General features: G+C 68.8%; 39 protein-coding genes (1 of these 39 running past the window's edge). 23 read left to right on the forward strand and 16 right to left on the reverse strand.

Annotated features, from left to right (window positions below):
• The coding region (locus VPH61_RS15510) for an FGGY family carbohydrate kinase (protein ID WP_332064416.1) at nt 1-1,097 on the forward strand (1,097 nt) is incomplete at its 5' end.
• Nucleotides 1,098-1,274: 177 nt separating this feature from the next.
• On the opposite strand, the gene VPH61_RS15515 is transcribed toward VPH61_RS15510, so the two are convergent.
• From VPH61_RS15515 to VPH61_RS15535, 5 genes are all read right to left on the reverse strand, one after another.
• Entirely contained in the window at nt 1,275-2,027 is a 753-nt protein-coding gene (locus tag VPH61_RS15515) for an HAD family hydrolase (RefSeq protein ID WP_332064417.1), read from the reverse strand.
• Nucleotides 2,024-2,599 (reverse strand): GNAT family N-acetyltransferase, encoded by a 576-nt coding sequence (locus VPH61_RS15520; RefSeq protein WP_332064418.1) that lies wholly within the window; start codon nt 2,597-2,599, stop codon nt 2,024-2,026. Before VPH61_RS15520 ends, VPH61_RS15515 begins: the two co-directional genes overlap by 4 nt.
• 2 nt (nt 2,600-2,601) lie before the next feature.
• On the reverse strand, nt 2,602-3,615 hold the full coding sequence (trpS, locus tag VPH61_RS15525; RefSeq protein WP_332064419.1) for a tryptophan--tRNA ligase: 1,014 nt from the start codon (nt 3,613-3,615) through the stop codon (nt 2,602-2,604).
• 41 nt (nt 3,616-3,656) lie between these two features.
• Nucleotides 3,657-4,496 carry an exodeoxyribonuclease III gene (locus VPH61_RS15530; RefSeq protein WP_332064420.1) on the reverse strand — a complete coding sequence of 280 codons (840 nt, stop codon included), beginning with the start codon at nt 4,494-4,496 and terminating at the stop codon, nt 3,657-3,659.
• A gap of 78 nt (nt 4,497-4,574) precedes the next feature.
• Nucleotides 4,575-5,825, reverse strand: coding sequence for a YhjD/YihY/BrkB family envelope integrity protein (locus VPH61_RS15535; RefSeq protein WP_332064421.1), 1,251 nt, complete (start codon nt 5,823-5,825; stop codon nt 4,575-4,577).
• 315 nt (nt 5,826-6,140) lie between these two features.
• Between VPH61_RS15535 and VPH61_RS15540 the strand changes: the two genes are divergently transcribed.
• Nucleotides 6,141-8,153 carry a DUF7927 domain-containing protein gene (locus tag VPH61_RS15540; RefSeq protein ID WP_332064422.1) on the forward strand — a complete coding sequence of 671 codons (2,013 nt, stop codon included), beginning with the start codon at nt 6,141-6,143 and terminating at the stop codon, nt 8,151-8,153.
• A gap of 406 nt (nt 8,154-8,559) precedes the next feature.
• Entirely contained in the window at nt 8,560-15,582 is a 7,023-nt protein-coding gene (locus VPH61_RS15545; RefSeq protein ID WP_332064423.1) for a prealbumin-like fold domain-containing protein, read from the forward strand.
• 193 nt (nt 15,583-15,775) lie between these two features.
• Here VPH61_RS15545 and VPH61_RS18870 read toward each other — a convergent pair whose 3' ends face one another.
• Complete coding sequence (locus VPH61_RS18870) at nt 15,776-16,342, reverse strand: pentapeptide repeat-containing protein (RefSeq protein WP_442879118.1); 567 nt, start codon at nt 16,340-16,342, stop codon at nt 15,776-15,778.
• On the opposite strand from VPH61_RS18870, the gene VPH61_RS15550 reads away from it, so the two are divergent.
• Nucleotides 16,290-25,703, forward strand: a complete 9,414-nt coding sequence (locus VPH61_RS15550) for a hypothetical protein (protein WP_442879119.1) — start codon at nt 16,290-16,292, stop codon at nt 25,701-25,703. The genes VPH61_RS18870 and VPH61_RS15550 overlap by 53 nt on opposite strands.
• A gap of 141 nt (nt 25,704-25,844) precedes the next feature.
• On the opposite strand, the gene VPH61_RS15555 is transcribed toward VPH61_RS15550, so the two are convergent.
• The 4 genes from VPH61_RS15555 to sdhC are packed head-to-tail and all read right to left on the reverse strand — an operon-like array spanning nt 25,845 to nt 29,292.
• Nucleotides 25,845-26,606, reverse strand: a complete 762-nt coding sequence (locus VPH61_RS15555) for a succinate dehydrogenase iron-sulfur subunit (protein ID WP_332064425.1) — start codon at nt 26,604-26,606, stop codon at nt 25,845-25,847.
• A gap of 1 nt (nt 26,607) precedes the next feature.
• Nucleotides 26,608-28,416: a succinate dehydrogenase flavoprotein subunit gene (gene sdhA / locus VPH61_RS15560; protein ID WP_332064426.1), complete on the reverse strand. Its 1,809-nt coding sequence runs from the start codon at nt 28,414-28,416 to the stop codon at nt 26,608-26,610.
• A gap of 7 nt (nt 28,417-28,423) precedes the next feature.
• Complete coding sequence (locus VPH61_RS15565) at nt 28,424-28,855, reverse strand: succinate dehydrogenase hydrophobic membrane anchor subunit (protein ID WP_332064427.1); 432 nt, start codon at nt 28,853-28,855, stop codon at nt 28,424-28,426.
• A gap of 14 nt (nt 28,856-28,869) precedes the next feature.
• Nucleotides 28,870-29,292, reverse strand: a complete 423-nt coding sequence (sdhC, locus tag VPH61_RS15570) for a succinate dehydrogenase, cytochrome b556 subunit (protein ID WP_115957294.1) — start codon at nt 29,290-29,292, stop codon at nt 28,870-28,872.
• 228 nt (nt 29,293-29,520) lie between these two features.
• Between sdhC and VPH61_RS15575 the strand changes: the two genes are divergently transcribed.
• The 11 genes from VPH61_RS15575 (at nt 29,521) to VPH61_RS15625 (ending at nt 41,083) form a co-directional block, all read left to right on the forward strand.
• Nucleotides 29,521-30,639, forward strand: a complete 1,119-nt coding sequence (locus VPH61_RS15575; protein WP_332064428.1) for a mannose-1-phosphate guanylyltransferase — start codon at nt 29,521-29,523, stop codon at nt 30,637-30,639.
• A 22-nt stretch (nt 30,640-30,661) separates the two neighbouring features.
• Complete coding sequence (locus VPH61_RS15580; protein ID WP_332064429.1) at nt 30,662-31,762, forward strand: BMP family lipoprotein; 1,101 nt, start codon at nt 30,662-30,664, stop codon at nt 31,760-31,762.
• Nucleotides 31,763-31,917: 155 nt separating this feature from the next.
• The gene (locus VPH61_RS15585) at nt 31,918-33,012 is read left to right on the forward strand and encodes a BMP family lipoprotein (protein WP_332064430.1); all 1,095 of its coding nucleotides are present in this window, start codon (nt 31,918-31,920) and stop codon (nt 33,010-33,012) included.
• Between the two features lie 163 nt (nt 33,013-33,175).
• The gene (locus VPH61_RS15590; RefSeq protein WP_332064431.1) at nt 33,176-34,693 is read left to right on the forward strand and encodes an ABC transporter ATP-binding protein; all 1,518 of its coding nucleotides are present in this window, start codon (nt 33,176-33,178) and stop codon (nt 34,691-34,693) included.
• The gene (locus tag VPH61_RS15595; RefSeq protein ID WP_332064432.1) at nt 34,690-36,048 is read left to right on the forward strand and encodes an ABC transporter permease; all 1,359 of its coding nucleotides are present in this window, start codon (nt 34,690-34,692) and stop codon (nt 36,046-36,048) included. Before VPH61_RS15590 ends, VPH61_RS15595 begins: the two co-directional genes overlap by 4 nt.
• A complete protein-coding gene (locus VPH61_RS15600; protein WP_332064433.1) occupies nt 36,045-37,334 on the forward strand; it encodes an ABC transporter permease in 1,290 nt (429 codons plus the stop codon). The genes VPH61_RS15595 and VPH61_RS15600 overlap by 4 nt, the downstream gene beginning before the upstream one ends.
• A gap of 58 nt (nt 37,335-37,392) precedes the next feature.
• Nucleotides 37,393-37,812 carry a cytidine deaminase gene (locus tag VPH61_RS15605; RefSeq protein WP_332064434.1) on the forward strand — a complete coding sequence of 140 codons (420 nt, stop codon included), beginning with the start codon at nt 37,393-37,395 and terminating at the stop codon, nt 37,810-37,812.
• Nucleotides 37,809-39,110 carry a thymidine phosphorylase gene (locus tag VPH61_RS15610; protein WP_332064435.1) on the forward strand — a complete coding sequence of 434 codons (1,302 nt, stop codon included), beginning with the start codon at nt 37,809-37,811 and terminating at the stop codon, nt 39,108-39,110. Before VPH61_RS15605 ends, VPH61_RS15610 begins: the two co-directional genes overlap by 4 nt.
• Before the next feature lie 66 nt (nt 39,111-39,176).
• Complete coding sequence (locus VPH61_RS15615) at nt 39,177-40,289, forward strand: adenosine deaminase (protein WP_442879120.1); 1,113 nt, start codon at nt 39,177-39,179, stop codon at nt 40,287-40,289.
• Nucleotides 40,290-40,343: 54 nt separating this feature from the next.
• Nucleotides 40,344-40,802: a PTS sugar transporter subunit IIA gene (locus tag VPH61_RS15620; RefSeq protein ID WP_332064437.1), complete on the forward strand. Its 459-nt coding sequence runs from the start codon at nt 40,344-40,346 to the stop codon at nt 40,800-40,802.
• Entirely contained in the window at nt 40,799-41,083 is a 285-nt protein-coding gene (locus VPH61_RS15625; RefSeq protein WP_332064438.1) for a PTS sugar transporter subunit IIB, read from the forward strand. Before VPH61_RS15620 ends, VPH61_RS15625 begins: the two co-directional genes overlap by 4 nt.
• 68 nt (nt 41,084-41,151) lie before the next feature.
• On the opposite strand, the gene VPH61_RS15630 is transcribed toward VPH61_RS15625, so the two are convergent.
• Nucleotides 41,152-42,861, reverse strand: coding sequence for a phospho-sugar mutase (locus tag VPH61_RS15630; RefSeq protein ID WP_332064439.1), 1,710 nt, complete (start codon nt 42,859-42,861; stop codon nt 41,152-41,154).
• A 10-nt stretch (nt 42,862-42,871) separates the two neighbouring features.
• Nucleotides 42,872-43,699 (reverse strand): purine-nucleoside phosphorylase, encoded by an 828-nt coding sequence (locus VPH61_RS15635; RefSeq protein ID WP_332064440.1) that lies wholly within the window; start codon nt 43,697-43,699, stop codon nt 42,872-42,874.
• A gap of 84 nt (nt 43,700-43,783) precedes the next feature.
• Here VPH61_RS15635 and VPH61_RS15640 point away from each other — a divergent pair, with 84 nt between their 5' ends.
• From VPH61_RS15640 to VPH61_RS15655, 4 genes are all read left to right on the forward strand, one after another.
• Nucleotides 43,784-45,214 carry an NAD(P)H-quinone dehydrogenase gene (locus VPH61_RS15640; RefSeq protein WP_332064441.1) on the forward strand — a complete coding sequence of 477 codons (1,431 nt, stop codon included), beginning with the start codon at nt 43,784-43,786 and terminating at the stop codon, nt 45,212-45,214.
• Between the two features lie 58 nt (nt 45,215-45,272).
• A complete protein-coding gene (locus tag VPH61_RS15645) occupies nt 45,273-46,796 on the forward strand; it encodes an APC family permease (RefSeq protein ID WP_332064442.1) in 1,524 nt (507 codons plus the stop codon).
• A gap of 120 nt (nt 46,797-46,916) precedes the next feature.
• On the forward strand, nt 46,917-47,651 hold the full coding sequence (locus VPH61_RS15650; protein WP_332064443.1) for a hypothetical protein: 735 nt from the start codon (nt 46,917-46,919) through the stop codon (nt 47,649-47,651).
• A 150-nt stretch (nt 47,652-47,801) separates the two neighbouring features.
• Entirely contained in the window at nt 47,802-49,229 is a 1,428-nt protein-coding gene (locus VPH61_RS15655) for a flavin monoamine oxidase family protein (RefSeq protein WP_332064444.1), read from the forward strand.
• Between the two features lie 79 nt (nt 49,230-49,308).
• Here VPH61_RS15655 and VPH61_RS15660 read toward each other — a convergent pair whose 3' ends face one another.
• Together VPH61_RS15660 and VPH61_RS15665 are read right to left on the reverse strand one after the other, a co-directional pair.
• Nucleotides 49,309-51,087, reverse strand: coding sequence for an acetyl/propionyl/methylcrotonyl-CoA carboxylase subunit alpha (locus VPH61_RS15660; protein ID WP_332064445.1), 1,779 nt, complete (start codon nt 51,085-51,087; stop codon nt 49,309-49,311).
• A gap of 96 nt (nt 51,088-51,183) precedes the next feature.
• The gene (locus VPH61_RS15665) at nt 51,184-51,834 is read right to left on the reverse strand and encodes a Maf family protein (protein ID WP_332064446.1); all 651 of its coding nucleotides are present in this window, start codon (nt 51,832-51,834) and stop codon (nt 51,184-51,186) included.
• Between the two features lie 45 nt (nt 51,835-51,879).
• Between VPH61_RS15665 and VPH61_RS15670 the strand changes: the two genes are divergently transcribed.
• Genes VPH61_RS15670 through VPH61_RS15685 form a run of 4 tightly spaced genes read left to right on the forward strand, consistent with a single transcriptional unit; the run spans nt 51,880 to nt 56,148 of the window.
• Nucleotides 51,880-53,220 (forward strand): class I SAM-dependent RNA methyltransferase, encoded by a 1,341-nt coding sequence (locus tag VPH61_RS15670; RefSeq protein WP_332064447.1) that lies wholly within the window; start codon nt 51,880-51,882, stop codon nt 53,218-53,220.
• A 3-nt stretch (nt 53,221-53,223) separates the two neighbouring features.
• The gene (locus VPH61_RS15675) at nt 53,224-53,925 is read left to right on the forward strand and encodes a response regulator transcription factor (protein WP_332064448.1); all 702 of its coding nucleotides are present in this window, start codon (nt 53,224-53,226) and stop codon (nt 53,923-53,925) included.
• On the forward strand, nt 53,912-55,147 hold the full coding sequence (locus VPH61_RS15680) for a sensor histidine kinase (protein WP_332064449.1): 1,236 nt from the start codon (nt 53,912-53,914) through the stop codon (nt 55,145-55,147). Before VPH61_RS15675 ends, VPH61_RS15680 begins: the two co-directional genes overlap by 14 nt.
• The gene (locus tag VPH61_RS15685; protein ID WP_332064450.1) at nt 55,144-56,148 is read left to right on the forward strand and encodes a hypothetical protein; all 1,005 of its coding nucleotides are present in this window, start codon (nt 55,144-55,146) and stop codon (nt 56,146-56,148) included. The genes VPH61_RS15680 and VPH61_RS15685 overlap by 4 nt, the downstream gene beginning before the upstream one ends.
• 338 nt (nt 56,149-56,486) lie before the next feature.
• On the opposite strand, the gene VPH61_RS15690 is transcribed toward VPH61_RS15685, so the two are convergent.
• Both VPH61_RS15690 and VPH61_RS15695 read right to left on the reverse strand, forming a co-directional pair.
• Nucleotides 56,487-56,714, reverse strand: coding sequence for an acyl-CoA carboxylase epsilon subunit (locus VPH61_RS15690; protein WP_332064451.1), 228 nt, complete (start codon nt 56,712-56,714; stop codon nt 56,487-56,489).
• 10 nt (nt 56,715-56,724) lie between these two features.
• On the reverse strand, nt 56,725-57,671 hold the 3' portion of the coding sequence (locus tag VPH61_RS15695) for an acyl-CoA carboxylase subunit beta (protein ID WP_332064452.1). 652 nt of this gene lie beyond the right edge of the window; 947 of the gene's 1,599 nt are visible here — the last part of the coding sequence; its start codon lies off the right edge, out of view; the stop codon is at nt 56,725-56,727.

Here is a 57,671-nt window from a genome sequence, read left to right on the forward strand (position 1 = left end):
TCGTGTGGATCCTCGAGAACGTCGAGGGTGCGCGCGCGAAGGCCGAGGCCGGCGACCTGCTGTTCGGCACGACCGACTCCTGGGTGCTGTGGAACCTCACGGGCGGCGTGGATGGGGGCGTGCACGCGACGGATGTCACGAACGCCTCGCGCACCATGTTCATGGACCTCGAGACGCTCAACTGGGACGACGACATCCTGGCCGCGTTCGGCGTGCCGAAGTCGATGCTGCCCGAGATCAAGTCGTCCTCCGAGATCTACGGCATGGCGAACGAGCACTCGCTGCTCCGCGAGACCCCCATCTCGGGCATCCTCGGCGACCAGCAGGCCGCGACGTTCGGCCAGGCCGCGTTCGAGACCGGCGAGGCGAAGAACACGTACGGCACGGGCAACTTCCTGATCTTCAACACGGGCGAGGAGATCGTCCACTCGAAGAACGGCCTGCTCACGACCGTCGGCTACAAGCTCGGCGACCAGCCGGTGCACTACGCGCTCGAGGGCTCGATCGCGGTCACCGGTTCGCTCATCCAGTGGCTGCGCGACAACCTCGGCCTCATCTCCTTGGCCGCAGAGGTCGAAGAGCTCGCGAAGTCGGTCGACGACAACGGCGGCGCCTACTTCGTCCCCGCATTCTCGGGCCTCTTCGCGCCGTACTGGCGCCCCGACGCCCGCGGCGCGCTCGTCGGCCTGACCCGCTACGTGAACAAGGGACACATCGCCCGAGCGGCCCTCGAAGCCATCGCGTTCCAGACCCGCGACGTCATCGAGGCCGTGAACGCCGACGCCGGGGTCGACCTCACCGAGCTCCGCGTCGACGGCGGAGCCACCGCCAACGACACGCTGCTGCAGTTCCAGGCCGACATCCTCGGTGTTCCGGTCGTGCGCCCGGTCGTCGCCGAGACCACCGCGCTCGGTGCGGCGTATGCGGCAGGTCTCGCGGTCGGCTTCTGGTCGAGCCTCGACGAGCTGCGGGCCAACTGGCAGGAGGACAAGCGCTGGACCCCGTCGATGGACGAGGCCGAGCGCGCACGCCTCGACCGGAACTGGAAGAAGGCCGTCACGAAGACCCTCGACTGGGTCGACGACGACGTCGTCTGATGGTCGGCCGGGTGTCCGCGAGCTGAGGAGCTCGCGGACACACGGCGACCCGATGGCGGCACGATCGACCGTGCCGAAGTACGGTTGAGGAGCGGGGCCGGGCGCATGGGGGTGCGCCCGGCCCCATCTCGTTCCCCAGAGGATCGCGGCCCGCGCGCACTCGCGCCGACGAATCGGTCAGTCGACGAGGAGCGGCCCGAGCAGGCCGGGCAGCTCGGCGAGCGTGGTGATCTCGAGCACAGCGGATGTCGCGGTGCCGGGTGAGCGGGCATCGCCGGTGCGGTTCAGCCACACCCCGACGAGGCCGGCGTCGACCGCACCGACCGCGTCGGTCTCGAAGCGGTCACCGATGTACGCGGCTCGGCCGGCGACGGTACCCGCACCGAATCGCTCGAGCGCGAGGCGGAAGATCTCGGCATCGGGCTTCGTCACGCCGACGTCGCCCGAGGCGATGACGTGCTCGAAGCGATCGCGAATGCCGAGCCGCTCGAGCTTGGCGAGCTGGAAATCGAGTTCGCCGTTCGTGATGACGCCGAACCGCGCGTGCGGCAGCGCTCGTGCAAGGGCGTCGAGTGCGGGCAGCGCGTCGTCGTGCAGCGACCACGACTCCCGGTAACGCTCGAAGTAGCGATCGAACCAGGCACCGGCGGCGAGTTCGTCGAGCTCATCACCGTGGGCGATCGCGAAGTCGCGGGCACGCGCCCTGCGTTGGCCCTCGAAGGTCAGCCGACCCGCGAGGTAGGAGTGGTAGTGCTCCTCTTCAAGGTCGTGCCAGAGCCCCGACGCCGCGGCGACATCGCCCACGTATGCCAGCTCGCGCATGTGCAGAGTGATGCCGGCGATGACCGCCGCGCGGTGTGCCATGAGGGTGTCGTCGAGGTCGAACAGCACGACCGGCCCGGTCGCCTCCGAGGCAGTGGAGCCGCTCATGCCTCGCTGCCGAGGATCGGGTCCCAACTGGCGAACGCGTCGGTCTCGATGGGGGAACGCCGCTCGGCGTGCCACGCCGGCAGCGTTCGTCCGTCGCGACCAGGCACGGTGGCGATGCGGGGAGTGATGCGCCGGAATCCCGCGGCGCGCGCGACATGCGCCGACGCACGGTTGCCCTCGTTCGCACGCCAGAGCAATGACTCGGCACCGCGCACGCCGCCGCCGAGCGCCCACTCGCTGACCGCCGTCAACGCCTCGGCCATGAGCGCCTCGCCGCGGTGCTCTGCGCCGAGCCAGAACCCGATCTCGTTGCCGCGGCGGAGGCCGATGACGCCGAGGAGCGGAGCACCCTCGGAACGGCGGATCGCCCAGGCCAATTCGTCTTCAGACTCCCACGCGGCTGGTACATACTCCGTGAGGAATGCTCGCGCATGCTCCATCGTGTATGGCCACGGGGTCGTCAGGTACTTGAGGAACAACGGGTCGGCGCAATAGTGCGCCACGAGCTCGGCATCGGCCCCGGTGGGCAGGTCGAGCACGAGGCGTTCAGTGCGGAGCGCGACGGGCAGCATGGTCAGCGTGCGCGCCGGAGGAACCCGATGCGGTCGTAGACCGTCGCGAGCGTGGCCTCGGCGACCGCACTCGCACGGTCGGCGTTGACGGCGAGCAGTCGGTCGAGCTCGGCCGGGTCGTCGAGCAGCTCGAGGACCCGGGTACGGATCGGCTCGAACTCGCTCACGACGACCTCGGCCAGCGCCTTCTTGAAGTCGCCGTAGCCGCGGCCCGCGAACTCCTGCTCGATGTCGCCGATGGTGCGACCCGAGAGCACGGAGAAGATCGTCAGCAGGTTCGAGACGCCCGGCTTGTGCTCGCGATCGAAGCGCACCTCGCCGTCGGTGTCGGTCACGGCGCGCATGATCTTCTTCGCGGTGACCGCGGGCTCGTCGAGCAGCCACAGGATGCCGGCCGGCGTCTCACCCGACTTCGACATCTTCGACGTCGGGTTCTGGAGGTCGTAGATGCGCGCCGTCTCGCGCTGAATGGCCGGTTCGGGCAGCACGAAGGTGTCGGCCCCGAACCGTGCGTTGAAGCGGGTCGCGAGGTCGCGGGTGAGCTCGACGTGCTGCTTCTGGTCGTCGCCGACGGGCACGATCTCGGTCTGGTACAGCAGGATGTCGGCGGCCATGAGCACGGGGTAGGCGAAGAGACCGACGCTCGTGGCGTCGGCGCCCTGCTTCTGCGACTTGTCCTTGAACTGCGTCATGCGCCCGGCTTCGCCGAAGCCGGTGATGGTGTTGAGCACCCACGCGAGCTCGGCGTGCGCGGGCACGTGCGACTGCACGTAGAGCGTCGAGCTCGACGGGTCGATGCCCGCCGCGATGTACTGCGCCGCCGTGCGGCGGGTCTTCTCACGCAGCTCGGCGGGGTCTTGCGCCACGGTGATGGCGTGCATGTCGACGACCGAGAAGAAGGCGTCGTGCGTCGACTGCAGTTCCTTCCACTGGAGGAGGGCTCCGATGTAATTGCCCGCGTGGAGTGAGTCGGCGGAGGGCTGCATGCCCGAGTAGAGGCGGGGCTTCTGCGTCATTTGGGAGTTCCTTCGAAGAGTTGCGGCCGCAGGGCGGCAGGTCAGATGGCGTAGTCGACGACCACGGGAGCGTGGTCGGACCATCGCGTGTCCCAGGAGTCGGCGCGATCGATCACGTACGCGACCGCGGCATCGGCCAGGGCGGGAGTCGCGAGCTGGTAGTCGATGCGCCAGCCGGTGTCGGTGTCGAACGCCTTGCCTCGTTGCGACCACCACGTGTACGGGCCGTCGACCTCGCCGGCGAAGCGGCGGCCGAGATCGACCCAGCCGAGTCCGGCGCCGGCGTTGTAATCGGCGTCGCCCTCGGCGCCGACGAAGCGATCGAAGTAGGCGCGCTCCTCTGGCAGGAAGCCGGCGCGCTTCACGTTGCCCTTCCAGTTCTTGATGTCGAGGGTGCGGTGGCCGACGTTGAGGTCGCCCACGATCACCGCGAGCTCGGAGTGCTCGGCGAGCCGCGGCATCCGCTCGATCATCGCGTCGAGGAATTTGTACTTCTCGACCTGCTTCGGGGTGTCGACCACACCCGAGTGCACGTACGCCGAGACGACCGTGACGATGCGATCGCCGACCTCGTAGTCGGCTTCGAGCCAGCGGCCCGCACTGTCGAAGTCGGCGGCGCCGAGCTCGACCCGGTGGATGCTCGCGCGGTTGCGGCTCGCGATCGCGACCCCCGCCCGCCCCTTGGCCGTGGCCGGGTCGTGCAGGATGTCCCACTCGTCGCCGAGGAGACCCTGCAGGTCTTCGGTCGAGGCGCGCACCTCTTGCAGCGCGAGGATGTCGACATCACGTGCGGCGAGCCAGTCGCCCATGCCCTTTCGGAATGCTGCACGCACTCCGTTGACGTTGACGCTGGCCAGACGGAGGGGCTTCGCTGAGGGCATGGATCGATCCTACGGGAGCCCTCGGACACGGTCTCGCCGGCCTGGATCGATCGGTTCGATCGAGGCTCCGGCACCGCCTCACCGCGCGATCGGCGCCGTCGTCGCCTCGAGATCGGCGAGTTCGAGTTCGGCCTTGGCGAGTCGGCGCCTGGCCGAGATCCGCCCGATCCAGTTCGCGTTCTCGAACTCGTGCCGGGCCTCGCGCACCCGCACCTGCGCGGCCGTCACGAGCGCGCGCTCCTCACGCTCGCGCTGCTCGGCGGCGAGCTGCTCGGGCGTCACCATGCGAAGCGATTCATGAGCATCGGATGCCTCGACGGCGATCCAGCTCGCGGCGACCAGGATCACGATGCTCGTGAGCCGGAACCAGAGGAGCAGACCGATGAAAACCGTGAAGGTCGCGAGTAGGGGATTCGTGGTCGAGTGCGACAGCAGGGTGCCGCCGAGCACCTGGAGCACGGAGAGCGCGGCGGAGCCGAGCAGCGAGCCGACCCACATGCGATGCCACGGCATGGCCGCTCCGGAGAGGAAGCGGAACATCACGGCGAGGGCGAGCGTGTCGATGACGAAGACGACGAGGAGCGTGCCGCCCTGCACGAGGAATCCCGACCAACCCGACGTCGTCGGCAGGCCCATCAGATCGAACACCCACGTGAGGAACGACGTGGTCGCGACCGAGAGCACTGTGGCGAGCAGCAGGATCGCGCCGAAGCCGAAGCCGGCGAGGAAGTCGCGGGCCTTGAGGAGGGCGTAGGCGCGGCGGTCCTTCGGAAGTCCGAAGATGCTGCGCACCGCCATGCGCGAGTAGGTGATCCATCCGATCGCCGTCCAGATCAAGCCCGCGAGGGCGATCGCGCCCGTCCAGCCGAAGAGGCTCGTGCTCGCCGAAGCGATCTGCACGAGGTCCTCGGTCGAGATGATGCCGTTGTCGCCGATGAGGCCCGGCGCGTAGGTGTTGAGCAGGGCCACGAATGCCGTGAGGGTCGCATCGTTGCCCGTGAGCCAGATGCCGAAGACGGCGAACACGACGTAGATCGCGGCGAAGAGCGCGAAGAGGCCCTGGTAGCTCATGCCCGACGAGAGGATGAAGCCGTTGCGGTCGAGGAAGTGCCGCCAGACGCGCACCGGAAACAGGGCGAGCGTCTTCTGAGTGAGCGTGCTGACGGTGCTGATCGGCTGCTCGAACCGGTCGCGGATCGGCTGGCTCATCGCCTCGAACCGCTCTCTGGCCGAGGGGGAGGGGTTGTCGAGGTCGAGCGGGTCGCGGGCGGCGTGCTCGTCGAGCGTCTCCCGATGGTGGTGTGGGGATCCCGACCCGCGCTCGTTCACGCTCCAACCCTAGCGACGGCGGCCCGAGCACCGGCGTCGAAGCGGATTGGCGCACTGCCCAGCCGCAGCTGAGCCGGTGCGCCACGTTCGGGGGGCATTTCATGAGGAATACTTGCCTTGACGGTCGGCGGCGGCGCAAACTGGCGCCAACTGACGCGAGCGGGCATCCCGATGCCACGCGGCGGCAGGCACGAACCCGACCCGATTCCCGAGCCGGCTCCCAAACCCGAATCTGGAGCTGTCATGAACCGACACAGCACTGACCTGCCCGCTCCCAACCGAGTCCCGCGTCGCGATCTCACTCGACGCGTTCGGATGGGGCCGATCGCCGTGCTCCTCGCCGCCGCGATGGTCGCCTTCGGGGCGCCGTCGATGGCCGCCGCAGAGGAGACGGCGTCGCCCGAGGTCGCCGTCGCGGCCGTCGCTGAGGCGCCTGCGGCCGAGCCAGCCGCGCCCGAACCTGCACCCGCCGAAGAGCCCGCACCGGCTGAAGAACCGGTTCCGGCGCCCGAGCCCGCCCCGGAACCGGTCGTCGAGCCCGAGCCGGCAGCCGAGCCCGAGCCCGCGGTCGAGCCCGAATCGGCCCCGCCGCCCGCCCCCGAGGCAGCGGCCGCAGCGCCGGCCGCCGAGGGGCCGGTCGCTGCGGCGGCCAGCGCGCCGGTGAGTGCCGCCGTGTTCGACCCGAACATCGAGTCCGGGAACGCGCTGACAGAGTGCACGAGCGCGGGCTTCGACTTCGGTGTGAAGCTCGACACCGGGTCTCCGGGCACCTACGTCTACGATGACGGGCCATGGGAGCCGGACGACCTGCCGCTCGAGCTCGAAGTGACGATCGAAGATGACATGAAGTCGTTCTCCTTCGTGGCAGACCCGTCGGTCGACGGAATCCTCGTGAAGACGGGTGGCGGCTACATCGTGCTCCCCGGCGGCACGTCGGGTTCGCACGATGATGTCGACGATCAGGACATCAGCCACCTCACCTTCTGCTACGACAACGAACCCCCGCCCCCGCCGACCCTGTTCCTCGAGCCCGTTGCCTGCCCGCCCGGTGGAGCCGCGACCCGCGACCTCGAGGCCACGGCCACCGGCATCGTGGTCGGCGAGGACTACGAACTGACGGTCTACGTCTCCGGTACCGATGACGTCGTAGCCGACCTGACCTTCACGGCCGGGTCCGGCACCTTCGAGGGCGAGTTCGAACCGCTGCCGCCGGGAAGCTACGACGTCGTGCTGCACCTTGTGGGCGCCGACCCGTCGACCGACGTCGAGGCGACGGTCGTGCTCGGAGCGTGCCCGCCCCCGCCGGAGCCTGGATGGGAGCTTGAGAAGAGCTCCGACCCTGCTGACGGCGAGACCGTCGAGGGCGGCGACGTGATCACGTATTACCTCGACGCGGAGAACACCTCGGAGGTCGAGGTCACCGGTGCTCAGGCGTTCGACGACATCACCGACGTGCTCGACAACGCGACGCTGCTCGAACTCGGTCCGGGCCTCGAGCAGGACGGGAACACGCTGACGTGGACGCTGCCGGCACTGGATCCGGGCGAGACGGCCCAGGCTTGGTACACGGTGCAGGTCGACGAGGACGTCGTGGGTGAGTTGCTCCACAACGTGGTCGAGCCCTCGGAAGGCGGCGAATGCCCGCCTTCAGAGGATGAGAACGGCTCGTGCGTCGTCGACCATCCCGTGAAGTCGATCGGTCTCGATGGGCAGGCGATCTGCGTCAACGACACCCCGTTGTTCAGCTACGCCATCACGCCGTACAACATCGACGACCCCGCCGCCAACCCGATCGTGCTGATCTGGTGGACGCCGGAGGCCTTCGCCGCGCGCGACCCGTCGATCCCGGCGGATGACATCGCGGCCATCCTCGCCGACGGAGCCTCCCAGGTCGATCCGATCGCCTACCCCGACGGGTGGTCGAGCGGCGAGACGATCTCGGGTGAGCGGCTCTGGCCCGGTGCGGCGGTCGACTCCGAAGGGAACCCGACCGATTGGCCCGGGTGGACGCTGCTGCCCGACGGCACGTGGGTCCTCGACCCGAGCGCTCCGTTCTACGACCTGCGCTCCGAGGCCGTCGTCGAGATCCGCATCAACCCGACGAACGACACGATCGCGGTCTACCCGCCGCCGACGCCGAACTGCAACGCGGCGCCGCCGCAGAACCCGCCGGCCACTCCGCCGGGCAGCAGGCCGGCCGGCGCATCTCCGGCCGCACTCGCCTCGTCGGGCAGTGACGCGCTCGCCATGATGCCGGCGGCCGTGCTCCTCCTGCTGGTGGGCGGAACGGCACTCGGATTCGGCGCTCGGCGCCGGCTCCGGGCCTGAGGTCGATCCGACCTCGCAGCGATCGACAGACGGATGCCGCGGCTCGCGTGAGTCGCGGCATCCGTCTGTCATCGCATCGCCGAAGAGCAGCCGAACCGCCGAACGAACGTCCCGTTCACCCCCTGTTTTGGTGTCATCCCGAGGGTTCCTCGCGAACAGCCGCGGTGCCAGACTGGCGACGAGTCCGATTACCCACGGATTCTCGGAGGTCGTACCCGCGTCCTCCGTGGCCCGGTCGCCCGGGTCGGAAGCACAGCCGAGTGCGGCGGTGACGTTCGCATTCGAAACCCGAAGGCTGATGATGAACGTCCAGCGACGTCTGCGTAACCGTTCCACCGACCCGGCGATCGAGGGCTTCGGCACTCGGTCCCTCCGACTGCAGGCGAGTCGAGCCAGACGGAGGCTCGTGTCCTTCGTGGTGGCGAGCGCGCTCGTCGCGTCGGGAGGCGCCGTCGCGATGGCGGTCGCGCCCGCACAGGGGGCGGCCGCGGCGACACTCTCGAACGGCATTCAGACCTCGTTCGAGATCGACGGCAACACGGCCGGCGCGAACGACTGGGTCGGCGTCGTCGGATCGACGCCGAAACCGCCCTACCTGACCGCTTCCGGGCATCAGTCCGGCGGAATCGTCGCAGCACAGAAGAGCTGGGACGAAGGCACGACCGTCGGCAATCCGGGAACTTGTGGAGCGAACCTCGGCACCGACGACATCATCACGCCGAGCACCTCGCTCGACGACGCGACCTGGCCCGAGCAGGTGGGCACGGCCAACGACAAGGGTGATGCCTGCACCGGCGGTTCGGCGTACGAAGTGGTCACGGTCAACGGCGTGCAGCACACGATCTTCTACGCCTACTGGACCCGGTACTCCGGCAGCGGCGACATGAGTTCCTACGAGGTCTTCCAAGGCCCGGCCGCAGGGCGCGCCGACGACTATCTCATCGAGTTCAACTACAACGCGGGCGGCGGCGGATCCACCAGCGTCCAAGTGCTCGGCTGGACGGGCTCCGGCTGGAGCCCGGTCGGGGGTACCGTCGTCTACCAGGCGGCGGTCGGCACGAACACCGACACGAACACGACCGGAAATGCGGCAACGTTCGGCGAGATGGCTGTCGACCTCACGGCATCGGGACTGCTGCCGACCGACGGTAGCTGTCGAAGCTTCCTCGATGCAGGGTTCGTCACGAAGACCGGCGAGGGCGGGCCGGCAACACTGAAGGACATCCTGAAGTCCGATAGTCCCATCACGCTGTCGAACTGCGGCGGTCTCGTCGTGGAGAAGGTGGGCACCGACGGTGCGCCGGACGCGAACTTCAACTACGCAGTCACCCGATCCGGTGGCGGTGTCGTGCATGACGGAACGTTGACGGGACCGGCCGACACCGTCGCCGGCAACAACGGCCTCGGTGCGGTGATCGGCATCGGCGATACACACAGCTGGAGCAACGTCTTCGCAGGCAACGACTACCAGATCGTCGAGAGCGCACCGCCCGCACCATGGGCGCTGCAGGGCTACTCCTGCGCTGTGACGAACCCGGCGACGAACCAGCAGGAAGTCACGACGAACGGCTCGTTCAAGCTCTACGTCGGCGCGACCACGACGTGCACGATCACGAACGTCACCTCCGGCGTGCAGATCACGAAGGTCGCGCAGGGAGATGCCGCCGACTTCGACTTCACCGTCAACGGTGCACCCGTCGTCGTGGCGGGCAACACGAGTTCGCAGGTGTTCTGGTACACGCCAGGCTCGGTCGTGAACATCGTCGAGCAGGTCGAGGCGGGCAACCCGCAGTGGAACCTCACGGGCGTCGGCTGCACGCCGCCGGGCAATGCGCAGACCGACGTTGCGACCGCGACCGCTTCAGTGCTGACGGTCGCCGGCTTGGTCGTCGACTGCACGTACACGAACGTGCAGGACGGTCAGATCAGGATCATCAAGAACGTCGCGGGCTCCAACGGCATCTTCGAATTCACGACCACGGGTGCCGACCTCTCAGGGTTCGAGCTCACGACCGTCGGCGGTACCGCGACGAAGCTCTTCGACAGCGTCGCCCCGGGCGTCTACACCGTGACCGAGACAACCCCGGTCCCGTTCTACGACCTGACGGGCCTCTCGTGCGTCGAAGACGTCACCGGTGACTCGGTCGTCGCCCTCGTCGATGGCAAGGTGACGATCACCGTGCAGCCAGGCGAACTCGTCACCTGCACCTACACCAACACGCAGCGCGGCAACATCATCGTCATGAAGCAGACCAACCCCGACGAGTCGGCCGAGTCGTTCGACTTCACGCTGACCGGGCAGTCCGGCTTCGCGCTCACCGACGACCAGGCGAAGTCGTTCCTGAACATCGTCCCGGGCCAGTACACCCTGGCCGAACTCGCGAAGGCCGGCTGGGATGTCACGAGCATGACGTGCTCGGATGAGGATCCGACGACGGACTCGCCCATCGCGATCACGCTTTCGCCGGGTGAGACCGTCGACTGCACCGTGCTCAACACGGCGACGAAGGGCGGCGTGACCGTCGAGAAGACCGTCGAGGGCGTGCCCGAGGGCTACGACTGGTCGTTCGACATCTCGATCGACCCCGCTCCCATGGGGCAGGTCGGCACGATCGCGGTGACCGATGAGGATCCGACCGCCGAATGGACGGACCTCGATGTCGGCACGCAGTACACGCTGACCGAGACCGGCCTTCCCGGGTGGGTCGAGGGCGCGATCACCTGCACCGGCATCGACGACGAATCGGATGCCGCTGGCTTCCAGTTCACCGTCACGCCCGGCCTCGTGCTGAGCTGCGAGATCACGAACACGCCGGAGCCCGCCGAGGTCGAGGTCGAGAAGCACGTTTCAGGCCTCGCCGATGGCACGGCTTGGAGCTTCGACTTCACGCTCGCACCGGTGCCCGACGGCGAGACCGGAACGAAGGCCGCGACCCACCTCGACCCCACAGTCGACTGGAGCGACCTCGAGATCGGTACCGTCTACACCCTGACCGAGTCGGTTCCCGATGGCTGGGTCGGCGGCGCCATCACCTGCGAGGGCCTCGCCGACCTCGACGGGCAGACGCCCGGCTTCCAGTTCGAGGCGATGCCCGGTCAGTCGCTCGTCTGCGACGTGACCAACCGCGTCGAACCCGGCGACGCCGAGATCACGAAGACCTCAGTCGGCGGCGACGGCAGCTTCACCTTCGTGCTCACGCCCCTCGCTCCGGCAGGGCCCCCGGTGCAGCAGGTCATCAACACCGTCGGCGGCACCGGCACGACGAGCTTCACCGGGCTGGTGCCCGGCACGGAGTACTCGCTCGCCGAGGTCGACCCAGGCGACGGCTGGATCGCGGGCAGCCTGGCCTGCACCGTCGAGCACGCCGACGAGACGAGCGGCCCGCTCGACGAGACGGGATTCATCGTCGAAGCGGATGACTCGATCACCTGCGCGATCACCAATACCGCGAAGTCGACCATCGTCATCGTCAAGAACATCGACGGTGCCGACGACACCTTCGACTTCACCGGCACCTGGCTCGACCCGCCTGCGTTCGAGATCGAGACCACCGATGGAACCGGCCAGGTCGCGTACACGGATGTCGAGGCCGGCAGCTACACCGTCGAGGAACTGCTCACGAACGCCCATGTGGGCGAACTCTCGTGCACCGACTCGATGCCGAACGGCACCGCCTCGACGGTCGACGGCCTCGTCGGATCGATCGAGCTCGACCCCGGTGAGACGGTGACCTGCACCTACTCGAACACCCAGCTCGGCAAGATCATCGTCGACAAGAACGTGACGTTCGACAGCGACCAGTCGTTCGACTTCGAGTACTCCGACGGCGACGACACGACACCGTTCGCACTCACCGGCGACGCGACCCCGTGGGAGTCCGGACTCATCGAGCCCGGGACCTACACGGTCGAAGAGCTCGGCGAACTGAACTGGGACCTGGCGAACCTCAGCTGCGTCGGCTCCGAAGGCGTCTCCTACGAGGGCGGTCTCGCGACGATCGAGCTCCTCGCGGGCGAGGTCGTCACGTGCACCTACCTGAACGCCCCCGACACCGGTGACGTCACCGTGCGAAAGATCGTCGAGGACGTGCCGCAGGGCTACGCGTTCGATTTCGAGATCTCGATCTCGCCGATGGTCGCGGGCCAGGACGCCACGCAGCACGTCACCCAGGCCGACGCGAGCGTCACCTGGACCGGCCTCGTGGTCGGTGAGACGTACACCCTCACCGAGGGTGACGAGGAGGGCTGGAACGAGGGTGACATCGTCTGCATCGGCCTGGCCGATGCCGATGTCGAGGCCGACGGCTTCCAGTTCGACGTGACCCCGGGCCTGTCGCTCAGCTGCACCGTGACGAACACCGCGGTGCCGGGCGAGGTCGAGGTGACGAAGATCGTCGAGGGTCCGATCGGCGACGCGCCGTGGAGCTTCGACGTCACCATCGCACCGGTGCCCGACGGCCAGGACGCCACGCAGGCGGTCACGAACGTCGACCCGACCGTCGGCTGGAGCGACCTCGAAGTGGGCACGATCTACACCCTGACCGAGACGCTGCCGGCCGAGTGGACCGGCGAGGTGTTCGTGTGCGCCGGGCTCGAGGATCTCTCGGGCGACGCCGGGTACCAGTTCGTCGCCACACCGGGCCTCCAGCTCGATTGCGCGGTCACGAACGTGATCGCACCGCCGACCGGCCTGATCGAGAAGAACGTCTCCTCAATCGCACAGCGCATCGACGGAACCTGGGACATCACCTACACGGTGTCGGTCGAGAACCAGAGCGACGTGCTGCCACTCGTCTACGACCTCACGGACGTGCCGCAGTTCGGCGTGGGCATCGTGATCAACGAAGGCCACGCGACCGGTCCGGTCGGCAGCCTCGCCGATGACTGGGATCCGGTGGCGGGCATCTACGACCTCGCTGAGGGACTGTCCCTCGGCGCCGGCCTCGAGGATGTCTACACGATCGCGATCAACGCGACGGTGCCCGAGGTGGTGTTCGACACCAGCCAGGACCTGTGCTCGCCCGACGATGCGCTCGACGCCGGCGGATTCCGCAACACCGCATTCCTCATCGTGGGGGAGGGCGACCCGCAGCCGGCGACCGATTGCGAGGAGCCCGGTCGTGCGCTGATCACCAAGACGTTCGACGGCGCCGTCCGCGACGGCGTCACGGGCAACTGGACGGTCGACTACACCGTGACGGTGACGAACGTCGGCCCGCAGCCGCTGTTCTACGATCTCAGCGACGACCTCGGGTTCCCGGCCGGTGTCGAGATCGTATCGGCGACCGCGTCGTCCGCCGACGTGGCGACCGACCTCTCCGCATGGAACGGTGACACGGTGACCGAACTCGTCGACGACGAGCAGCTGCTCGTCGGCGGCGTGCACGCCTTCGACATCGAGGTGGTCGCCGACGTCGACGAGATCACCGACATCGATGACGTCACCTGCCTGGCCTCGACGAGCGGCCGAGGGTTCTTCAACGAAGCCGAACTGCTCAACGGCACGGTCGTCACGCCGGCCGACGACTGCGGCACCATCCCGGTCGGGCAGCTGACACTCGCGAAGAACGTCGACCTGTCGGCCTTCGAGGGCATCGACCTGGCTGACCTCGACCTCGGCCTCACGCCGGAGCAGCTCGCAACGCTCCAGCACCTCGCGGCGAAGGACTGGACCCTCTCGGCCGCCGGCCCGGTGAACCTCGGACTGCTCGGTCACGCGGGCACCGTGTTCACCGTTCCCACGGGTGACTACGGCCTCGCTGAGGCGCCGACCGCCGAGGCATCCGCTCACCCGTTGCTCGCGTACTTCCGCAGCGTGGGCCTCGACGGCTGGGGTTGCATCGTCGGTGACGACGAACGCGAACTGACGGAGCTCGCGAGCGTCGAACTCGGTGAGCTCACGAGCTGCGAACTCACCAACCGTGCCGTGCTCGTCGACGTCGGCATCGAGAAGAACTACGACCTCAGTGGACTTCCCGATGACGCGATCGAGGGCGGTGACGAGTTCGACTACGTGCTCACCGTGACGAACAACAGCAGCGTGCCGGTCGAGGATCTCGACGTGACCGACATCGTCGATCCCGAGCTCGAGGTCACCGGCCCGGCGATCTTCTCCGGGGCGGGAACCTGGACCGAGCAGCCGACCATCGGCGACAACGCCTTCGCCGCCCACGGCGACGGACCGTTCGCTCCCGGCTCGGTGACGACCATCACGATCCCGGTGATGCTCCCGCTGCCTGAGCCCGTCGAGGCCGACATCGTCGACCCCGACGACCCGATCCCGCCGCTGCCCGAGATCGACATCGAAGACGTGCCGAACACGGCGTGCGTCGCGATCACCTCCGGCGAGGGTGTGCTCGGCGACTTGATCGAGGCGAACAACTGCGACGAGGTCGAGGTGCCGCGCAAGGCGATCGACCCGGCCGCCTACGTGCGCTGCATCGCGGATGTGCCGTGGCTGTACTTCAACGTCGCGGCCAGCGAGCACGTGGAAACGGGTGACATCACCGTCACCTGGACGTCCGCGGATCCCGACGGCGACGGCCCGCTCGAGCCCCTCACCAAGGTCGAGACCGTGCCGTGGGACGACCGCGACGGCCGGCTGCTCTGGCCGGGTGCTGCGGTCGACGAGAACGGAGTGCCGTACGAGTTCCCGGGTTGGCGCCCGATCACCGAGGAGGACCTGACGAACCCGCCGGTGCCCGGCACCAGGTTCGGCGACCTCATCCTCGATGAGAACGTGCCCACCTACCCGTGGCGCGACATGGTGAACCCGGCGACGATCACGTTCTCGGTGAACCCCTCGCAGTCGGTGCTCGCGGTGTACCCGCAGGCACTGCCCGCCTGCGCGATCGAACGCGAACCCTCGGTCGACATCGTGAAGACGGCGAGCGTGCAGCAGGCGAAGCCCGGCACGAACTTCGACTACACGTTCGCGGTATCGACCACCGGCACCGGTTCGGCCGATCCTGTCGAGGTGTTCGACGAGATCCCGTCGCACCTGCGGGTCGACGACATCACGACGGCCCCCTCGCCCGCGTTCCCCCGATGGGAGAACTGCGAGGTCACCGGCACGGATTCGGGCGGCTACGGCGGCACGCTGCACTGCGAACTGCTCGGAGTCCTCGGGCCGAACTACCCGACTGCACCGCCGATCGTGCTCGACGTGCACGTGAACGCGAACACCAAGGCGTCGAGCATCGTCAACACGGGTGAGGTCTGCTGGCAGAACGCCGACGACACGTCACCGGAGCCCGCGGTGCTCTGCGACGACTCCACGGTTACGGTTCAGATCCCGCAGCCGATGGCGGTGACCGGGTTCGCCGGTGGGTCGTACCTCTGGATCGGGGCGTTGCTGTTGCTGCTCGGCGGCGCCTTCGTCGGCGGCACGTACGTGATCCGGCGACGCCGAACCGGTGTGAGCGAGTAGCACCGCAGCGCACAGCGCAGACGAGAAGCGGACCAGGTCTCAGGCCTGGTCCGCTTCTTGCGTGTCCCCCATTGGGGGGAGTGTGAGCAAATCTCGCGTACCCCGCTTTCGGGTGACATGAAAGTGAAACTCCCTGATCAAGCCCCTATTCACCGAGCTCAGTGTCCCCCGGACTGGTGCCAGCTCTCCTCTTTCATGTCCCCCATTTTCTCTGATTGACTCGCCCCGACTGCGCAACAGTCTCGTTCTGCGTTCTCACACCCGAGCACAAGAAGGCGATCATGAACAGCTGGTTCGGCAACACTTCCCACGACGACACTCGCCCCCGCCGGTCGCGCCGACAGCGAGTGGAGACGAGGAAGCGCCGAGCCACCGCGCTCATCGCTTCGCTCTCGGTCGGCGCGCTGCTGGCGATCGGGCTGCCGATGACGGCGTTCGCGGAGCAGACGACCGAACCGGCATCGGATGCCGCGACGACGAGCGAGACGCAGGAGGCGACATCGAGCGACGACACGACGAGCGAAGCGCCCGCGAGCGAAGCGCCCGTGAGCGAGGCGCCGGCGAGTGAGGCACCCGCGAGTGAAGCACCCGCGAGTGACGAGCCCTCCGAGGCTCCGACTGAAGAGCCCGCCACGGAGGCGCCGGCCGACCCGCCCGCCCAGGCGCCGCCGGCCCAGGACCTCACCACGCCGATGGACGCTTTGCCGATGGCGCTGGCAGCCGACACTCCGGACTGTACGAGCAACTGCGGGGATCTCACGATCAACAACGTCGTCAACGGCGGCTCGGCAACGCCCGACGACTGGGACCTCCGCGCGGTCCAGTCCGTGACCAGCAACAACTACAACTTCGATTCCGGCGACACGCGCCCGGTGCCTCGCTCCACGACCTACACGCTCTACGCGGACGCGAGCCCTGCGAACTACACGTTGACCGACTTCCAGTGCGACAGCGGCGGAAGCGGTGGCGGGGATCCGACCTACAACGAAGCCAACCGCACCGTCACGTATGGAGGCAACGCCGGCAAGTGGGCCGAGTGCACGTTCACCCACACGTACAGCGGACCGGCCACCATCAACGTGCAGGTCGGCGGAACTCGCACCGGCATCTCGAGCGTCAGCGGTCTCGGGGGAGTGACCCTCCAGCTCTACACCGACAACAACGGCAGCTTCGGCTCGGTGATCAACCAGCCGTGGGCCACCTGCGTGTCGAGTGCCGCCGGTGTCTGCAGCTTCAACGTGCCGAACGCCAACAACTCGAACTTCTGGGTCGCCCAGGCGACGCCCGGAGTTCCCGCCGGCTGGTTCGCGAACGACTCGCTCGCTGTCGGCGAGACCCCCGGGTCCGCGCCGTACCGATTCCGTATCGCGGATGTCGACGCCGGCGAGACGCTGAGTTCGCTCAGCGACTTCATGATCGCGACCGGCAACACCTCGAACAACGCCTCGGGCGGCATCTGGCAGAATTCGCTGGCCAACCCGCCGCAGGCTCAGATGTGCGGTGTGCGCATCGCGCTCGTCATCGACCTCTCGGGCTCCGTGGCTCCGAACTTCACCGACCTGAAGAACGCGGCCAAGGGCTTCGTCACCGCGCTGCAGGGCACGCCCTCGCAGGTCGGCATCTTCACCTTCAACAACGTCGCCCCCGCGACCGCCGGCGGAAACCTCGGCATCACGCCGGTGTCGACAGTGGCCGGCGCGAACATCGTGCGCAACCACATCGACACCTTCACGACGCCGACCGAGGCGACCAACTGGGATCGCGGCATCTCGCAGGTCGCGTCGAGCGGCACGGAGTACGACATCGCCCTCGTGCTCACCGACGGCAACCCGACCGTGTACGCGAACGACGAGGGCCCGGGCAACCGGACCCGCTTCCGCGAGGTCGAGAACGGCGTGTTCTCGGCGAACGCGGTGAAGGCGCTCGGCACGCGGGTCATCGCCTTCGGCGTCGGCAGCGGCGTCGGCGGCTCGCCTGACAACCTCATCGCCATCTCGGGCAACCAGGTGAACTCCGACTACTTCCAGTCGTCGAGCTACGACCAGGCCGGCCAGATCCTCCGCGACCTCGCACTCGGCGCCTGCCAGGGATCGATCTCGGTCGTCAAGCAGGTCGTCTCCAACACGAGCACCGGCGAGCAGAAGACCGGTCAGACACCGGCCGGTGGCTGGGAGTTCACGGCGGAGCCGATGACCCCCGGCATCACCCCGCCCACCCAGGAGGGCACGACGGCTGCCGGTACCGGTGCCGTCAACCTGCCCCTCACGTTCGCAGGCGGCACGACGAGCGGCACGGTGAAGGTCACCGAAGACCCGCAGGGCCACAGCATCGTGCAGACGGGCGGTAAGAACGCGGTCTGCACCGATCAGGCCACTGGCAACGCCATCACGGTGTCCAACGAGGCCGACGGCTTCTCGATCCCGGTGGCTTCGACGCAAGCCGTCACCTGCAACGTCTGGAACCGGCCGCCGTTGCCTCAGTCGAACTTCAGCGTCAACAAGGTCTGGGTGGTCAACGGCACCACGTACCAACACGGCAACCAGCCGAGCGGACTCACCGCGCAGTTGACGGTCGATGGTGCCAACGCCCCATGGGTGAACGCTCAGGGCCCCCGTCCGGCGAACACCGTCGTCACGCTCAACGAGACCACCGGTATCGGCTCGCGCGACCTCTGCACCATCACCGACCGGAAGGTCACTCTCGCGAACGGCCAGGTGCCGGCGAACGGCGCCCTGCCGTTCAGCCCGACGCTCCAATCCGGTGACAACAGTTACACCATCACGAACACCGTCACCTGTGACACACAACTGACGCTCAAGAAGACGGTGGCGAACGGCGGAGTCGCCGCGACCTCCTGGAACCTCGATGCCGTGGCTCCGGGCGGCGCGCTCGCCGGCCCGAGCGGCGCGACCGGAAGCCCCGGTGCGACCGCCCCGGTGACGGCGAACGTACGATACCCGCTCACCGAGGCCGGCGACCCGCGTTATGTGCAGACGCTCGGGCTGAACGCCGAACCCGTGCCGCCGTCAACCGGCAGTTGGGACTGCGTGCAGGTGAATGCCCAGGGTGTCGTCGTGCCCGGGTTCGCCGACGGCCTGAACGGCGGCGTGACGGTGCCACTCGGCTTCCGAGTGCAGTGCACCGCGGTCAACCAGACGGCATCGCTCACCCTCATCAAGAACGTCGACAACGAGCTCGACATCGATGCGGACCCGAGCGACTGGACTCTGGTCGCCACCCCGAACGCGCCGGCTCCCGTCGGGCTCGGCGCCGTGGAGGCCACCTCCGGTGAGACGGTCCTCGTTCGCCCCGGACAGTCGTACACGATCTCGGAGACCGGCGGCCCTGCAGGCTGGACCCAGACGTCGATCATGTGCCGAACCACGCCGAACGGCCCGTTCGTCGAGACCGACCAGATCACACTGCCCGCAGTCGGACAAGGCACCTGCGTCGTCTTCAACGACCCGATCGCCCCGAAGCTGAAGCTCACGAAGCTCGTGACCGATGACGTCGCCCCCGCCGAGGAGTGGGTGCTCAGCGCCACTCGCGACGACGACGACACGGTCGTCGCGAGCGGTGCCGGAGGCACCACCGGATTCGTGGACGTGCCGGCCGGAGTCGCGCTCAGTCTCACCGAGACCACCGATCTCCCGAACGCCGAACAGTTCGCCGACGGAACGTGGCTCTGCTCGCTCAACGGCGGCGCGAACGTCGCCGGCCCGAACATCGCAGCGCTCGGCGCCGGCGACGAGGTCGAGTGCGCCGTCACGAACACGCTGAAGCCGTTCAGCCCGTCGATCACGAAGACGGCGGCCGTGCCCACGCCGAACGCCGACGGCTCGTGGACCATCGCCTACGACATCGTGGTCACGAACCCGAGCGCCTTCCAGTCGCTCGACTACGTGCTCTCCGACCAGCTGGAGTTCGGGACCGAGGTGACCGTGGGCAGTGCGAGCTACCAACTGCAGCCCGCCGGCCCGACGAACCCCTGGACCGTTGCGTTCGACGCCGTGCAACCGTTCGACGGTGAACCGGTGCTCGCTGCCGGCACCGCGCACACCTGGCGAGTGACGGTCGTCGCGACCGTCGACGCCGATGCAGACTTCACCGGCACCACACACGCTGCTTGCGACAATGAGGAGCCCGGCACCGTCGGCTTCCTCAACACCGCGACGATGCTCGTCGGGCAGGCATCGTACGAGGCATCCGACTGCGCGCTGCCCGTGAAGCCGAGCATCGCGAAGACGGGCGGCACCGCCGTCGACAACGGCGACGGCACCTGGACGCTGCCCTACACGATCACCGTGACGAACCCGTCGGCGACGACGGCCGTCGTCTACGACCTCGAGGACGAGCTCGACCTGCCCAGCGGCGTCACCGCCGCCGGCTCCGCGGCGGTCGTCTCCGCACCGGTCGTCACGGTCGCCGGATGGACGGGCACTGCCCCGAACACCCTCCTCGCCGACGACATCACCCTGCCGGGCACGGCAGGAGTCGATCAGCACGTGTACCAGGTGCAGGTGGTCGTCGAGATCGGCGCCGATCAGGGTGGCTTCCGCTGCCCGAGCGACGGTGGCCTGAACAACGTCGCCACGCTCATCTCGGGCAACCAGAGCGACGACGACACCGGCTGCGTGACGGTCGACCCGCCGGTCATCGTGCACGACAAGACCGTCGTGCCGGGTTCAGTCAACCAGAACGCCGACGGATTCTGGACGATCCAATACCAGATCGACGTGGAGAACACGGGAGCAGCGGGTGGCGCCTACTCGCTCGCCGACGAACTCCAGTTCGGGGCGGGCATCGACCTCGCAGCAGCCACCTACGCGGTGACGCGCAACGGGGCCCCGGCGGCCGCAGGCTGGGCCGGCACGGGTGAACTCGTCACCGACGCCTACCTCGCGGGCGGGGCATCCGAGATCTGGATCATCACCGTGGCGGGCATCGCGGTCGACGGGCCCACGCTCACGCCGGCGCAGACGGCGTGCCCGCAAGACGACGGAGACGGGGCGTTCAACAACGCCGCAGCCCTCACCGTCGGCGGTGCCACCGAGACCGAGACGGCCTGCGACGCCCCCAGCGCCCCCGACGTGCTGAAGAGCGGCGCGACCGCCGTGCAGCAGCCGGATGCCACGTGGAACGTGAGCTACCTGCTGACCGTGTCGAACACGGCCCCGGGTGCGCGGTCGAGCCACTACTCGCTCGACGACCTGCCCGGCTTCCCCGGTGCGGTGACGCTGAACTCGTACACCGTCGAAGAGGTCTCCCCGACGCCCGGTGCCATCGCGACCGACGTGACGCCCGTTCCGGCGAGCATTCCGGTGGTCGCCGATGTGTCCATCGCGGTCGGTGAGACGCACGTCTACCGCATCACGCTCAACGCGGCTGTGCCGGCGGGGCTGCCCGAGAACCAGCGGCTCTGCGCCGACGGGCAGTCGGGTGTCGGCTTCTTCAACGAGGTGCAGCTGACGAGCGGCGAGATCGTCGACACGTCCGATGACTGCGTCCCTGTTGAAGAGGCCGGCCGGCCCACCGTCGACAAGGGCGACCCGACCGTCACCCAGAACGGCGACGGCGTCTGGACGATCGAGTACGACGTGACGGTGACCGGCAACCCGGACTTCATCTCGACGTACACGCTCGACGACACGCTGCACTTCGGCCCCTCGGTCGACGTGCTCACGGCGGAGTGGTCGGGCGAAGGGGAATCCGGAGACTGGGACGACCCCGCGGCGAACCCGACCGAGACGATCGTCGGCACGCCTCAGGTGATCGGAATCGACGCTGTGCACCACTACACCGTCACCGTCACTGCGACCGTCGACGAAGTCGCGTTCGCCGACCCGACGACCAACACCTGCGACCCGAGCGACGAGGAGCCCAACGTCGGATTCCTGAACAGGGCGACGCTCACGAGCGACGGAGCCCAGCAGTCCGACAACGGGTGCGGACTGCCGGCCGAGCCCGAGATCTCGAAGACCGCCATCGGGTCCGAGGCAGTGAAGGTCGACGACCACTGGGAGGTCTCGTACGAGATCACCGTCGAGAACCTCAGCGCGAGCCAGGCGCTCGTCTACGACCTCTCGGACGCACCCGACTTCGCAGAGGGCGTCACGATCACCGACCGCACCGTCGAGAGCACGGATGTCACGGTGAACCCCGCATGGAGCGGCGAGAGCCCGGCGACCGACGTGGTCGTCGAGGACGAGACGCTCGACGGAGGTGCCACGCACACCTTCACCGTGACGGTCTCGTTCACCGTCGACGACGTCGAGGGCTCGCCGGCGCTGCTCTGCGACGGCGACGACGGCAAGGGACTCCTGAACGGCGCCGCGGTCACCTCTGGCGGTACCTGGACCGACGAGGACTGCGTCGACGTTCCGGTCGTCGTCATCCTCGACAAGGTGTGGGTGATCGACGGCGGCGAACCGATCGCGTGGGACAGCGACGAGCTGCCCGACGGGTTCAGCGCCCAGGCACAGCTCGACGGCGAAGACGTGGACTGGGCTGCGGAGACTGGCCCGTACACACTCGGCGACGAGGTCGCGATCGGTGAGACCGACGTGACCGTGCCCGAGAACTGCGAGATCGTGGACGCGGTCGACAACGGCACCGGCGAGTACACGCTCGATGCCACCGTCAACACGTACCTCATCACGAACGAGGTCGACTGCGAGCAGACGGTGAACCTCACGAAGATCGTCGACAACCAGCACGGCGGCGACGCCGCGGCATCCGACTGGACGCTCTCGGGCACCAACATCGGCGACGACACCGAGACCTTCCAGGGCGACGGCGCCGCGAGCGGCGCGGTCGAGCTGGGCGTCGGCTACCTGCTCAACGAGGTGTCGACAGTCTGGGAGGACGGCGTCGAGTACGACGTCGCCGCGACCTGGAGCTGCAGCTCCGATCAGGGGGAGGACGCCTTCACCCTCGTGACCGCCGCAGGCGCGACGAGCGCGACCCTCACTGTGAACGAGCTCGGCGCGATCGTGGAGTGCGAGATCGTGAACACCGACCTCGCGCCGACGCTCACCCTTGTGAAGGATGTCGCCCCCGACTCGGTGGAGGAGGCCTTCCCGCCCACGCTGTGGACCGTCTCTGCGACCGCAGACGGCGAGCCCGCGATCGTTACCGGAGCCGGAACGGCGACCGGATCGGTCGAGTCGAACGTCGACTACCTGCTTGAAGAGCTCGCGAGCGACTTCGAGGGTGCCGACGAGTTCGAGGCCGGCGCCTGGAGCTGCGACGTGGCCGGCGTGCTCACCGGTGACACGGCGACGCTCGACCCGGGCGACGACGTGACCTGCACGATCGTCAACACCGCCGAGCCCGCCACCTACCTGTTCGAAAAGGAGGTCGCCGGCGTCGTGCAGGAGGACGACGGCACCTGGACGATCGACTACACCGTCACCGTGACGAACGAGAGCAACGTCTCGCCCGTCACCTACGACCTGGTCGACTCCCTCGCCGGTTTCGGCGAGGGTATCGAGATCGACGAGGCCTCCTGGACCGGTCCCGGCGGCTCGGGCGATGCTTGGGAGGACCCGACGGCCCAGCCGATCGAGGAACTCGCGAACGACGTCGTGCTCAGCGCCGCCACCGGCAGCCACGAGTACCTCGTGACGGTGCACGCCACCGTGACGGGCGACGCGGTCTGGGACGTGGGCGAGAACGAGGGCGACGGTTCGACCGGCTGCGTGCCGGGCGAGCAGGGCGGATTCGCGAACTCCGCGACGCTGACCGTCGACGGGCTTCCGACCGACGCCGAGGCGTGCGACGAGCCCGGCCGCACGACCGCGGTCAAGTTCGCGCACCCTGCGACGAACCTCGGCCTCGGCGACTGGGAGGTGACCTACGACATCACCGTCGGCACGGTCGGCGACCACGACCTGCTCTACGACCTCGCCGACACTCTCGCGTTCCCCGATGGCGTGACCATCGAGGAGGCCACGGCCGTGAACCCCGACGGCGGCCCGGTCGCCGGTTGGAACGGCGAGGATGCGACGACGCTCGCGACGGCGCATCCGATCACGGCGGGTGACACCCACGTCTGGACCATCACCGTTCGTGCGAACGTCGCCTCGATCGAGTCGATCGACCTCGTGCAGTGCGAGGCCACGGAGCAGGGCGGCGGCTTCCTCAACACCGCCGAGATGGTGAACGGCACCGTCACGACGCCGCTCGAAGGCTGCACCGACATTCCCGTCGGCAAGCTGAGGCTCACGAAGACCGTCGACAACACGGCGCTGCTCGACCTCGGCTTCACGCCCGGGCAACTGCTCGCCGCGACCGACTGGGACCTCACGGGTGCCTCGGCAGCGACCCTCGTGCAGTACCTGAGCGGAGGCGGAATCGAACTGGTCGTCCCGATCGGTTCCTACCTGCTCGGTGAGAAGCTGAAGACCGCGCAAGAGGAGCACGAGTTCGCCGACTACTACTCGGCGGAGGCATGGCTCTGCGGCGGGGCTGCGGTGACGCACGCGCAGGTGCAACCCGGAGGGGTCGCCGACTGCACGTTGAAGAACGTCGCCGATTCGATCGACGTGGGCATCGAGAAGACGTACCTGCTGCCCGACGGCGTGACCGCCGTCGAAGCGGGCGACGCCTTCGAGTACGAGCTCACCGTGACGAACAACGGCACCCTCGACGTGCCGGGCCTCGAGGTGACCGATCTCCTTCCCGATGACCTCGTGGTCACGGGGGCGGCGACGTTCAGCCCCGCGGCCGACCCGGCGCAGCCCGGCACCTGGACGCAGAACTCGGCCGACACCGACAACGCGTTCTCGGCCAGCTACTCGGGTTCGTACCCGTCCGGCGCGGTGACCACCATCACCATCCCGGTGCAGGTCGCCGTGCCCGCGCCGCTGCCGCCCGTGCCGCCCGTCGGGCCGAACGACCCGCCGCCCGTGCTGCCGGTGATCGACCTCGACGACATCCACAACGAGGCGTGCGTCGCGATCCCCGCACCCGACACGGCCGAGCTGGCCGTGGCGGCGGCCGTGCCCGACCTGGTGCCCGGCAACGACTGCGACGACGTCGACGTGCCCACGAAGGCGCTCGACCCGTCGGCCTACACGCGCTGCGTGGCCGACGTGCCGTACCTCTATCACAACGTCGCAGTGTCCGAGCACGTCGAGCCCGGGCCGATCACGATCACGTGGACACCGGACGCGAGCGTCTACCCAGACGCGACTCCGATCGTCATGGAGGTCCCCTGGGAGGAGCGGAACGGTCGCACCCTGTGGCCGTACGGCGTGGTCAACGACGAGGGCGTCTCGATCGGATGGCCCGGCTGGCGCCTGATCGAAGAGGGCGACGTCGTCGGCGAGAACGGCATCGTCGACATGTGGGAGAACATGGTGAAGGACTCGAAGCTCGAGAGCTACGCGTTCGCCGACCAGTTCAACCCGATGACCGTCACCTTCGAGGTCAACCCGAGCCAGTCGGTGCTCGCGGTCTACCCGCAGGCCACACCGGCCTGCGAGGTCGTCCGTGATCCGAGCGTCGCGATCGAGAAGACCTCGAGCGTGACCGAGGCGAAGCCCGGCAGCTCGTTCGACTACACGCTGTCGGTCACCAACTCGGGGCTCGGCGCGATCGAGGCCATGGAGCTGTTCGACGAGATCCCCGGCGACCTCAAGGTCACCGCGATCACGACCGATCCCGCTCCCGCCTTCCCGCGCTGGGATGACTGCGAGGTCACCGGCAAGGATTCGGCCGGCTACGGCGGTACGCTCCACTGCGTGCTGAACGGCATGATCGGCGGCACCGAGCCCGATGCCCCCGATGTGGTCCTGAGCGTGACGCTGAACCCGGCCTCGAAGAAGTCGAGCATCGACAACACGGGCGAGGTCTGCTGGAACGACCTGGCGGCACCGCCGGTTCCTCAGGAGGCACCGCAGGATGTCGCGGCGCTCTCGGCCATCGACCCCGAGCTGCCGGTCATCTGCGACGACTCGACGGTCACCGTCAAGATCCCGCAGGCCGGTGCGATCGCCTCGACCGGGTTCGCGGGAGCACCACTCCTGTGGGGTGCGGGCGGCTTGCTCGTCGCCGGTGCGCTCCTGATCGCCGCGATGATGATTCGTCGTCGCCGTGCGGGGGAGCCCGCCGAGTAGCGGCTCTGCCACCGCGAACGGGAAGGGCCGGGTCGAAGACCCGGCCCTCTCTCGTGCCCGAACCACGCCGACAACGGAAGAGCCTGCCGGATGCCGCGCTTCAGCGGGATCCGACAGGCTCGACCTGCAGTGTTGCTGCCTCTACGGCTTGCCGCGCATGATCGCCTGCTTGACCTCGGCGATGGCCTTCGTGACCTCGATGCCGCGGGGGCAGGCCTCGGTGCAGTTGAAGGTCGTGCGGCAACGCCACACGCCCTCTTTGTCGTTGAGGATGTCGAGGCGCGTCTGCGAGCCCTCGTCGCGCGAGTCGAAGATGAAGCGGTGGGCGTTCACGATCGCCGCCGGGCCGAAGTACTGGCCGTCGGTCCAGAAGACGGGGCACGACGAGGTGCACGCCGCGCAGAGGATGCACTTCGTGGTGTCGTCGAAGATGGCGCGCTCGGCGACCGACTGCACCCGCTCCTTGCCCGCGACGGGGGCAGAGCCGGCGATCAGGAACGGCTGCACTTCGCGGAAGCTCGCGAAGAACGGCTCCATGTCGACGATCAGGTCCTTCTCGAGCGGCAGGCCCTTGATGGCCTCCACGTAGATGGGCTTGGAGATGTCGAGGTCCTTGATGAGCGTCTTGCAGGCCAGGCGGTTGCGGCCGTTGATGCGCATCGCATCGGAGCCGCAGATGCCGTGTGCGCAGGAGCGGCGGAACGTGAGCGAGCCGTCCTGCTCCCACTTGATCTTATGCAGGGCGTCGAGCACGCGGTCGGTCGCGTACATCTCGACGTCGAAGTCCTGCCAGCGCGGCTCGGTGTCGACATCGGGGTCGAAGCGGCGGATCAGGAACGTGACGGTGAAGGACTGGATGGCCGCCTCAGCGGCGGGCGGCTGCTCGAGCGTCGTGGTGCTCACGTCAGTACTTCCTCTCCATCGGCTGGTAACGGGTGATCGTGACCGGTTTCCAGTCGAGCCGGATGTGGTCGTCGGCGAGCGAGGAGTGCGCGTCACCCGAAAGGTAGGCCATCGTGTGCTGCATGTAGTTCTCGTCGTCGCGGTTCGGGAAGTCGTCGCGCATGTGGCCGCCGCGGCTCTCCTTGCGGTTGCGGGCCGAGAAGACGACGACCTCGGCGAGGTCGAGGAGGAAGCCGAGCTCGACGGCCTCGAGCAGGTCGGTGTTGAAGCGCTTGCCCTTGTCGTGCACGGCGACGTTGCGGTATCGGTCGCGGAGGCCCGCGATGACCTTCGTCACGTGCTCGAGCGACTCGTCGGTGCGGAACACCTGGGCGTTCTTGTCCATCTCGTCCTGCAGTTCCTTGCGGATCGCGGCGATGCGCTCGGTGCCGTCGGAGTCGCGGAGCTGCTCCAGCATGCCGCGCACGTCCGCGGCCGGGTCGGAGGGCAGGGGAGTGAAGTCGACGGTCTTCACGTACTCGACCGCGTTGCGGCCTGCCCGCTTGCCGAACACGTTGATGTCGAGGAGGGAGTTCGTGCCGAGGCGGTTCGAGCCGTGCACCGAGACGCAGGCGCACTCGCCCGCGGCGTAAAGGCCCGGTACGACGGTGTCGTTGTCGGAGAGCACCTCTGCCGCGACGTTCGTCGGGATGCCGCCCATCGCGTAGTGCGCGGTCGGCATGACGGGCACGGGCTCGAACACGGGGTCGACGCCGAGGTAGGTGCGCGCGAACTCGGTGATGTCGGGCAGCTTCGTCTCGAGCACTTCTGCGCCGAGGTGAGTGCAGTCGAGCAGCACGTAGTCCTTGTGGGGGCCGGCGCCGCGGCCCTCCGCGACCTCCTGCACCATGCAGCGGGCGACGATGTCGCGCGGTGCCAGGTCTTTGATGGTCGGCGCGTAGCGCTCCATGAAGCGCTCGCCCGAAGCGTTGCGCAGGATCGCGCCCTCACCGCGTGCACCCTCGGTGAGGAGGATGCCGAGGCCGGCGAGACCGGTCGGGTGGAACTGGAAGAACTCCATGTCTTCCAACGGCAGGCCCTTGCGCCAGATGATGCCGACGCCGTCGCCCGTGAGCGTGTGCGCGTTCGAGGTCGTCTTGTAGATCTTGCCGAAGCCGCCGGTCGCGAAGATCACGGCCTTGGCCTGGAAGACGTGCAGCTCGCCCGAGGCGAGGTCGTAGGCGACGACGCCCGACGGCTTCTGGACGCCGTCGACCTCGGTCATGACGAGGTCGAGCACGTAGTACTCGTTGAAGAAGTTGATGCCGAGGCGCACGCAGTTCTGGAACAGCGTCTGCAGGATCATGTGGCCCGTGCGGTCGGCGGCGTAGCAGGCACGGCGAACGGGCGCCTTGCCGTGGTCGCGGGTGTGGCCGCCGAAGCGCCGCTGGTCGATCTTGCCCTCTGGCGTGCGGTTGAACGGCAGGCCCATGTTCTCGAGGTCGATGACCGCGTCGATCGCCTCTTTCGCGAGGATCTCCGCCGCGTCCTGGTCGACGAGGTAGTCGCCGCCCTTGACGGTGTCGAAGGTGTGCCACTCCCAGCTGTCCTCCTCGACGTTCGCAAGCGCCGCGGCCATGCCGCCCTGCGCCGCACCCGTGTGGGAGCGCGTCGGGTAGAGCTTCGAGATGACCGCGGTCTTCGCGCCGGGGCCGGCCTCGATCGCCGCACGCATGCCGGCGCCGCCGGCGCCCACGATGACGATGTCGAACTGGTGGTAGTGGACGCCGTCGATGACCGTGGTCTCGGCGTCGGCGCTCTGGGTGTTCACGGATCTCCTAAGCGGCGCAGAACGAGGGAAGCAGGTCGGCGGGTGCGCCGACGGGGCAGGGCTCGAAGGTGAAGACGACGAGCGTGCCGAGGATGATGAGCACGGCGGCGGCGGCGAAGAGGGCGCCCTTCAGCACCTTCTGCACGAGGCCCGGGCTCGTGTAGTCGTTGACGATCGTGCGCATGCCGTTGGCGCCGTGGATGAGGGCGAGCCAGAGCATCAGCACGTCCCACCACTGCCAGAACGGGTCGGCCCACTTGCCGCCGACGAAGCCGAAATCGATGGCCTTGACGCCTTCGCCGACCAACAGGTTCACGAAGAGGTGTCCGAAGATGAGCACGATCAGCACGACGCCCGAGGCGCGCATGTAGATCCAGCCCCACTTCTCGAGGTTGAGGCCGCGACGGGGCGGGCGTGCCGAGAATTCCATGGCAGTCATAAGTCCGCGGCTCCCTAGTGACTGAAGACGTTGATGAGGTGGCGCGGCGTGAACGCGAGCATCGTCACGACCCAGAGGGCGATGACGATCCAGAAGAGGAGCTTCTGGTGGCGCGTTGCCCAGGCCCAGAAGTCCACGAGGATGATGCGCAGTCCGTTGAACGCGTGGAACACGATCGCGCCGACCAGGGCGACCTCCCCGAGGCCCATGATGGGCGTCTGGTAGGTGCCGATGACGGCGTTGTACGCCTCAGGGCTGACTCGCACGAGCGCCGTGTCGAGGATGTGCACGAGGAGGAAGAAGAAGATCGCCACACCCGTGATGCGGTGCAGCACCCATGACCACATTCCCTCACGGCCGCGGTACAGCGTGCCACCAGGCTTCTGTTTCGCAGGCTTCGCGGGTGCGGTCAGGGTTCCTGCCGAAGTCTCTGGCATGAACAACCCTCCCTGGCGGAATACATCGCCGGCATGAACTACCCTCGCCGACTGTGTGACGCGCCCCGAAGATGCCGGGGCATGACGGGCACACGGCCCGATTCGAGTGTAGACCCGGGCTGCTTCGCCCGCCGCTTAGGGCGGCCTAACTCTCTCGACGTCGAGATATCGGATGCCGCGGCATCCGGAGCCCGTGTCGTCGCCGGTCGCTCGCGTTAAGCTGTGCGGATGGACGAATCCCCGATCGACGGCTTCTACAGCGTCATCCCCGCCGGCGGCGTGGGCTCGCGGCTGTGGCCGCTCTCCCGTGCCGACGCGCCCAAGTTCCTGCACGACCTGACGGGATCCGGCCAGACGCTCCTGAAGGACACGTGGGACCGGCTCGCGCCGCTCTCGGGCGACGAGCGCATCATGGTCGTCACCGGCCGAGCCCACCGCGCCGCCGTCGAGGCCCAGTTGCCTGGGCTCGCCGACCACAACGTCGTGCTCGAGAGCGAGCCGCGCGACTCGACGGCCGCGATCGGCCTCGCAGCCGCGATTCTCGAACGCCGCGAGCCGGGCGTGATCATCGGCTCCTTCGCCGCCGACCACGTGATCTCGGGGAGCGGGCTCTTCCGCGCAGCGGTCGCCGACGCCGTCGCGGCGGCGCGGGCTGGCTACATCGCGACGATCGGCATCACTCCGACCGAGCCCGCCGTCGGCTTCGGCTACATCGAGTGCGGCGCCCCGCTCGACGTCGAGGGTGCCGCGCACGCCGAGTCGGTCGCGAGCTTCGTCGAGAAGCCCGACCTCGCGACGGCCAAGCGCTACCTCGCGGGCGGCAAGCACCTCTGGAACGCCGGCATGTTCATCGCCCGCGCCGACGCGCTGCTCGCCGAGATCGCCACGAACAAGCCCGAGCTCCACGCGGGCCTGATCGAGCTGGCCGAGGCATGGGACGACCCCGCGACGCGCGGCCCGGCGGTCGACCGCATCTGGCCGCGCCTCGAGAAGATCGCCATCGACTACTCGGTCGCCGAGCCGGCTGCCGCGGCCGGTCGCCTCGCCGTCATCCGCGGTCACTTCGCCTGGGACGACGTGGGCGACTTCGCCTCGCTCGCCAAGCTCAACACCGCGGGCCGCTCGGGCGAGCTCGCGATCCTCGGCGAGAACGCCCGCGTGCTCTCCGACGCGTCGAGCGGCATCGTCGTCAGTCGGTCGAAGCGGGTCATCAGCCTGATCGGCGTGCACGACATCGTCGTCGTCGACACGCCCGACGCGCTGCTCGTCACCACGAGCGAGCACGCCCAGCGGGTCAAGGCCGTCGTCGACGCCCTTCGGCTCGGCGGATCGAACGACGTGCTGTAGGGCACAGGAGAAGGGGTATCGGATGTCTCAGGGTCGAGGTTCGCTCCGCCGAGGTGCAGGTCGTCGCATACGCCGAGGCGTCTCCGTCGCGGCCGCGCTGGCCGCGGCATCCGTCGCGCTCGTCGCCTGCGCTCCCGCGCCCGAATCTGGCGGCGGCGACGAAGCGAGCGAGTCGTGCGTGCGCATGGTGACGAATTCGGGCGGCCTCGAGGATCGCTCGTTCAACCAGGCGAGCTGGGAGGGGCTGCAGCAGGCCGAAGACGAGTACGACGTCGAAGCCGAGGCGATCGTCTCGACGGGTGAGACCGACCTCGCCCCGAACGTCGCGCAGGCCGTCGAGTCGGGCTGCGAACTCATCGTGACCGTCGGCTGGGAGCTCGCGGAGTCCACGCTCGACCAGGCCGGCAAGAACCCCGAGCTCGCGTTCGCGATCGTCGACGAGACGGTCGAGGCCGACAACGTCAAGCCCGTCGTCTTCGACACCGCGCAGGCCTCCTACCTGGCCGGTTACCTCGCGGCCGGCGTCTCCAAGACCGGCGTCGTCGCGACCTTCGGCGGCGGCAACCAGCCGCCGGTGACCCTCTTCATGGACGGCTTCGTCGACGGCGTCGCGAAGTACAACGAGGTGCACGGCACGCAGGTGCGCGTGCTCGGCTGGGACAAGGCTGCCCAAGACGGCGCGTTCACGGGCGACTTCGAAGACGTCAACAAGGGCAAGACCCTGACCGAGAGCTTCATCGACCAGGGTGCCGACGTCGTGCTGCCGGTCGCAGGGCAGGTGGGGGAGGGTGCGGCTTCCGCCGCGCTCGAACGCGGCGGCGTGTCGATCATCTGGGTCGACAGTGACGGCTACGAGTCGCTCGCCGCGCAATACCGCCCCGTGATCCTCACGAGCGTGCTGAAGAACACGCAGGACGCGATGGTCGAGATCGTCGGCGCAGTGCTCGACGACACCTTCACGAACGAGCCGTTCGTGGGCACGCTCGAGAACGGCGGAGTCGAGATCGCGCCGTATCACGACCTCGCGGCCCTCGTGACGCCCGGGCTCGACGGGGAGATCGAGGGGCTGCGCCAGGCGATCATCGCCGGCGAGATCGTCGTGGAGTCGCCGAGCGGGTTCTGATCCCCCCGGTTGTGGGGCACAGGTTCTGCTCATATGAGCACAACATCGCGTCTTGATAACCATTGGATCGACCGGACCGCTCGGTCGGCGCAACATTCGGTAACGTGACTGCACGAGCCTCGGAACGGTCGGGGCGACAGTCTTTGGAGGACACAGTGAAGGTCACGACCAAGAAGGCCGCGTTCAGCGGCCTCGCGATGCTCGGTGCAGCCGTGCTGCTCGCCGGTTGCGCAGCGGCTCCTGAAGAGACCGACAACGGCGACGGGGGAACCGCCAGCGACTTCCTTCCCTGCATGGTCTCCGACGCGGGCGGCTTCGACGACAAGTCGTTCAACCAGTCCGGCTTCGAGGGGCTCGAGGCTGCCTCCGAAGAACTCGGCGTCAAGCCGATCACGGTCCAGTCCGATGCCGAGACCGACTACGCCCCCAACCTGACCAACCTGGTCGACCAGGGCTGCGACCTGATCGTCACCGTCGGCTTCGCGCTCGCCGCCGCCGCCGGTGAGTCCGCTGCGGCCAACCCCGACATCGAGTACGTCTCGATCGACGACGTGGTCGACAACGACTTCGACGGCACGACCGACTCGGAGAACATCAAGCCGATCATCTTCGACACGGCGCAGGCGGCGTTCCTCGCGGGCTACGCCTCGGCGGCGTACACGAAGACCGGCGTCGTCGGCACCTTCGGCGGCATGAACTTCCCGACCGTCTCGATCTTCATGGACGGCTTCAAGCAGGGCGTCGACTACCACAACACCGAGAAGGGCACCAACGTGCAGGTCCTCGGCTGGGACGGCACCGACGGTCTCTTCACCGGCGGCTTCGAGGCCAACGACACCGCACGCCAGACCGCACAGAGCCTCATCGACCAGAACGTCGACGTGCTCCTGCCCGTCGGCGGCCCGATCTACCAGTCGGCCGCTGCGGCCATCCGCGACTCCGGTCGTGAGATCGCCATGCTCGGCGTCGACGCCGACCTCACCGAGACCGACCCGTCGGTCGCCGACCTCATCCTCACGTCGATCCTCAAGGGCATCGCCGTGGGTGTCGAAGAGGCAGTGCTCGCAGCCGGCAACGACGAGTTCGACAACACCCCGTTCGTCGGCACGCTCGAGAACGACGGCGTGGGCATCGCGCCGTTCCACGACTTCGAGTCGAAGATCCCGGCCGAGCTCCAGGGCGAGCTCGACGCGCTGAAGGAAGCGATCATCGCGGGCGACGTCGAGGTCACGTCCTACCTCGCCGAATAGGCGAACCACACGGCTCGGGGAGGTCGGCGCACGCCGGCCTCCCCGTTCCGCGTCACGGTGCGCGTCAGCGCTCATCGTGCAACATCTGAGCACGGAGCATCCGGTGCTCTCAACTTTCGCGCGGCATCACCAACGGATGCAGCCAATCACTAGGATCGGGGACATGAAGCTCGAACTTCGCGGCATCACGAAGCGATTCGGCAGCTTGGTCGCCAACGACCACATCGACCTCACCGTGGAGGCCGGAGAGATCCACGCCCTGCTCGGCGAGAACGGTGCAGGCAAGTCGACGCTCATGAACGTGCTCTACGGTCTCTATCAGGCCGACGACGGCGAGGTGCTCCTCGACGACGAGGTGCAGCACTTCGCAGGCCCTGGCGATGCCATGGCCGCTGGCATCGGCATGGTGCACCAGCACTTCATGCTGATCCCCGTCTTCACGGTCGCCGAGAACGTCATGCTCGGCAACGAGTCGACGAAGGCCCTCGGCCGGCTCGACCTCGCCGCGGCCCGTGCGAAGGTCGCCGAGATCTCGTCCCGATTCGGGTTCCACGTCGACCCCGACGCCCTGGTCGAAGACCTCCCCGTCGGCGTGCAGCAGCGCGTCGAGATCATCAAGGCGCTCTCGCGCGACGCCCGCGTGCTCGTGTTCGACGAGCCGACCGCGGTGCTCACGCCGCAGGAGACCGACGAGCTGATGGGCATGATGCGCCAGCTCAAGGAATCGGGCACGTCGATCGTCTTCATCACCCACAAGCTGCGGGAGGTGCGCGAGGTCGCCGACCGCATCACCGTCATCCGGCTCGGCAAGGTCGTCGGCGAAGCGGAGCCCACGGCGTCCAACGCCGAACTCGCCTCGCTCATGGTCGGCCGGGCCGTCGAGCTCACCGTGCAGAAGGAAGAGCCGACGATCGGCGACGACGCGCTCGTCGTCGAGCACCTCACGGTCGTCGACCCGATCGGCCAGCTCGTCGTCAACGACGTCAGCTTCACCGTGCGCCGGGGCGAGATCCTCGCCGTCGCCGGTGTGCAGGGCAACGGCCAGACCGAACTCACCGAAGCGCTCCTCGGCCTCCAGCACCACGTGCAGGGTTCGATCATGCTCGACGGGAAAGAGCTCGTCGGCGAACGCGTGCGCACCGTACTCGAGTCGGGCGTCGGCTTCGTGCCCGAAGACCGCAATGAAGACGGACTCGTGGGCGAGTTCACGATCGCCGAGAACCTCATGCTCGACCGCAGCGAAGCACCGCCGTTCGTGCGCTTCGGCAACGTGCAGCGCGGTGTGCTCGCCGACTTCGCACGCAAGATGGTCGATGAGTTCGACATCCGCACTCAGGGCATCGACGAGTACGTGCAGAACCTCTCCGGCGGCAACCAGCAGAAGGTCGTGCTCGCGCGCGAGCTGAGCCGCGAACTGCGCCTGCTCGTCGCCGCCCAGCCGACGCGCGGCGTCGACGTGGGCTCGATCGAGTTCATCCACAAGCGCATCGTCGCGGCACGCGACTCCGGCGTGCCGGTCGTCGTGGTCTCCACCGAGCTCGACGAGGTCGCGGCGCTCGCCGACCGCATCATGGTGATGTACCGCGGCAGGATCGTCGGCATCGTGCCCGGCGACACGCCCCGTGACGTTCTCGGCCTCATGATGGCCGGGGAAACCCCTGCAGAAGGAGCCGCCGCATGAGCGACCCCACCGAGCCGCGGGGCGACGCCTCCGCCGGCGGCGACCTCGATCCCGACGTGGCGATCGTCGAACCCGGCGCGATCGCTCCCGAGCCCGTCCCGTCGGCGAGTGCTGCGTCGAAGGCGCCCGACGACGACGTTCCGCCGCCGTCGAAGTGGCACACGATGCTCCGCCAGATCGCGACGGGCAACGCGCTCATCTCAGTGCTCTCGGTCGTGCTCGCACTCCTCGTCGGCGCGATCATGATCGCCTTCACCGACGAGCGCGTGCAGGAGACGGCCGGGTACTTCTTCGCGCGGCCCGGCGACATGCTCTTCGCGGTCTGGGACTCGGTTGCCGGCGCGTACTCGGCGCTCTTCCAGGGCTCGATCTACAACTTCCGGCGCGACACCTTCGCCGCCGGCATCCGGCCGCTCACCGAGACGCTGACCTTCGCCACCCCGCTCATCGCGGGCGGCCTCGGCGTGGCGCTCGCGTTCCGCGTCGGCATGTTCAACATCGGCGGCCGCGGCCAGATGCTCATCGCGGCATCCATCGCCGGCTGGATCGGCTTCGCCGTCGACCTGCCCTGGGGGCTGCACATGCTCGTCGCCCTCGTGGGCGGCCTCGTGGGCGGCGCCCTCTGGGCGGCCATCGCGGGCGTGCTGAAGGCGCGCACCGGCGCGCACGAGGTGATCGTCACGATCATGCTGAACTACGTCGCGTTCTACCTCGTCTCGTGGATGCTGCGCACGCCCGGCCTGCTGCAGGCGCCCGGGTCGTCGAACCCCAAGACCCCGGCCATGAAGGAGAACGCGACCTTCCCCGGGCTGCTCGACTGGTTGGCACCCGGGTACAACCTGCACCTCGGGTTCGTCATCGCGGTCGCCGCGACCGTGCTCGTCTGGTGGATCCTCAACCGCTCGAGCCTCGGATTCAAGTTCCGCGCGGTCGGCATCAACCCCAACGCCGCACGGGTCGCCGGCATCAACGTCAAGGGCATGTACGTCTACGCGATGCTCATCAGCGGCGCCCTGCTCGGCCTCGCCGGAGTCAACCAGGTGCTCGGCACCGTGACGACGGGATTCACCGCCGGCATCGACGCGGGCATCGGCTTCGACGCGATCACGGTGGCCCTGCTCGGTCGCTCGACGCCGTGGGGCACCTTCGCGGCCGGCATCCTGTTCGGGGCATTCAAGGCGGGCGGCTTCTCGATGCAGGCCGCCGAGGGCGTGCCGATCGAGATCGTGCTCGTCGTGCAGTCGCTCATCGTGCTCTTCATCGCGGCACCGCCGCTCGTTCGCACCATCTTCGGCCTGCCCGACCCGAGCAAGCAGCCGAAACGACGCAAGGCCGCGAAGGAGGTGGCGAAGTGACCACGATTGCCGAACGACCCCAGGCATCGCCCGGGGCGATCTCACTCGACACGACCGTCGTGACCAGCTGGAAGGCGCCCATCGCCTTCGGCATCTTCACGCTCATCGCGTTGGCGCTCGCGGTGTTCGCTCCGCGTTCCGGCGACACGACCTACCGCTGGTCGACGGCGTCCGACGTCATTCAGGTGCCCGACCTCGTCGTCCCGGCCGAGCAGGCGCTGTGGGCGGTGGTGGCGCTCCTCGCCGTCGCGACGCTGTACTCGGTGCTGCGCGTGCGGTCGAAGCGTCGCATCCCCCTGTGGCTCGTGGTCGTGTTCGCCGTGCTCTTCATGTTCGGGTTCCTCACCTGGGCGGGGGCCGGCTCTTCGCTGCCGATGATCGGCCTCCTGTTCGGGTCGCTGAGCCTCGCGGTTCCGCTCATCTTCGGCTCCCTGGCCGGCGTGATCGGCGAGCGGGCCGGTGTCGTGAACATCGCGATCGAGGGCCAGCTGCTGGCGGGCGCCTTCACGGCGGCCGTCGTCGCCTCGGTCACGGGTCAGCCGTGGCTCGGGCTCATCGCGGCGATGGTGGCGGGCATGCTCGTCGGCATGGTGCTCGCGGTGTTCTCCATCAAGTACTTCGTCGACCAGATCATCGTCGGTGTCGTGCTGAACGTGCTCGTCACGGGCCTCACGAGCTTCTTCTTCTCGCAGGTGCTCGCGCCGAACGCCGCGACGCTGAACACTCCGCCCCGGTTCGACCGGTTCCCGATCCCGCTGCTCAGCGAAATCCCGATCATCGGTCCGGTGTTCTTCCGGCAGACGGTCATCGTCTACCTCATGTACATCGCCGTCGCGCTCGTGTTCTTCGGTCTGTTCTACACGCGGTGGGGTCTTCGGGTCCGCGCCGTGGGCGAGCACCCGCAGGCCGCCGACACCGTCGGCATCAACGTCAACCGCACGCGCTTCTGGAACGTGGCGCTCGCCGGTGCGATCGCCGGTCTCGGCGGCACGTTCTACACGATCGGCTCCGGCATCGCCTTCAATAAGGAGATGACCGCGGGCGCGGGCTTCATCGCCCTCGCGGCGGTGATCTTCGGGCAGTGGGACCCGATCAAGGCGACACTTGCGGCACTGCTGTTCGGCTTCGCCTCGAACCTGCAGAACACGCTCTCGGTGATCGGATCGCCGGTGCCGAGCGAGTTCATGCTCATGCTGCCGTACGTCGTCACGATCTTCGCGGTTGCCGGGTTCGTCGGCCGCTCGCGGGCACCGGCGGCCGACGGCAAGCCGTACATCAAATCCTGATGCGATGGCCCCCGCGACGGGGCAATCCGACCGAACGATCCTGAAACGGGGGAGCACCATGACCGCAACGGATGCGATCGATTGGAACGAGCTCCGCGGGCGCGCCCGCGAGGCGATGGCGAAGGCGTACGTGCCGTACTCGGAATTCCCGGTGGGGGCAGCGGCGATCGTCGACGACGGCCGCATCGTGAGCGGCTGCAACGTCGAGAACGCCTCGTACGGCGTGACGCTCTGCGCCGAGTGCTCGCTCGTCTCGGCGCTCGTGATGTCGGGCGGCGGCAAGCTCGTGGCCTTCGCCTGCGTCGACGGTCACGGAGCTGCCCTCATGCCCTGCGGGCGATGCCGGCAGCTGTTGTACGAGCACTCGGCCGAGGGCATGCTGCTCGACACCGTTTCGGGGATCAAGACCATCGACGAGGTGCTGCCCGACGCGTTCGGTCCGCGACAGCTCGCCGAATTCAAGGGAGTGACGTCGTGAGCACCGTTGAACCGTTCGACGCTGTCGACCTGATCCGTGCGAAGCGCGACGGGCACGAGCTCGACACCCTCGAGATCGACTGGCTCGTCGACGCGTACACGCGCGGCTACGTCGCCGACGAGCAGATGTCGGCGATGACGATGGCGATCTTCCTCAACGGCATGACGCGCCGCGAGATCCGCGACCTCACGATGGCGATGATCGCGAGCGGCGAGCGCATGGACTTCTCAGGGCTCGGCAAGCCCACGAGCGACAAGCACTCGACGGGCGGCGTCGGCGACAAGATCACGCTGCCCCTCATGCCGCTCGTCGCGACCTTCGGCGTCGCGGTGCCGCAGCTGTCGGGCCGCGGGCTCGGGCACACGGGTGGCACACTCGACAAGCTCGAGTCGATTCCCGGTTGGCGCGCCGACCTCACGAACGACGAGATGTTCGCGCAGCTCCGCGACGTCGGCGGCGTCATCTGCGCTGCCGGCGCCGGCCTCGCCCCGGCCGACAAGAAGCTCTATGCGCTGCGCGACATCACCGGCACGGTCGAGGCGATCCCGCTCATCGCCTCGTCGATCATGTCGAAGAAGATCGCCGAGGGCACCGGCGCGCTCGTGCTCGACGTCAAGTTCGGCTCGGGCGCCTTCCTCACCGACATCGACCGCTCGCGCGAGCTCGCGCGCACCATGGTCGAGCTCGGCGAAGACGCGGGCGTGGCGACCTCAGCCCTCATCACGAACATGAACGTGCCCCTCGGCCTCACGATCGGCAACGCCAACGAGGTGCGCGAGTCGGTCGAGGTGCTCGCCGGCGGCGGCCCAGCGGATGTCCGTGAGCTCACGATCGCCCTCGCGCGCGAGATGCTCGCTCTCGCGGGGCAGCCCGATGCCGATGTGGAGGCCGCGCTCGACGACGGCCGTGCCATGGACACGTGGCGGCGAGCCATCCGTGCGCAGGGTGGCGACCCCGATGCGGCCCTCCCGGTCGCACGGGAGCAACACGTCGTGACGGCCGAGCGCGACGGGGTGCTCGTCGAGCAGGTGGCCCTGCCGTTCGGCATCGCCGCCTGGCGCCTCGGCGCGGGCCGTGCCCGCAAGCAGGACCCCGTGCAGCACGCCGCCGGCATCGAGCTGCACGCGAAACCCGGCGACACCGTTCGCGCGGGAGAGCCGCTGTTCACCCTGCACGCCGACGAGCCGGCCCGGTTCTCGCGAGCGCTCGAGGCCGTCGAGGGCGCGTGGCGCATCGGCGACGCCGGTGACGCGGTGCTCGACGGCGGTCCGCTGATCGCCGACCGCATCGGTCGCTGACCGTCTTGCTTCGAGATTGCCGAGACTTCGCGGGCGCCCTGTCGCTATCGTTGACTCGTGAACACGATTCCGACGGAGTACCGCCTCGAAGGCGACGGCACGAACATCCAGGCCCTGCCGAAGATCTCGCTGCATGACCACCTCGACGGCGGCCTGCGTGCGCAGACGCTCATCGAGCTCGCCGACGAGATCGGTCACGACGTGCCGGCGGCCGACGCCGAGGGCCTCGACCAGTGGTTCGCCGTGCAGTCGAACTCCGGCTCGCTCGTCGAGTACCTGAAGACCTTCGACCTCACGACGGCCGTCATGCAGACCCGAGACGGGCTCGCTCGCGTCGCCCGCGAGTTCGTGCAAGACCTCGCGGCCGACGGCGTCATCTACGGCGAGATCCGCTGGGCCCCCGAACAGCACCTCACGCGCGGCCTCAGCCTCGACGAGACCGTCGAGGCCGTGCAGTCGGGCATCGAGCAGGGCATCGACGACGTGCGCGGCCAGGGCCGCGGCATCCGGGTCGGCCAGCTCGTCACGGCCATGCGCCATGCCGACCGTGCCCTCGAGATCGCCGAACTCGCGGTGCGGCACCGCGATCGCGGTGTCGTCGGCTTCGACATCGCCGGTGCGGAGGCCGGCTTCCTGCCGAGCCGTCACCGCACGGCGTTCGACTACCTCGCGAGCCGGTACTTGCCGGTCACCGTGCACGCCGGTGAGGCAGACGGGCTCGAGTCGATCCGCAGCGCACTCTTCGACGGTCGGGCCCTGCGGCTCGGCCACGGCGTGCGCATCGCCGAAGACCTCATCATCGACCGCCAAGACGACGAGAACACGTACGTCTCGCTGGGCCCGGTCGCGCAGTGGGTGCGCGACCGTGAGATCGCCCTCGAGACGAGCCCGTCGTCGAACCTGCAGACCGGTGCGATCGCGGCGTGGGGCGATGAGCTCATCGACCACCCGTTCGACCTGCTCTACCAACTCGGGTTCCGTGTGACGGTGAACACCGACAACCGACTGCAGTCGGGCACGACGCTCACGCGCGAACTCGCCCTGCTGAGCGACGCCTTCGGCTACGACCTCGAGGACTTCGAGACGTTCCAGTTGAACGCGGCGGCGGCGGCCTTCCTGCCGCTCGACGACCGCGAAGAGCTCGCCGAGCAGATCCAGAACGGCTTCGACGACGCCTGACTCGGATGCCGCCGAGCACCGAGCACCCGCCTGCTTCATCCTGAACGGACCCCGATGACCCTCCCGCCGCTCCCCGACGAAGCGATCGTCCTCCGTGCGCACGTCGACGACTGGCGCGCCGCCGTGCGCGAGGCGGGCCGCGCACTCGTGCGCTCGGGCTCGACCCGTTCGGAGTACGCCGACCGCATGATCGCGGTCATCGAGGAGTTCGGCGCCTACGTCGTGATCGCTCCGGGTCTCGCGCTCGCGCATGCCAGGCCGGGGCCCGACGTTCGACGCGAGGGGCTCGCCGTGGTCACCCTCGCCGAGCCGGTGCCGTTCGGCCATCCGCACAACGACCCCGTGCGGGTGGTCGTCGGCCTCGCCGTGTCGAACGCCGAGGAGCATGTCGCCTCCGTCGCCCAGCTCGCGAACGCGTTCAACGACAGCGGCATCGTCGGCCGTATGGCGAGGGCCGAGTCGGCCGACGAACTGCGCGCGCTCCTCGGCTTCGACGAAGAGGTGCAAGCGTGAAGATCATCGCCGTCTGCGGCCTGGGCATCGGCACGTCCGCGATCCTGAAGGTCAACGCCGAGCGAGCCCTCGACCGGCTTGGGCTCACGGCCGACGTCGACGCCAGCGACCTCGCCGGCATCGCCGTCGCCGCCGCCGACGCCCAGGTCATCCTGACCTCGACCGAGCTCGCCGATGCGGTGCGCGCCGCGATCGGCCGCAGCTTCGCCGAGATCGTCGAGGTGTCGAACTACTTCGACGTCGAGGAGATCGGCGCGAAGCTCGAGACGTCGCTCGGCTGAGCCGACCGCTTGCTGAGCCCGGTCGAAGCAGCTTCGCGCTTCGACCGGCTCAGCGAGCGATGCACCGCCTACGCCACGAGCTCCCGCATGCCGGCATCGAGCGCCGCCACCGCAGCGGATGCCGCGGCGCGACGTTCGGCGACGGTGCCCGTGTCTGAGACGGCGTCGAGGTAGACCTTGAGCTTCGGCTCGGTGCCGCTCGGCCGAACCATGACGCGCCCGCCACCCTCGAGCACGATGCGCAGCACATCGGACGGCGGAAGCTCACCGAATCCCTCGGCGAGGTCCTCGATGCGCTCGACGCGGATGCCGCCGATCGTCGCGGGCGGCTCCGCACGGAGCCGCGCCATGACCTCGCCGATGCGCGAGAGCTCGGTCACCCGGATCGAGATCTGGCCGGAGGCGTGGCATCCGAACCGCTCGACGAAGTCGTCGAGGTGATCGGCGACCGTGCGCCCGTCGGCCTTCAGTTGCGCGGCGAGCGACAGGAAGGCGAGACCGGCGGAGATGCCGTCTTTATCGCGCACGGTGCCGGGGTTCACGAGGTAGCCGAGCGCTTCTTCGAAGCCGAAGATGAGTGCGGGCGCGCGGGAGATCCACTTGAACCCGGTGAGCGTCGCCTCGAAGTCGAGGTCGTACGCCTTCGCGATGGCCTCGAGGCCGGGGGAGGAGACGATCGAGCACGCGAGTGCGCCGTTCGGGCCCGAGTCGCCGGCGACGGCGGCAGCCCGTTCGGCGGCCTGCCAGCCGAGCACGAGACCCACCTCGTTGCCCGAGAGGCGTCGGTACCCTGATTCGGCGTCGGGGTCGGGGATCGCGATCGCGAGCCGGTCGGCGTCGGGGTCGTTCGCGACGATGAGCTCGGCACCGACCTCGCGGGCGCGGGCGAAGGAGAGATCCATCGCCCCGGGCTCTTCGGGGTTCGGGAACGACACCGTCGGGAACGCGGGGTCGGGCTCGATCTGCGCCTGGACGAGTTGCGGCGCCTCGAATCCGGCCGCGGCGAGCACGCTCGCCATGGTCTGCCATCCGACGCCGTGCATCGCGGTGTACACGACGCGCGGCTGCGCTGCCGGGGGAGCGGCGACCTCGGCGGTCTGACGGATGTACTCGTCGACGACCGTCTCGGAGGCCGTCTCGAACACGCCGCGAGGCAGGTCGGTGACGAGCGCGGTGTCGGCGATGCGCTGGATCTGCGCGGCGATCTCGGCATCGACGGGCGCGACGATCTGCGATCCGTGATCGTCGCCGCCGAGATAGACCTTGTAGCCGTTGTCGTTCGGCGGGTTGTGCGAGGCGGTCACCATGACGCCCGCCGAGACGTCGAAGTGACGCACCGCGAACGCGAGCACGGGCGTCGGCAGGAGGCGTGGCAGCAGGATCGCGCGAACGCCGGCGCCGGCCATGATCTCGGCCGTGTCGCGAGCGAAGACGGCGGAGTTCTTGCGGCCGTCGTAGCCGATCACGATCGAGGGCGTCTGCCCGAGCGTGGCGTGCTCGACGAGGTGGACGGCGAGGCCCGCCGCGGCCTGGGCGACGAGCACCCGGTTCATGCGGTTCGGTCCGGCGGCGATCTCACCGCGGAGCCCGGCGGTGCCGAAGGCGAGTCGCTGGTCGAAGCGATCGGCGAGCTCGGCGGATGCCGCGGAGTCGCCGCTCCGTACGGCTTCGACGATCGACGTCAGCTCGGCGACCGTCTCGGGGTCTGGGTCTTGCGCCAGCCACGCCTCGGCGAGGGCGATGCGTTCCGCGTCGCGGGAATCGTCGGTCTGCGACATCCGCTGCCCCCTAGAGCTCTGCGACGATCTTGGCGAGCAGGCTCGAGATCACCGGTTCGGCCATGCGCCCGGCCTCGATGACCTCTTCGTGGCTCAGCGGCGTCGTCTGGATGCCGGCTGCGAGGTTCGTGATGAGCGACATGCCGAGCACCTCCATGCCGGCCTGACGTGCGGCGATGGCCTCGAGCGCCGTCGACATGCCCACGATGTGGCCGCCGATGATCTTCGCCATCTGCACCTCGGCAGGCGTCTCGTAGTGCGGCCCGCGGAACTGGCAATAGACGCCCTCGTCGAGCGTCGGGTCGATCGAGTGCGCGAGGTCGCGGAGGCGCTGCGAGTAGAGGTCGGTGAGATCGATGAAGGTCGCGCCCTCGAGCGGAGAGTCGGCCGTGAGGTTGATGTGATCGCTGATGAGCACGGGGGTACCGGGCGTCCACGTCTCCTTGATGCCGCCGGCGCCGTTCGTCAGGATCATGGTCTTCGCGCCCGTCGCGGCCGCAGTGCGCACCGAGTGCACGACGCGGCGGACCCCGTGGTCTTCGTAGTAGTGGGTGCGGGCGCCGATGACGAGGGCGCGCTTGCCGCTCGGCAGCAGCACCGAGCGCAACGTGCCGACGTGACCCTCGAGCGCCGGCTTCGAGAACCCGGGCACCTCGGTCGCGGCGATCGTGTGCGTCGTCTCGCCGATGAGCTCGGCGGCGCGGCCCCAGCCGCTGCCAAGGGTGAGCGCGACGTCGTGGTGCTCTACCCCGGTGAGTTCCGCGATGCGCTCGGCCGCGAGGGCGGCGATCGCGAACGGGTCGGCAGTGGGGTCGTCGAGCGGATTGGCAGCGTGCATCATCCCACTCTAATGAGCAGCGGATGCCGCGGCGAGAGCGTGCTCGTTTGCTGGCCGGGCGGCGACAACTGGCAGAATGTGAGCATGGCCTATGAGTTCGAGCGCACCCAACGTATTGCCGTACTCGGAGGAGGGCCAGGCGGCTACGAGGCTGCACTCGCCGGCGCGCAGCTCGGCGCCGAGGTCACGCTCATCGAGCGCGCCGGCGTCGGCGGCGCCGCGGTGCTCACCGACGTGGTGCCTTCGAAGTCCCTCATCGCGACGGCCGAGGCCTCGAACGCCGTGAAGGAGGCCGCCGACCTCGGCGTGCAGTTCTTCGCGAAGGGCGACTCAGAGAAGGCCGTGAAGCCGAACGTCGCAATCAACCTCGCCGCCGTCAACAAGCGGCTGCTCGGCCTCGCCGCCCAGCAGTCCGACGACATGCGCACGAACCTCATCGAGGCCGGCGTGCACCTCGTGCAGGGCGAGGGGCGCCTCGACGGTCCGAACGCGGTGATCGTGTCGACCGCGAAGGGCGGCACCGACTTCGATCGCATCGAGGCCGACACGCTCGTGATCTCGGTCGGGGCGACGCCCCGGGTGCTTCCGACGGCGGTTCCCGACGGCGAGCGCATCCTCACCTGGACCCAGCTCTACCACCTGCAGCAGGTGCCCGAGCACCTCATCGTGGTCGGTTCCGGCGTCACCGGTGCCGAGTTCGCCTCGGCGTACCGGGCCTTTGGTGCGAAGGTCACGCTCATCTCGAGCCGCGACCAGGTGCTCCCGGGTGAAGATGCCGACGCGGCATCCGTCATCGAGAAGGTCTTCAAGCGCAACGGCATGAAGGTCATGAACAAGTCGCGCGCCGAGTCCGTCGTGCGCGACGGCGACAGCGTCGTGGCGACCCTGACCGACGGGCGCGAGGTGCGCGGCAGCCACTGCCTCATGGCGGTCGGCTCGGTGCCGAACACCGTCGATATCGGTCTCGAAGACGCCGGGGTGCAGCTCGCCGAGAGCGGCCACATCCGCGTGAACCGCGTCGCGCGCACCTCGATGCCGAACATCTACGCGGCGGGCGACTGCACGACGTTCCTGCCGCTCGCCTCCGTCGCCTCGATGCAGGGCCGCACCGCGGTGTTCCACGCGATGGGCGACGTCGTGAACCCGCCCGAGCTGCGCAACATCACGTCGAACATCTTCACCCAGCCCGAGATCGCCACGGTCGGCTGGACCGAGAAGGAGATCGAAGAAGGCGTCGTACCGGGTGTCGTCTACAAGCTGCCGCTGTCGTCGAACCCGCGCGCGAAGATGATGGGTATCCGCGACGGCTTCGTGAAGCTCTTCGCGTCGAACGGTTCGGGGGCGATCATCGGCGGCGTCATCGTGGCGCCGAAGGCCTCCGAGCTCATCTTCCCGCTCGCGCTCGCCGTCGAGCACCGGCTCACGGTCGACCAGTTCGCCGAGGCGTTCCCGGTCTATCCGTCGCTCAGCGGTTCTCTGACGGATGCCGCGCGGGCCATGCACGTCGTTCGCTGACGTCGTACGCTGAGGGGTGCAGCGCCGCAGGGGGCGGCGCCGCGCCCTGGGGGTAGCGATGAACCTGCGAGTGAAATCGGTCGAATCTTCGATCGCCGACTCACACGACGAGGAGCGGAGCCTCAAGCGTTCGCTCGGCACCTTCGACCTCGCCCTCATGGGCATCGCGGTCGCCGTCGGTGCCGGCATCTTCTCGGTCGGCGCGCAGGCCGCGGCGAACTTCGCCGGACCGAGCGTCATCCTCTCGTTCGTGCTCGCCGCCGTCACGTGCGGGCTCGCGATCATGTGCTACGCGGAGTTCGCCTCGACCGTGCCGGTCGCCGGCAGCGCCTACACGTTCACCTACGCGACCATGGGCGAGCTCCTCGCCTGGATCATCGGCTGGGACCTGATCCTCGAGCTCTTCACCGCTGCTGCGGTGCTCGCGAAGTACTGGGGCGTCTACCTGAGTGAGGCGCTGCTCGCGTTCGGGCTGCCATTCCCGTCGACGTTCCAGCTCGGCGGCATCGAGGTCAGCTGGCCGGCGTTCCTCATCGTCGCGGTGTTCACGGCGCTGCTCGTCGCGGGCACGAAGCTCACGGCTCGGGTCGGCGCGGTGTTCACGATCATCAAGGTCGCGATCGTGCTGTTCGTCATCGTCGTCGGCTTCTTCTTCGTGAAGGCGGCGAACTTCACGCCGTTCATCCCCGAGTCGGTGCCCACCGAGGGCGGCGCGACGGATGTCTGGACGCAGTCGCTGTTCTCGTGGATGACGGGTGCCGCGCCCGCGCAGTACGGCGTCTTCGGAATGCTCTCGGCCGCGGCGCTCGTCTTCTTCGCCTTCATCGGCTTCGACGTCGTCGCCACGAGTGCTGAAGAGGTGCGCGAACCGCAGAAGCGGCTGCCGCGCGGCATCTTCCTCGGACTCGGCATCGTGACGCTGCTCTACGTGCTCGTGTCGATCGTCATGACGGGCATGGTCTCGTACACCGAACTCGCCGAGGAGGAGACGCCGTCGCTCGCGACCGCCTTCCGGCTCGTGGGGCAGGACTGGGCGTCGGCAGTGATCTCGCTCGGCGCGCTCGCGGGTCTCACGACGGTGATCATGATCATCCTCCTCGGCCTCTCGCGCATCGTCTTCGCACTGAGCCGCGACGGGCTGCTGCCGCGCTGGTTGTCGAAGACCACCGAGCACACGAAGACCCCCGCCCGCATCCAGGTCATCGCGGGCACGGTCGTGGCGTTCGTCGCCGCGTTCACCGATGTCGGCCTCCTCGAGGAGATGATCAACATCGGCACGCTCTCGGCCTTCGTGCTCGTCAGCATCGGCGTCGTGGTGCTGCGCCGCACGCGCCCCGACCTGCAGCGCGGCTTCCGCGTGCCGTGGTCGCCCGTGCTGCCGATCCTCTCGGCGGCGCTCTGCGTCTGGCTCATGTTCAACCTGACGACGCTGACCTGGGTGCGCTTCATCGTCTGGCTCGCGATCGGCATCGCCATCTACCTGCTCTACGGGCGTCGCCGCTCGCGGCTCGGCCTCGAGCTGCGCGTGAGCGAGGTCGAGCTGCCGACGGTGCAGGGCGCGGAGCCGCCGACCGGCCGCTGACGCGCTGGACGGATCCGTTCGCAGGCGTTGCCGAAACGTGATCCGGAGTATCAGGTTCGGCTGTCGGCGCGCCAGTAGATTCGTCTCGCCGGGATTCCGGATGAGACGGAGGCGACCCATATGAACCACCGCTCGACCGGGCTCGCAACGATGTTCCTCGCTGCAGCGCTGGTGCTGGCTGCCTGCGTCCCGTCGCCGAAGCCTCCGCCGACCCCGACGCCGACCCCGCCGACCACCGCTGCGCCGATCGCGTCAGTGCCTCCGACCGACACTCCGGATGGGGCGGATCCGGTCGTCGCCCGCATCGTCGTTCGACCCGAACACCTCGAGCTGGTGAACGCCGCGGGCATCGTCGTCGATGAGTTGTCGTACGACGCCGAGGCGGTGGCCTTCGTGGACACGGTCTCGAGCGTGCTCGGCGGCCCACCCGTCGTGGAGGAACGGCCCGGCGGCCACGAGTGGTTCCCGTGGACGAAGTACACCTGGCCCGGTGCGACGGTCATCGACGACCACGAGCCCGACGGCATCTCCTCCGACATGAATGTGGCGATCGAGTTCACGCATCCGATCGTCGGCGACGGCATCTCGGTCGCCACGGTGCAGGGCTTCCGCCCCGGAGACGACGCACAAGCACTCGCAGCCGATCTGGGAGAGATCTGGCATGGAAGCGGCTACGACGAGTTCCCTGCGGAGACGGGTCCGGACATCGGAGAACGCTGGTACTCCGAGTGGGATGGCACGTACGGGCCGGCGAACGCGAACGCCGTCGCCGTGAGCCATTGGAGCCGGGAGGAGGATCCCACCGTGACGAGCGTGGTCCGCGCGCCATGGAACTTCGGCATCGGGCACGTTTGAGCCCCGCCGCGGTTCGCCCCAACAATGTTGTCAACACCGTTGCGAACCACCGTCGATCGCGATACGGTCCGAACGCAGCATCCGTTCGCCGCCGGTTCCGCGTCTCGAGGACCATCGGCGTCCCTCGACAACGACGTTCCAGGAGGCACGATGTACGACGAACACGCGACCCCGATCACGAGCAGCCCGCGAGGACTCACACGTCGTGCCCTGCTCGGCGTCGGCGCGGCCGGCGCCGCCGGGTTGCTCCTCACAGCGGGTGCTCACCCGCGACTCGGCATCCCGAGCTCGTACAACCGCATGTGGGACGCGATCGTGATCGGCGCCGGTGCATCCGGCCTCGGCGCGGCTCGCGTGCTGGCCGACGCCGGCAAGCGCGTGCTCGTGCTCGAGGCACGTGATCGCATCGGGGGCCGCATGTGGACCGATACGACCTCGATGTCGATCCCGATCGAACGCGGCGCCGAACTCGTGCACGGCACCACCGTGTCGACCTGGGGTCTCATCAACGAACTCGGTCTCTCGACACGACGGCAGACGTCGATCTTCTCCCGGCTGCGCCCCGAAACACCGTGGAGGAACGCGTTCGACTTCGAGGGCCTCCATTTCCCGCTCGGAGCACCCTCGTACCCGGGCGGATTGCCTGACCCGATCGACGGCGAGACCGCACTGGCCTGGCTGGCGCGAGTCGGCATCCCGTCCGAGAACTATCCGACGGCGCTGGCGGCGATCGAGGTCGACTCGGAGCAGTTCGACGTGCTCCCGGCCTGGTTCGTCGTCGACACCGTGGCGGCCTGTCTCGAGATGCAGGAGCTCTCGGGGCCGATGCCGCCTGAGGAGTACGGCGACTATCGGGTCATCGGCGGGTACAACCAGGTGTTGCAGCCCCTCGCGGCAGGACTGCCGCTGCTGCACGGCGCTCGGGTGCAGACGGTCGAGCACCGGCCGGGCAGAGTGGACGTGCATTCGAGCATCGGCTCGTTCAAGGCCAAGACGCTCGTGGTCGCCCTTCCGGGTGGCGTGTTGAAGCACGGCGACATCGTCTTCGACCCGCCGCTGCCCGCCGACAAGCGCGACGGCTTCCAGGAGATCGAGTACCTGCCGGTCTTCAAGGGGATCCTCGAGTTCGCCCAGCCGGTACTGCCGCCCCGCCACCCGGTGCCGCGAGCCTGGGACATCATGACGACGTTCTCGAAGAACCCGCCGAGCCTCTGGAACGGCTCGGTGGGGACGCCGGGCTACGGCGGCGAGGTCGTCGTCGCGTGGATGACGGGCGGCAAGGCGCAGGAACTCCTCGACCTGCCTGAGGCCGAACGGTTCCAGGCAGCGCTCGACAACGTTCGCACCGCCGTCGGCGACCAAGGACTCCAGTACGTCAACGCCTCGACCTACGACTGGTCGAACGACGAGTTCGCCCGAGGCGCTTACCCTGGGCCGTTCTCCCGGCGCAACGGCCTGAATGCCCCCATCGACGACACGATCTTCTGGGCGGGCATGGTGACGAGCACCATCCATTCGTCGCGGAACTCCGGTGTCGGAGCAGCGAACGCTGCGCTCGCCGCGCTGGCGCTGCGCTGAGTCCTCGGAATACAGAACCGCCGTGCAGTGCCGGTCGGCACCGCACGGCGGTTCTGTTCGTTCGAGGGGTCGTCGCGGCCTACGCGTCGGCGATCGAGAGCAGCAGGTGCCCGCTCGAGACCGTTGCGCCGGCCTCGGCGTTGACGGTGCCGATGACGCCGTCCTTGTGGGCGAGGATCGGCTGCTCCATCTTCATCGCCTCGAGCACGAGCACGAGGTCGCCCTTGACGACCTTGTCGCCCTCGACGACGGCGACCTTCACGATGGTCGCCTGCATGGGCGCCTTCACGGCGTCGCCCGTGCCGGTGTCGACCGCGTGCGAAGCGGCGCGGCGGCGAGGTGCGGCACCGGCGGTGCGTGAGGCAGCGCCGGATGCCCCGCCGCCCATGATCTTCTTCGGCAGCGTCACCTCGACCCGGCGGCCGGCGACCTCGACGACGACGCTCGTGCGCTCGGCGGGGCCGGCGTGCTCGGCGAGTTCGCCCGTCCACGGCTCGAGCTGGTTGTCGTACTCGGTCTCGATCCAGCGCGTGTAGATCGAGAAGGGCTCGTCGCCGTCGGGGGCGAAGGCCGGGTTGCGCACGATGTCGCGGTGGAACGGCAGCACGGTCGGCAGGCCGGCGACCTCGAACTCGTCGAGTGCGCGGCGGGCGCGCTCGAGCGCGTCCTTGCGGTCGCGGCCGGTGACGATGAGCTTGGCGAGGAGCGAGTCGAACGCGCCGGAGATCTCGTCGCCGGAGGTGACGCCGGAGTCGATGCGGATGCCGGGGCCACCCGGGAAGCGCAGCTGGTGCACGGGGCCGGGCGCGGGCAGGAAGCCGCGGCCGGGATCTTCGCCGTTGATGCGGAACTCGATCGAGTGGCCCGTGGTGACGGGGTCGGCGTAGTCGAGCACGCCGCCCTCGGCGAGCCGGAACTGCTCGCGGACGAGGTCGAGGCCGGTGACCTCTTCGGAGACCGGGTGCTCGACCTGCAGGCGCGTGTTGACCTCGAGGAACGAGATGGTGCCGTCTTGGCCGATGAGGAACTCGCAGGTGCCGGCGCCGACGTAGCCCACCTCGCGGAGGATGGCCTTCGACGATTCGTAGAGCAGCGTGGTCTGCGCCTCGGTGAGGAACGGCGCGGGCGCCTCCTCGACGAGCTTCTGGTGGCGGCGCTGCAGCGAGCAGTCGCGGGTCGAGACGACGACGACGTTGCCGTGCTCGTCGGCGAGGCACTGGGTCTCGACGTGACGCGGCTTGTCGAGGTACTTCTCGACGAAGCACTCGCCACGGCCGAACGCGGCGACGGCCTCGCGGGTGGCCGACTCGAAGAGCTCGGGCACCTCTTCGCGGGTGCGGGCGACCTTCAGGCCGCGGCCGCCGCCGCCGAAGGCGGCCTTGATCGCCACTGGCAGGCCGTGCACGTCGACGAAGTCGAGCACCTCCGAGGCATCCGCGACGGGGTTGAGGGTGCCGGGCGCGAGCGGGGCGCCGACCTTCTCGGCGACGTGGCGTGCGGAGACCTTGTCTCCGAGTCGCTCGATGGCCTCGGGCGACGGGCCGATCCAGATGAGGCCGGCGCCGATCACGGCACGGGCGAAGTCGGGGTTCTCGGCGAGGAATCCGTAGCCGGGGTGCACGGCGTCGGCGCCCGAGCGCCGGGCGATCGAGAGGATCTTGTCGATCACGAGGTACGTGTCGGCGCTCGTGGTGCCATCGAGGGCGTACGCCTCGTCGGCGAGCTTCACGTGCCGCGCGTCGCGGTCTTGATCGGCGTAGACGGCGACGGAACCGAGACCGGCATCACGGGCGGCCCGGATGACGCGGACGGCGATCTCGCCACGGTTGGCGATGAGGACCTTGGAAATGCGCGGCATAATGCTCAAGCCTATTGCGCATGGGGGTCCGCCCTTTGGGCGTCTTCCACAAAAAGAGCGGATGTCTCTTGCGGGCACCGACAATCGCACGTGTCCTCACCCCACGGAATCTCCGCGATTCCAGAGCGACGGCCAGGCGACGCCGAGCTCGCGCACGAGGTCGCGGAGCGTCGAGAGCGAGAGCCCGACGACCGTCGACGGATCGCCCTCGACGCGGCGAATGAACGGGCCGCCCAGACTGTCGATCGTGAACGCACCCGCCACGAGCAGCGGCTCGCCGGTCGCGATGTAGGCGTCGATCTCGGCCTCGTCGAGCGCCGCGAAGCGCACCGTGGCGACATCCGCTCGCCCGACCGCGCCGTTCACCCGGCCGCCACGGTGGTCGATCAGCCAGTGGCCCGACCAGAGCTCGCCGTGCCCGCCGTTCTGGGCGAGCCAGCGCTGCCTCGCGACCTCGGGCAGGTGCGGCTTGCCGTGGATCGACCCGCCGGTGAGGAACGCCGAGTCACCGCCGAGGATGAGGCCGTCGATGGGCTCGCCGCCCGGTTCGGCGCCGACGAGCGCCTCGGCCTTCGCCTGCGCGAGCAGTTGCACCATCTCGCGAGCGGCCAGCGGTCCGGTCTCGGCCTCGCGTGCGGCGACGACCGCCTCCTCGTCGACGCCTGGCGGCGCTGCGATCGGCTCGACGCCCGCCGAGCGAAGAGTCTGTAACCGGGCGGGCGACGTCGAGGCGAGGTAGAGGCGCATGCGTCCATCCTGCCGGTCCGCATCGTGCTGTGGAATGCTCGATGCATGCCAGAGAACCGACGCCCACGTCGAAGCGGTGGGCGGAAGCCCTCGCGATCGCCCCGCCCAGCCCCGAAGCCGCCCGCCACCGACGGACCGGTCATCGAGCTCGAGGTCGAGCGCGTCGCGCACGGCGGCGTCTTCGTCGCCCGTCACGAGGGGCGCGTCGTGTTCGTCGCTGACGCGATCCCGGGGGAGCGGGTCGCCGCCCGGGTCAGCGACCAGGGCAAGGAGAAGTTCTGGCGCGCCGAGACGGTGGAGGTGCTCGAGGCGTCACCCGACCGTCGAGCTCATGTGTGGGCCGAGGCATCCGTCGACCGTGCGCCCGAGCTGCGGCCCGGCGGTGCCGAGTTCGGCCACATCCGCATGGAGCGGCAGCGTGCACTGAAGGGCGAGGTGCTCCGCGACGCGCTCTCCCGCATGGGCGGCATCGAGGTCGCGGTCGAGGTCTCGGCGGTCGATCCCGCGCTCGCCGAGGGCGTCTCGGTCGAGCACGGCACCGGGTGGCGGACGCGGATGCGCCTCCACGTCGGTGCCGACGGCCGGGTCGGACCGTACGCGGCGCGCAGTCACTCCGTGGTGCCCGTGACGTCTGTTCCACTCGCCGTGCCCGAACTGGCCGCGCTCGCCCCGCTCGGCGACCGGTTCCCCGGTGCCACCGCGATCGACCTCGTCGCGCCGAGCGTCGGCGACCCGGCGATCGTCATGGTCGAGGGCGACCGCCCTGCCAGAGGGGTGCGCCCGACGATCGAGGAGCGTGTGGGTGATCGCAGCTTCCGGCTCGATCGCGACGGCTTCTGGCAGGTGCATCGCGGTGCCGCCGCAACCCTGACGCGTGCCGTGCAGGAGCTCATCGACGGCGACCTCTTCGATCCCCGTGCGGCCAACCACGACCTCTACGGTGGCGTCGGGCTGCTCGCTGCGGCTGTCGGCGACCGGTTCGGCGAGACGGTGCGCATCACGACGGTCGAGTCCGATGCGCGCGCGACCGAGCACGCGGGGGCGAACCTCTCCGAGTGGCTCGGTGCCCGCGCCGTCACCGCCCGCGTCGACCGGTACCTCGCAGAACTCGAGGCGGAGACGGGCCCGGCCGAGCGCGCGCGCCTCCGCGACGCGACGATCGTGCTCGACCCGCCGCGCGCCGGAGCCGGTCGAGAGGTCGTCGAGCGGCTCGTCGAGCTGCGTCCGCGACAGCTCGTCTACGTGGCCTGCGACCCGGTCGCGTTCGCCCGCGACGTCGGCCTCTTCCGCGAACGCGGCTACGAGCTCGATGAACTGCGCGCCTACGACCTGTTCCCGAACACGCATCACGTCGAAGCGGTCGCCCGCCTCCGCGCTATCGTGTGAATCGTGAATGAGGGGCACGGCGCAGCGCCGACACGAGAATCGGATGCCGCGGCGACCGTCGCGATCGTCGACGACCATGAAGCGGTGCGCCTCGGCCTGCGGGCGGCGTGCCGCGACGCGGGCTACGACGTCGTGATCGACGCGGCGAGCGTGCCCGAGTTGCTCGACGGCCTCGCCGGTCGTGCGTGCGACGTCGTCGTGCTCGACCTGTCGCTCGGCGACGGCAGCTCGGTGACCGACAACGTTCGGGCGGTGCTCGCGACCGGCAGCGCCGTGCTCGTGCACTCGATCGCCGATCGCGTCGCCGCGGTGCGCGAGTCGCTCGCGGCGGGCGCCGCGGGCGTGATCCCGAAGGCTTCACCGATGTCGGCGGTGATCGGGGCGATCGCCACGGTCGCTCGGGGCGAGGTACTCAACAACGTCGAGTGGGCGAGCGCGATCGAGGCCGATCGCGACTTCGCGAAGGCGCAGCTCGGTCGGCGTGAGCACGACGTGCTGCACCTGTACGCCTCGGGGCTGCCGTTGAAGCTCGTCGCGGCCCAGCTCGGCATCGCGCACTCGACGGCGCGCGAGTATCTCGACCGCATCCGGGCCAAGTACATCGAGGTCGGGCGCCCTGCGCCGACGAAGGTCGACCTGCTGCGCCGTGCCGTCGAAGACGGGATCCTGCCCGGACTCGACGATGGCGGAGATGCCCGCCGTTGATTGGCGGGTGACGCGTCCCGCGCGTCGCCGCTCCACGGTCACCCGGGCACAGGTCGAGACCGTCACGGGGCGCGCCCTCGGCCTCTTCGGTCTCGTGTTCGGTGCGCAGACGATACCCGCTGCACTGGAGCAGGCCGGCGCACTCCTGCCCGGGGCGGGGGCCGCGCTCATGGCCGTGCTGTACGGCGCGATCGTCGGTCTCGCCGTCGCGACCGTGACGAAGGTCGCTGTGCGCACCGCGAGCCTCGCCTTCGCGCTGCTGTACGTGACCGCGCTCGTGGCGTGGCCGTTCCTGGTCGACGACCCGGCCGCCCTCGACGGCTCGACGCCGTGGCTGTACTACCTGTGCACCGTCGCGACCACGGCTGCCGTCATGGCCGTGACCCCGGTGTGGGCCGCGGTGTACACGCTCGTCGTCCCGACCGTGTACGGGGTGATCCGCCTCTTCCCGGCGGGTGGCGACGCCGGGCCATTGCTCGCGGTGCTCGACGCGCTGTACGCGATCGTGCTCGGCGTCGTCGTGCTCGTGATCGTCACCATGCTGCGCCAGACCGCCGAAGCCGTCGACGCCGCGCAGGAGGCGGCCCTCGAGCGGTACGACGTCGCAGCGCGCCTCCACGCCAACGAGATCGAGCGGGTCAAGATCGACGCGCTCGTGCACGACAGCGTGCTCACGACGTTGCTCTCCGCGGCGGCTGCGACGACGCCTGAGCAGCAGCAGCAGCTCGCCGCACGAATGGCCCGCGACGCCGTGCAGCGCCTCGACGAGGCGGGAGCGACGGGGCCGCGCGCGCTCGACCGGGTCGGCCTGCCGGTGCTCGTGCGGCGGCTGCGGGCGGCGCTCACGACGTTCACCACGCCCTTCACGGTGCGGGTGGTGAACGCGGGCGGCGTGGAGCTGCCGGTCGAGGCGGTCGAAGCCCTCTATGCGGCCGCGGTGCAGGCGATGGTCAACAGCCTCCAGCACGCCGATGAGCCGGGCCTGTCGACGCGGCGGGAGCTTCGTATCAGGGGAGTGCGCGCGGGCGGCTGCGTGATCGAGATCGCTGACAACGGCCGCGGGTTCGCGATCGACCGGGTGCCCGCCGAGCGACTCGGCCTTCGCGTCTCGATCGAGGAGCGCATGGCCAACGCGGGCGGCATGGCCCACATCGAGTCGAGGATCGGACACGGTACGACGGTGACGGTCGCGTGGCCGCAGGGAGCAGGAGGCGGCGCATGATCGCCATTCCCCGCTGGCTCCTGCTCGTGCTCGGCGCCCTGTTCTCGACCTATCACGTCGTGCTCGGCATCTACTCGCTCGGTCAGGCTGCGTCGCCGTGGCCCGCCGTCGTCGCATTGCTCCTCTACACGACCGCGACGACGTTGAGCCTCTGGCCGACGAAGCGGGTGCGCATGCCCGATTGGCTCGCCGCGTTCGATCTCGCGGTGTCGATCGTGCTGCCGCTGCTCGTGACGAGCCAGCTCGACCCCGACGCCGAGAACGGCTACGCCACGTGGTACGTCGCCGCCGTGGGAACGCTCATGACGATCACGGCGGCCCGGCGCCAGCTGACGGCGGCGTGGCTCGGCGTCATCGCTCTCGCCGTGCAGAGCGTCGTGTGGGCCGGGCCGTTCTCGCTCGGCGGGCTCGGCGTCATCGGCAGCATCGTCTGGGTCGGCATCGCGCACATGTTGACGAGCGCGCTGACGAGTGCGGCACGAGAGACGCGTCGCTACGCGCAGGCCGAACGGGAGGCCGCCGCCTGGCAGGCGGCGCAGGACGCTCACCTGTTCGAGGGCCGGATGCGCCTCGCCCACACCAATCGGCTCGCAGCGCCGATGCTGCGTCGAATAGCGGATCGGGGCGGCGCCCTCACCGAGGCGCAGCAGGCCGAGTGCCGCATACTCGAGGCGGCCATCCGCGACGAGATCCGGGGGCGGATGCTGCTGACCGACGCCGTGCGGTTCGAGGTGCAGCGTGCTCGGGCCCGTGGCATCACGGTGACCCTGCTCGACGAGGGCGGCATCGACGACCTCGACGAGGCGACGCGGAATCGGGTTCTGTCGCGGCTCGCCGATGCGCTCGCCGGATCGACGGCCGATCGCGTCATCGTTCGCACGGCGGCCGAGGCGTCGCCGGTGGCGGTCACGGTCGTCGGGCTGCGCGACTCCGTGCACTCATCGTCGGATTCCGACGAGGCCGAGGTCGAGCTCTGGCTGGAGATCCCGCGGATCCTCTGATCCGTCGCGATCGGACGAGCGCACCGGCATCGACCTGCGCGGCCGGCGCCGGACATGAAGGTGGGGGGCCGATCTGAGATCGACCCCCCATCAAGCCCGAGTCACCGCGACAACCCGAATGTCGCACTGACTCGCCCCCAACTGCCATCGGTTACCCGACCGATGACGGTGGCGACTCCTGTGGAGCCTGCACTGACAATATTGGTGCACGATCCGAGGTTCGCAAAGTCATCATTTCGGGGGACACGATGTGTCCCCCTTTCTCCGATTCCGCGAGGATTCGTGCGGAGACCGTCGCCCCGCGACGGCCGCGCCGCGGATTTCGGGGGACATCCGCTTCAGTTGCCGGAGCGCACCCAGCGTCCGGGGCCCACCTCGAACGGTCGTCGCATCGCACCGCCGCCGCGCACCCACGCGTTGCGACCCGGGTCGACGGATGCCGCTTCGCCCGACTGCTCGTCGAGGGCGGCGAGCAGCACCGCGGTCACCGCAGCGGCGTCTTCGGGGGTGACCAGGCGGGTCTCGAAGCGCAGCGCGGCCGCGCGTTCGTCGTTCTCGTCGCTCATCTTGCTCACCCTACAGCGGGATGTTCCCGTGCTTCTTGGCCGGGAGGCTCGCGCGCTTCGTGCGGAGGGCGCGCAGTGCCTTCACGACAGCGACCCGGGTCGCTGCGGGCTCGATCACGCCGTCGAGCTCGCCGCGCTCCGCGGCGAGGAACGGGGAGGCCACGTTGTACGTGTACTCGTTCGCAAGCTGCGTGCGCACGGCCGCGACGTCTTCACCGGCCAGCTCGGCGGCCTTGATCTCGGCCCGGTAGAGGATGTTCACCGCGCCCTGCCCGCCCATGACGGCGATCTCGGCGGTGGGCCAGGCGAGGTTGATGTCGGCGCCGAGCTGCTTGGACCCCATGACGATGTAGGCGCCGCCGTAGGCCTTGCGGGTGATGATCGTGACGAGGGGAACGGTGGCCTCGGCGTAGGCGTACAGCAGCTTGGCGCCTCGGCGGATGACGCCGGTCCACTCCTGCTCGGTGCCGGGCAGGTAGCCCGGTACGTCGACGAGGGTCAGGATGGGGATCGAGAACGCGTCGCAGAACCGCACGAAGCGAGAGGCCTTCTCGCCGGCCGCGATGTTCAGGGTGCCGGCCATCTGGCTCGGCTGGTTGGCGATGATGCCGACCGTTCGCCCGTCGACCCGGGCGAAGCCGACGATGATGTTCGGCGCGAACAGCGGCTGCACCTCGAGGAAGTCGCCGTGATCGACGATGCCCTCGATGACCGAGTGCATGTCGTAGGGCTGGTTCGGCGAATCGGGGATGACGGTGTTCAGTCGCCGGTCGTCGTCGGTGATCTCGAGCTCGGCCTCGGCGTCGTACACCGGGGCATCCGTCATGTTGTTGTCGGGCAGGAACGAGATCAGCGTGCGGGCGTAGTCGAGCGCATCGGACTCGTCGCTCGCGAGGTAGTGGGCGACACCCGAGACCGAGTTGTGCGTGAGAGCGCCGCCGAGCTCCTCCATGCCGA

This window comes from Agromyces sp. CCNWLW203 (assembly GCF_036576125.1).
Classification (GTDB): domain Bacteria; phylum Actinomycetota; class Actinomycetes; order Actinomycetales; family Microbacteriaceae; genus Agromyces.

Bases quoted from the DNA above. Each gene is read 5' to 3' on its own strand.
- VPH61_RS15515 (WP_332064417.1), bottom strand. From the start codon at position 2,027: ATGAGCGGCTCCACTGCCTCGGAGGCGACCGGGCCGGTCGTGCTGTTC.
- VPH61_RS15520 (WP_332064418.1), bottom strand. From the start codon at position 2,599: ATGCTGCCCGTCGCGCTCCGCACTGAACGCCTCGTGCTCGACCTGCCC.
- trpS (WP_332064419.1), bottom strand. From the start codon at position 3,615: ATGACGCAGAAGCCCCGCCTCTACTCGGGCATGCAGCCCTCCGCCGAC.
- VPH61_RS15530 (WP_332064420.1), bottom strand. From the start codon at position 4,496: ATGCCCTCAGCGAAGCCCCTCCGTCTGGCCAGCGTCAACGTCAACGGA.
- VPH61_RS15540 (WP_332064422.1), top strand. From the start codon at position 6,141: ATGGGGCCGATCGCCGTGCTCCTCGCCGCCGCGATGGTCGCCTTCGGG.
- VPH61_RS15550 (WP_442879119.1), top strand. From the start codon at position 16,290: ATGGCGCTGGCAGCCGACACTCCGGACTGTACGAGCAACTGCGGGGAT.
- VPH61_RS15565 (WP_332064427.1), bottom strand. From the start codon at position 28,855: ATGACTGCCATGGAATTCTCGGCACGCCCGCCCCGTCGCGGCCTCAAC.
- sdhC (WP_115957294.1), bottom strand. From the start codon at position 29,292: ATGCCAGAGACTTCGGCAGGAACCCTGACCGCACCCGCGAAGCCTGCG.
- VPH61_RS15575 (WP_332064428.1), top strand. From the start codon at position 29,521: ATGGACGAATCCCCGATCGACGGCTTCTACAGCGTCATCCCCGCCGGC.
- VPH61_RS15580 (WP_332064429.1), top strand. From the start codon at position 30,662: ATGTCTCAGGGTCGAGGTTCGCTCCGCCGAGGTGCAGGTCGTCGCATA.
- VPH61_RS15590 (WP_332064431.1), top strand. From the start codon at position 33,176: ATGAAGCTCGAACTTCGCGGCATCACGAAGCGATTCGGCAGCTTGGTC.
- VPH61_RS15595 (WP_332064432.1), top strand. From the start codon at position 34,690: ATGAGCGACCCCACCGAGCCGCGGGGCGACGCCTCCGCCGGCGGCGAC.
- VPH61_RS15605 (WP_332064434.1), top strand. From the start codon at position 37,393: ATGACCGCAACGGATGCGATCGATTGGAACGAGCTCCGCGGGCGCGCC.
- VPH61_RS15620 (WP_332064437.1), top strand. From the start codon at position 40,344: ATGACCCTCCCGCCGCTCCCCGACGAAGCGATCGTCCTCCGTGCGCAC.
- VPH61_RS15630 (WP_332064439.1), bottom strand. From the start codon at position 42,861: ATGTCGCAGACCGACGATTCCCGCGACGCGGAACGCATCGCCCTCGCC.
- VPH61_RS15635 (WP_332064440.1), bottom strand. From the start codon at position 43,699: ATGCACGCTGCCAATCCGCTCGACGACCCCACTGCCGACCCGTTCGCG.
- VPH61_RS15640 (WP_332064441.1), top strand. From the start codon at position 43,784: ATGGCCTATGAGTTCGAGCGCACCCAACGTATTGCCGTACTCGGAGGA.
- VPH61_RS15645 (WP_332064442.1), top strand. From the start codon at position 45,273: ATGAACCTGCGAGTGAAATCGGTCGAATCTTCGATCGCCGACTCACAC.
- VPH61_RS15650 (WP_332064443.1), top strand. From the start codon at position 46,917: ATGAACCACCGCTCGACCGGGCTCGCAACGATGTTCCTCGCTGCAGCG.
- VPH61_RS15655 (WP_332064444.1), top strand. From the start codon at position 47,802: ATGTACGACGAACACGCGACCCCGATCACGAGCAGCCCGCGAGGACTC.
- VPH61_RS15660 (WP_332064445.1), bottom strand. From the start codon at position 51,087: ATGCCGCGCATTTCCAAGGTCCTCATCGCCAACCGTGGCGAGATCGCC.
- VPH61_RS15665 (WP_332064446.1), bottom strand. From the start codon at position 51,834: ATGCGCCTCTACCTCGCCTCGACGTCGCCCGCCCGGTTACAGACTCTT.
- VPH61_RS15670 (WP_332064447.1), top strand. From the start codon at position 51,880: ATGCCAGAGAACCGACGCCCACGTCGAAGCGGTGGGCGGAAGCCCTCG.
- VPH61_RS15680 (WP_332064449.1), top strand. From the start codon at position 53,912: ATGCCCGCCGTTGATTGGCGGGTGACGCGTCCCGCGCGTCGCCGCTCC.
- VPH61_RS15685 (WP_332064450.1), top strand. From the start codon at position 55,144: ATGATCGCCATTCCCCGCTGGCTCCTGCTCGTGCTCGGCGCCCTGTTC.
- VPH61_RS15690 (WP_332064451.1), bottom strand. From the start codon at position 56,714: ATGAGCGACGAGAACGACGAACGCGCGGCCGCGCTGCGCTTCGAGACC.